The sequence below is a fragment of the Parvibaculum sp. genome (genome assembly GCF_049671045.1).
Lineage (GTDB): Bacteria > Pseudomonadota > Alphaproteobacteria > Parvibaculales > Parvibaculaceae > Parvibaculum.
In genome coordinates this window covers 1-50,510 of the sequence record NZ_JBATUH010000056.1, presented here as the reverse complement: position 1 = coordinate 50,510, position 50,510 = coordinate 1, and the positions used below count along the sequence as shown (strand labels likewise).

The window sequence follows — 50,510 nt, the reverse complement described above, 5'->3', positions numbered from 1 at the left end:
GCGGTGGCGCTGGCGAACAAGGAGTGCCTCGTTTCGGCCGGAGCGATCTTCCTTGCCGAAGTCGCGAAATCGGGCGCGACGCTGCTGCCGGTCGATTCGGAGCACAATGCGATCTTTCAGGTGCTCGAGGCCGACAGGCTCCACGCCGTCGACCGGATCATCCTCACGGCCTCGGGCGGGCCCTTCCGCACCTGGTCACGCGAGGAAATGGCGGGCGCGACGCGGGAACAGGCCGTTGCCCATCCGCGCTGGAGCATGGGCGCCAAGATCTCGATCGATTCCGCCACGCTGATGAACAAGGGCCTCGAACTCATCGAGGCCCATTATCTCTTTCCCGTGGGCGAGGAGCGGCTGGAGATCGTCATCCACCCGGAATCGATCGTCCACAGCATGGTCGCCTATATGGACGGCTCGGTGCTGGCGCAGCTCGGCATGCCCGACATGCGCACGCCCATCTCCTATACGCTGGCCTGGCCCAATCGCATGATGACGCCGGCGCCGAGGCTCGACTTCGCCGAAATTGGTAAATTGAGCTTCGAGGCCCCGGACCCCGAGCGGTTTCCGGCATTGCGGCTTGCCCGCGAGGCGCTGCGGGCAGGGGGCGCCGCCCCGACCATCCTCAACGCCGCCAACGAGATCGCGGTTGCCGCCTTCCTGGCCGGGCATATCGGATTTCTCGACATCGCCGCGACCGTGGAGAAGGTGACCTCCGGGCTTGCGGCGCGGACGGCCGGACCGGCGAGCCTCGACGATATTTACGAAATCGACCGATTGGCCAGGATTCAGGCCGAGGAAGTGGTGCATTTAGTTGCCCGCTGACGTAGTCTTTGGCACATACGCGGGCCGTTTGCAGGTCGCGCAGCGGGGGACGTTTTGCGGAAGCCGGTGATCGTTCGGCAACAGGTCGAACCCGGACCTGCATGGTTTGAGAGCGGATTTTGAGCGTAATGCACCTATTGGCAGGGATCGGCAATTTCGGCGAGTCGCTCGGCGGCTATCTGATTCCGTTCCTGTTCGTCCTCACCATCGTGGTCTTCTTTCATGAGCTGGGCCACTTCCTGGTGGCGCGGCTCTGCGGTGTGAAGGTCGAAACCTTCTCCATCGGATTCGGGCGCGAGATCGTCGGCTGGAACGACCGGCACGGCACGCGCTGGAAAGTGAGCTGGATACCGCTTGGCGGTTACGTGAAATTCGTCGGCGATGAATCGGCCGCCAGCACCCCCGACCGGCGCCGCCTCGCCGAAATCCCGCCGGAGGAGCGCGGCGGCCTGTTCCACTTCAAGCCCCTGCATCAGCGCGCTGCCGTCGTGGCGGCTGGGCCGTTCGCCAATTTCGTTCTGGCTATCCTGCTGTTCGCGGGCCTCTTCACCTTCGCGGGCCAGACGGTCGCGACGCCTGTCGTCGATGGCGTGCAGCCCGACAGCGCCGCCGCCGAGGCGGGCTTCAGGCCGGGCGATCTCGTGCTCTCCATCGACGGGACGACGATCGAGAGTTTCGAGGAGATGCAGCGCATCGTCAGCGCGAGCGCCGGCCAGAGCCTGACTTTCCTCGTCAAGCGCGCCGATGGCGAAACACTCTCCCTCAACGCGACGCCGCGCCTCGAGGAGATGAAGGACCGCTTCGGCAATGCTCACCGCATCGGTCTTCTCGGCATCCAGCGCGATGTCAAGGAAGGCAACTTCCGGGTCGTGAAGTCCGATCCGCTGACCAGTGTCTGGCTCGGCGCCAAGGAGACATGGTTCATCGTCGCCCGCACGATGGACTATATCGGCGGCATTTTTGCCGGCCGCGAGGATGCGGGACAGCTGGGCGGCCCATTGCGGATCGCCCAGGTTTCAGGGCAAGTTGCTGCCATCGGATTTGGTGCGCTCATCAGCCTGACGGCGGTTCTGTCCGTCAGCATCGGCCTTCTGAACCTGTTTCCGGTTCCGATGCTTGATGGCGGGCACCTGCTATATTATGCGGTCGAGGCGGTGCGGGGCCGCCCGATGGGCGATCAGGCGCAGGAATACGGATTCCGCATTGGTCTGGCGCTCGTGATGATGTTGATGGTTTTTGCGACCTGGAACGACTTGGTTCATCTGTTCAGCTGATCCCTTCCGCCGGGGTGCGGACGGGAGAGACGGAAACACAATGCGGGACCCGGTCAGGGCTCGCGCGATCGAGGTAGGTAGGGGATGGGGCGACTGGCCGGCAAGATGACCAGAGGGGCGGGATTGAGTGGCATTGCCGCGCTGTTCCTTGGATTGTGCGTTCTCGCGATGCAGACCCCGGCCGGTAGCGGCACCTGGGGCGTGAGCGGCGCCGCGGCCGCCGAGCAGGCGGCGAAGGGCCCGGTCATTCGCGAAATCGTGGTCGAGGGCAATCAGCGCATCGAGCGCGAGACCGTGCTCTCCTACATGTCCTTCCGCGAGGGGCAGGTCTACGATCCGGCCGTGGTGGACGCCTCGCTGAAGAGCCTCTTCAAGACCGGCCTCTTCGCCGATGTCAGCATGCGCCGCGAAGGCGACAGGCTGGTCGTTTCGGTCGTCGAAAACCCGATCATCAATCGCGTGGCCTATGAAGGCATCCATGCGGTGAAGGAAGAAGACCTCAACAACGAAGTTCAGCTGAAGCCGCGCACTATCTACACGCGCGCCAAGGTGCAGGCGGATGTCAGCCGCATCGTCGAGCTTTACCGCCGCGGCGGCCGCTTCGCGGCAACCGTCGAGCCCAAGGTCATTCGCCTGCCGCAGAACCGCGTCGATCTCGTCTTCGAGATCAATGAGGGGCCGAAGACGAAGATCGCCTCGATCGACTTCCTCGGTAACAAGAATTTCAGCGACGGCGAGCTGCGCGAGGTCATCTCGACGAGTGAATCGGCCTGGTGGAAGTTCCTGTCGTCTTCAGACAGCTACGACCCTGATCGCCTGACCTACGACCGCGAGTTGCTGCGCCGCTTCTATCTCTCCAAGGGATATGCCGACTTCCGCGTCGTGTCCGCGGTCGCCGACCTGACGCGCGATGACGCCGCCTTCCACATCACCTTCACGGTTGAAGAGGGCGAGGTCTATACAATCGGCAAGGTCGACATCAAGACCAACCTGGAAAAGCTCAACAAGGACGAACTGCAGGAACTGGTCCAGACCAAGCCCGGCGACACCTACAACGCGACCCTCATCGACAAGTCCGTCGACGCGCTGACCTTCGCGGCCGGCTCGCGCGGCTACGCCTTCGCCGAAGTGCGCCCGCGCGTTCATCGCGACCGCAAGAAGCGGCTCGTCGACATCACCTATGCGATCACCGAGGGACCGCGCGTCTATGTGGAGCGCATCAATATCAGCGGCAACGTGCGAACCCTCGACCGGGTCATCCGCAGACAGATGAAGCTTGTCGAGGGCGACGCCTTCAACAAGGTGCTGCTGGACAAGTCCGAGAAGAATATTCGCGGGCTGCAATATTTCGCCAAAGTGGACGTGACGCAGGAGCCGGGCAGCGCCCCCGACAAGACGGTGGTCAATGTCGCGGTGCAGGAGCAGTCCACGGGCTCGCTCTCGCTGAGCTTCGGCTTCTCCTCGCTCGACAGCGCGATTGCCGGTGTCGGCCTCAGCGAGCGGAACTTCCTCGGCCGCGGACTGCAGCTCGGCACGAGCGTTTCGGTGTCGAAGCGTCAGCAGCTCATCGAGTTCCACTATACGGACCCCTATTTCCTCGATCGCGATCTGGTGGGCGGCTTCGACCTCTTCGGAAGCGAGACGAACTATCAGGATCAGGCGTCGTTCGATGCTCGCACGCGCGGCTTCGGTCTTCGCTTCGGCTTCCCGCTCACCGACAAGAGCCGGTTGCTGACGCGCTACCAGCTGCGGCGCGAGGAAATCTTCAACGTCAACGTCTCCGATCCCAACGTGTCGGCAGCGATCAAGGCCGCGCTGGGTGAGCAGACGCGCTCCGTCGTGGGCTATGACTACTACATCGACTATCGCGACGATCCCGTGACGCCGAAATCCGGCTGGGACTTCCTGTTCAGCCAGGATTTCGCCGGCCTTGGCGGCACGGTTCACTATCTGTCGAGCCAGATCCTCGCCCACAATTATTACGAACTGGCCGATGGCTACACGCTGACCCTGCGCGCCGATCTCGGCTACATCAAGGGTCTCGGCGAGCGCGTGAAGCTGAACGACCGCTTCTTCAAGGGCGGCGCGGACTTCCGCGGCTTCAAGTCGGGCGGCATCGGTCCGCGCGATACGGGCACCACCAACAATGACGCCGTGGGCGCCGAGGCCTATGCCTTCGGTACGGCGGAGGTGAGCTTCCCGAACGGCCTGCCCGAAGCACTCGGCATCACGACGAGCCTGTTCTCGGACTTTGGCTATATCGGCCTCGCGGACGAGCCTGCCGTTCCGACGATCCAGGACAAGTTCGCGCCGCGCGTATCGGCCGGCCTGAGCATCAACTGGAAATCGCCTTTCGGTCCCGTTCGTCTCGATTTTGCGAAGGTTCTCGTCGACGAACCCTACGACCAGCGCGAGCTCTTCCGCTTCAGCGCCGGTACACAGTTCTGAGCTTGAAAAGGATAGCCCTGTCATGAAGTCCTATCGTTACGTCGCGCGTACCATCGCGGCACTCGCATTCGCCTCGTTCGTTTCTCTGGCTGCGGCTCCCGCCGCCAAGGCGGCAACCCCGGCGGTGATCCTCATCGTTAACACGGAGCAGGTCTTCGCTCAGGCCAAGGTCGGCGTCAGCGTTCGCGATCAGTTGCAGGACCTCGCCAAGAAGCTCCAGGCGGAGGACAAAAAGGGGCAGGACGCCATCGAGGCGGAAGCAAAGAAGCTGACCGAGCAGCGCGCCCTGCTGAAGCCCGAGGATCTGCAGAAGAAGTATGAGGCGCTGCAGAAGAAGGAAGCCGACCATCAGCGCAAGATGCGCCAGAAGGGGCAGGAGCTTCAGCTCGGCGCGAACAAGGCCCGCTCCGAGATCGAGGCGGCGATCCGCCCGATCTTCGCCGACATCATGAAGAAGAATAACGCGACCATTCTTCTCGATCAGTCGGTCGTGCTCGCCGGCGGCGTCGATCTCGATGTGACGGCCGAAGTGCTGAAGCAGCTCGATGCAAAGCTGACCACCATCAGCGTCAAGCCTGTGCCGCTGTCCGAGGTGGCAAAGGGACAAAAGGGCGCTCAGTGACGAAAGGAGAGGCGGGCCGGTCGCGCGTGATGGCCGGCACGCGGCGGCGACAATGGCGGACTCTCGCTTCTTCAATAATCAGGGCCCCTTCACGCTCGGCGAAATAGCCGAGCGGGTGGGGGCCGAGATTGCCGATGGCGCCGACGCGTCGCTTCGCCTCGACGACGTGGCGCCGCTCGACAGCGCCGGCCCCGGCCATCTGAGCTTTCTCGACAATCCCAAATATGCGGAGGCCTTTGCCGCCACGGCGGCCGGGGCCTGCCTCGTCCATCCGCGTTTTGCGGCGCGCGCGCCTGCGGGCGTCGCGCTTCTCCTCGCGAATGAGCCCTATCGCGCCTATGCGCGCGCGAGCCAGCTTTTCTATCCGGATGAAGCGCGCGGCAGCGACACCTTCGGAGAGCCGGGGACCATCCATCCCCGCGCGGTCGTGCATCCGACGGCGAAGCTCGGCGCGGGCGTCACGGTGGAACCCGGCGCGGTGATCGGCGCAGGCGCGGAAGTGGGGGCGGGAAGCGTCATCGGCGCCAATGCCGCCATCGGCAAAGGCTGCACCATCGGCCGCGATTGCTTCATCGGGCCCAATGTCACGATCAGCCATGCCCATGTCGGGGATCGCGTGATCCTGCACCCCGGAGTGGCGATCGGGCAGGACGGTTTCGGTTTCGCGATGGGGCTCCCTCGCCACGAAAAAGTGCCGCAACTCGGCCGTGTGATCGTTCAGGACGATGTCGAGATCGGCGCCAATTCGACGGTCGATCGCGGGGCGGGGCCCGACACGGTGATCGGCGAGGGAACCAAGATTGATAATCTCGTTCAGATCGGCCACAACGTTTCGACGGGGCGGGGGTGCATCGTGGTGGCCCAGACCGGCGTGTCTGGCAGCGCGAAGCTCGGCGATTTCGTCGTGCTTGCGGCGCAGGTCGGCGTGACCGGCCATCTGACAATCAATTCCGGCGCCCAGATCGCAGCGCGGAGCGCCGTCATTCACGATGTGCCGCCGGGCCAGAAATATGGCGGCGTGCCTGCGCGCCCGGTGCGCGAATGGCAGCGTGAGCTCGCCGCGGTGAAGAACCTCGGGAAGCGGCGGAAGACGGGCGAGGGTTCAGCCTCCGACTGAGGCGAGAGGGAGACATGCGGCGGCGGTCGCACGAGAGAGGGCTACAGGATGAATGAGGCTGAAGCGGCGGAAAAGCTTGGCAGCGCGGACATCAAGCGGGTGATGGAGCTTCTCCCGCATCGCTACCCGATGCTGATGATCGATCGCATCGTCGAGATGCGCGGGAGCGAGTCGGCTATCGGCATCAAGAATGTGTCCGTCAACGAACCATTCTTTCAGGGGCACTTTCCGGGACATCCGGTGATGCCCGGCGTGCTCATCGTAGAGGCGATGGCGCAGACGGCGGGCGCGCTGGTGCTGAGCAGTCTTGGCGACAAGGCGGCCGGCAAGATCGTCTATTTCATGACGATCGACCGGGCGCGGTTCCGCAAGCCGGTCCTGCCGGGTGACGTGCTGAAGGTGCATGTCACGCGGATTCACAACCGGGGCCCGGTGTGGAAGTTCAACGGCGAGGCGAAGGTCGACGGCCTGCTCGCGGCCGAAGCCGATTTCAGCGCGATGATCGTCGACCAGGCGGACAAGGCATGACGGATATTCATCCGACAGCCATCGTCGATCCGAAGGCGGAACTCGGCGCAGGCGTGAAGATCGGCCCCTACAGCATTGTTGGGCCGGATGTGAAGCTTGGCGACAACGTCACGCTGCATTCCCATGTCGTGATCGCGGGGCGGACGACGATGGGGCCGCGCAACGAGGTCTATCCCTTCGCGTCGATCGGCCAGCCGCCGCAGGACCTCAAATATCGCGGCGAGCCGAGTACGCTCGAAATCGGCAGCGACAATCTGATCCGCGAATATGTGACCATGAACATGGGCACGGAAGGCGGCGGCATGGTGACGCGCGTCGGCAGCCATTGCACCTTCCTTGCGAGCGCGCATGTGGGGCATGACTGCCAGATCGGCGACCATGTCATCTTCTCCAATGCGACGCTGCTCGCCGGACATTGCCGCGTGGAGGACTTCGTGATCTTCGGCGGCGGCTCCGCCGTTCATCAGTTCGTTCGCATCGGACGCCATGCTTTTGTGGGCGGCGCGAGCGCGGTCGAGAGCGACATCATTCCGTTCGGCCTCGTCGTCGGCAATCGCGCGCATCTCATGGGGCTCAACCTCGTCGGCCTGAAGCGGCGCGGCTTCACGCGCGAGCAGATCAACTCGCTGCGCGATGCCTATGGCCAGATCTTTGCGGCCGAGGGCGCGCTTCGCGATCGTGTCGCGGCCGTCAAGGAGCGCTTCGAGGGCAATGCCGAGGTGATGGAGATCGTGGACTTCATCCAGGCCGGGTCCGACAGGCCGCTTTGCCTGCCGCGCTAGCCACGGGCAAGCCGAGGCACGTCGCATGAGTTCACCCGCCTCCAGACCTCGCAAGCTCGGCATAGCCGCAGGCGGCGGGCCGCTCCCCCTCGCGGTCGCCGATGCGGCGCGCGCGGCGGGCCGCGATGTCTTCATCGTCGGCGTCAGGGGCGCCGCCGGACCGGACATTGCGCGCTATCCGCATGGCTGGGTCCGCGTCGGCGCCATGGGGCGCTTTCTCAAGCTTTTCAAGCAGGCGGGCTGCGAGGACATCGTCATCATCGGCCCGATGAACAGGCCGCGGCTCGGCGACATCGTCCCGGATTTCAGAGGACTGCTTCTCCTTCCGCGTTTCATCCGGCGGCTCAAGACCGGCGACGATGCGCTGCTGCGCGGCGTCGTGGAATTCCTCGAGGAAAACGGCCTCAAGGTCGTCGGCGTGGAGACGTTTCTGCCGCAGCTTCTCGCGCGGGAAGGGCTGCTCACGATCCGCGCTCCCAGCGCCTCGCAGGAGAAGGACATAGATATTGCGATCGCCGCGGCCCGCGATCTCGGCGCGCGCGATGCCGGTCAGGGCGCGGTCGCGCGCAAGGGCGAGATTATCGCACTCGAGGATGTGAGAGGAACCGACGTCATGCTGGCCGAGCTTGCCGCCGCGCGCGCGCCCGGCAATCTGGAGCGCGACGGCGTGCTCGTGAAGCTGCCGAAACCGGAACAGGAGCGCAGGGTGGACAGGCCAACAATTGGTGTGCGGACGGTTGAGAACGCCGCCGCCGCCGGCCTTGCCGGGATCGCCGTCGAGGCCGATGGCGCGATCGTCAACGATGCGGAAGACGTCGTGCGCCGCGCCAACGAGCTTGGACTGTTCGTTCTGGGATTTCCGCATAGCCGCACGATTGGACCTAAACCGTGAGCGGCGAGGCGCGCGTTCCGCATATCATGCTGGTGGCGGGTGAGCCCTCGGGCGATGCGCTTGGCGGAGAGCTGATGGAGGCGCTGAAGGAGCTTACCGGAGGCCGCGTACGCATCACCGGCGCGGGCGGGCCAAACATGATCGCCCAGGGCCTCTCATCCATCTTTCTCATGTCGGATACATCCGTGATGGGGCCGCGCGAGGTCATTCCGCGCCTGCCGCTCATCCTGAGGCGTATGCGCGAGACAGCGGACTTCGCCGTGCGGGAGCGGCCCGACGTTCTCGTCATCATCGACAGCCCGGATTTCACCCATATGGTGGCGAAGCGCGTGGCGAAGCGCGCGCCAGATATTCCGATTGCGAATTATGTGGCACCCAGCGTCTGGGCCTGGCGGCGCGGCCGCGCGCGGGCCATGGCGCGCTATATCAAGCGCGTGCTTGCGCTCCTGCCTTTCGAGCCGGACTTCTTCCGCGCTGAAGCCGATCTCGATTGCGTCTATGTCGGGCATCCTGCGATCGAGCGCCTGCCGGAGCCGGGCTCCGGCCTCGAATTCCGCAAGAAGCATGGCATCGCGCCGGACGCGCCTCTGCTTCTGCTCTTGCCTGGCAGCCGCACCAATGAAGTGAAGCGCCTTGCGAGTGTCTTCGGCGAGACGGCCGCCTTGCTCGCAGCCGAAATTCCGGGCCTCAAACTCGTGCTTCCGACGGTGCCGCATGTACGCCACCTCGTCGAGGAGGCCGTGAAGGGTTGGGGCGTTCCGGTCGAACTCGTCGAGGGGGAGGCGGAGAAGCGTGCGGCCTTCGATGCTGCGACGGCGGCGCTTGCCGCATCGGGCACCGTGTCGCTCGAACTTGGGCTTGCCCGTGTGCCGATGGTCGTTGCCTACAAGATCGATCCGGTCGCGGCCTGGGCCGTTTCGGGGCTGCTTCAGGTGCCCTCGGTCGTCATCGTGAATCTCATTCTCGACCGTCCGGCGGTGCGCGAATTTCTGCAATTCGCCGCAAAGCCCAAGGCGCTTGTCGAAGCCTTGCGCCCGCTGCTGGTGGACACGCCGCAGAGAGAGCGCGCGCTCGCGGACCTCGAGGATCTCCGCCACGTCATGGGCGTGGGCGGCGACCGGCCGAGCCTGCGCGCCGCGCGTGCCGTGCTGGAGATGCTTCCCGCGAGCCTTGCATAGTCCGGTCTCGTCATGGCGTGCGGTAGTGTGGCACGGCTCGCTCAAGCCACAGCAGAGAGAATGCAGGTAGATGATCAGAGCCCTGATGATCGATGTGGACGGGGTCGTCATTCGCGGCAGGCCCAAGGATGGTCGCCCTTGGAGCAGCAGGCTGGCGGATGATCTCGGCCTGGATGCCGAAGAGTTGCAGCGGGAATTCTTCCGCCCGCATTGGGACGCTGTCGTGACTGGCAAAAGCACTTTGCATGATCGTCTCGCTCCCGTGCTTGCGCGAATTGCGTCGGGGCTGAGTTGCGAAGACCTCATAGCCTATTGGTTCGAGAATGATGCCCGGATCGACCGCCGTTTATTGCAGGAGATAGATGCCTTGCGGGCGCAAGGCCTGAGGGCTTGTCTGGCGACCAATCAGGAACACGCCCGCGCGGCCTATCTCATGGACAGGCTCGGCCTCGCGAAACATTTCGATGGCATCTATTATTCTGCCGATCTCGGCCACCAGAAGCCCGACGCCGCATTTTTTCAAAAGGTGGAAAAGGCGGTCGGCATTCCGGGAGAATGCCTGCTTCTGATCGATGACAGTTCTGCAAATATCGATGCGGCAAGGCGCATGGGCTGGAAGGCCTCATGCTGGACGGGCGAGGATCGCTTGGCTGAGCTGGTGGCGATCTGACCGACTACAATAAAAGAGGCGCCCCGCGGGGCGCCTCTTTCACATTGCCGAAATTCAGCTCTCTTACTTGCGCTTGTCGAGCGCAACATAGTCGCGGCGCGGCGCGCCCGTATAGAGCTGGCGCGGACGGCCGATGCGCTGATCCGGATCCTCGATCATCTCGTTCCACTGCGCCACCCAGCCGACCGTGCGGGCGAGCGCGAAGAGAACGGTGAACATCGTCGTCGGGAAGCCCATCGCCTTCAGCGTGATGCCCGAATAGAAGTCGATATTCGGATAGAGCTTCTTCTCGATGAAGTACTCGTCATTGAGCGCGATCCGCTCCAGTTCGATGGCGACATCGAGCAGCGGGTCGTCCTTGATGCCGAGAACCTGCAGCACCTCGTGGCAGGTCTTCTGCATCACACGGGCGCGCGGGTCGTAGTTCTTGTAGACGCGGTGGCCGAAGCCCATCAGACGGAACGGATCGTTCTTGTCCTTGGCGCGCGCGATGAATTCCGGGATGCGGTCAACCGTGCCGATCTCGGAGAGCATGTTGAGCGCGGCTTCGTTGGCGCCGCCATGCGCCGGGCCCCAGAGGCAGGCGATGCCGGCCGCGATGCAGGCGAAGGGATTGGCACCCGAAGAGCCGGCAAGGCGCACGGTCGAGGTCGAGGCGTTCTGCTCGTGATCGGCATGGAGAATGAAGATGCGGTCCATGGCGCGCGCGAGGATCGGATCCACCTTGTATTCCTCGGCCGGAACCGAGAAGCACATGTGGAGGAAGTTTTCCGCATAGCCGAGGCTGTTGCGCGGATAAACGACGGGCTGGCCGAGCGAATATTTGTAGGCCATGGCAGCGAGCGTCGGGATCTTCGCGATCAGGCGGCGGCTCGCGATCATGCGCTGCATCGGATCGTTGATGTCGGTCGAGTCGTGATAGAAGGCCGACAGCGCGCCGACCATGCCGCACATGACCGCCATGGGATGCGCGTCGCGGCGGAAACCGCGCAGGAAGAACTGCATCTGCTCGTGAACCATGGTGTGGTTCGTGATGGCGCGGTCGAACTCCTTGAATTCGTCCGGCTTCGGCAGTTCGCCGTTCAGCAGCAGGTAGCAGGTTTCGAGGAAATTGCCGTGCTCGGCGAGTTGCTCGATCGGGTAGCCGCGATAGAGGAGGACGCCTTCCTCGCCGTCGATATAGGTGATCTTCGACTCGCAGCTCGCGGTCGATGTGAAGCCCGGGTCGTAGGTGAAGTGCCCCGTCTGCCCGTAGAGCTTCGAGATGTCGATCACGCTCGGGCCGATCGAGCCGTCAAAAAGGGGAAGGTCGAAGTTCTTTCCATCGACGGAAAGTGTTGCGGTGGACTTCGCGCCAGCTTGGGTTCCAACTTTTGTCATGCTTCCCTGCCTGTGTCCTTTGCTGGTTTGCCGGATCGCTCTTTGTTTGCGATCCGATCCGGCGATTGTTGAACATTCTATAGGGCGATCTCGCCTCGGGCGAGGGTTACACCGCTTGATCCTTGATACGTCCGAGCGACTCGTCGCGGCCGAGCGTCGTCAGCACGTCGAAGATAGGGGGCGAAACCGAGCTTCCCGTCAATGCGGCGCGTAGGGGCTGCGCCACTTTGCCGAGCTTGAGGTTTTCGGCTTCGGCGAAGGCGCGCACATCGGCCTCGATGCTCTCGGCGCTCCAGTCCTGCCTTGCCTCGAGCAGCGCATGGAGCCGCTTGAGTAGCGCGCGCGCCTCGTCATTGAGGAGCTTGCGCGCATTGTCGTCGAGCGGAATGGGCCTTGCGGCGCGCAGGAACTCGGCTCCCTTGCCGATCTCGATCAGCGTCTTCGCGCGTTCCTTGAGACCCGGCATGGCCGCGATGAACTGCGCGCGGAACGCAGGGCCCGCATTGTCGCCATCGGACGCCCAGCCGCCGACCCGCTGCATCAGCTCGATCGTCAGCTCTGCAAGGCGCGTGTCGTCCGCCTGCCGGATATAGTGGCCATTGAGGTTTTCGAGCTTCGCGAAGTCGAAGCGCGAGGGCGAGCGGCCGATATGTTCGAGGTCGAACCATTCGATGGCCTGCTCGGTCGAGAAGATCTCGTCGTCGCCATGGCTCCAGCCGAGCCGGGCGAGATAGTTGCGCATCGCCTCGGGCAGATAGCCCATGTCGCGATAGGCATCGATACCGAGCGCGCCGTGGCGCTTGGAAAGCTTTGCGCCGTCCGGTCCGTGAATGAGCGGCACATGCGCGAATTCCGGCACGTCCCAGCCCATCGCCTCGTAAATCTGGCTCTGGCGCCCGGCATTGGTCAGGTGGTCGTCGCCGCGGATGATATGGGTCACGCCCATGTCGTGGTCGTCGACGACGACGGAGAGATTGTAGGTCGGCGTGCCGTCGCTGCGGACGATGATGAGGTCGTCGAGCTGCTCATTGGCGAAGCGCACATCGCCCATGACGTGATCGCGCACGATCGTCTCGCCCTCATTGGGCGACTTGAAGCGGATGACGGGTTTGACGCCGGCAGGCGCTTCGGACGGATCGCGGTCGCGCCAGCGGCCGTCATAGCGGATCGGGCGGCCCTCGGCCTTCGCCTTCTCGCGCATTTCCTCGAGTTCCTGCGGGGAGGCGTAACAATAATAGGCCTTGCCGCGCCTCAGCAGTTCCTCCGCGACTTCGCGGTGGCGCGCCTGGCGCGCGAACTGGTGGGTGACGTCGCCATCCCAGTCGAGGCCGAGCCAGCGCAAGCCCTCGAAAATCGCGTCGATGGCGGCATCGGTCGAGCGCTCGCGGTCGGTATCCTCGATCCGGAGCAGAAACGTTCCCCCGTACCGGCGTGCGAAGAGCCAGTTGAACAGCGCGGTGCGCCCGCCGCCAATGTGCAGAAAGCCCGTCGGCGAGGGGGCAAAGCGGGTTACGACTTTCTTCGGTTCCGTCATGATCTTCCGTCGTCCCACCCATGTGCTTTGCCCGGACAGGCAGGCCCAATCAGGTAGGCAAGGCGAATAATTGTTGGCAAGCTCATATCCGGCAGCGCATAGCGACGCGCTCGGATCACAGCAGGGCAGGGGCTTTCTAGCACATCGCGGCAACGCAGGGTAAGCCCTGAAACGCGCGGGATTGTGCTGCCGTTCACGGCCTGTTCGGGGCCTTTTTCGGGGTGGAGGGGCAAGGCTTGGCGATTGCGACGGGTGGGGCTTCGGCGGGCGCCGATGCGGGGCCGGCCGGGGGGCCATGGGCCGCCGCCGCCCGCGCGGCCTGGCATGGCCTCTCCCGCGCCTTCGTGGCCGAAAGCGACCGCTGGTTTCTCTGGACCCCCGTGCTCATGGGGCTCGGCATCGCGCTCTATTTCGCGCTCGCCGCCGAGCCGCCGCTCTGGCTCGCCTTCGCAGCGCTGGCGGTCGCTTCGGCCGTCTTCATTGCCACCTTCCGCCGTGCCGCGCTCGCCATCCCGGCGGTGGTGGTTCTTTGCATCGCGCTCGGCTTCACCTTCGCCTGCCTGCGGAGCTGGAGCGTGGCGGCCCCCGTGCTGGAGCGCTTATGGAGCGGCGCGCTCGAAGGCCGCGTGGTCGAATCGCAGCGAACGGACACCGGCGCGCTCTCGCTTCTCGTCGCGCCGATCTTCATGGAGCGGCTTGCGCCGGCCGCGCTTCCGGCCCGCATCCGCATCCAGCTCCGCATGAAGAGCGAGCCCGTCGAACCCGGCGAAACGATACGCCTCCGCGCCAGGCTGCTGCCGCCGCCCGAACCCGTGGAGCCGGGCGGCTTCGACTACGCGCGGCAGGTGTGGTTCGAGAGAATTGGCGGGGTCGGCTTCGCCTTCACCGCGCCGGAGCGGATCGCGCCCGCGCCGAACGATGCGGCGACGGCGCTCGCCCGCCTGCGGCACCGCATCACCATCCGTGTGCAGACCGCAATCGGCGGTGCTGCGGGCCCGGTTGCCGCGGCCCTCATCACCGGCGAGCAGCGCGCCATTCCGAAATGGGCGGCCGAGGACCTTCGCAATGCCGGCCTTGCCCATGTGCTCTCGATCTCGGGCCTGCATATGGCTCTTTTCGGCGGCTCGCTCTTCTGGCTCGTGCGCGCCTGTTTCGCGGCGGTGCCGCCAATCGCGCTGCGCTTTCCGATCAAGAAATGGGGTGCGGCGGCAGCGCTCATCGGCTCGACCGCCTATCTCATGATTTCGGGCGCAGAAGTCGCGACGCAGCGCTCCTGGATCATGATCTCGCTGATGTTCCTTGCGATCCTCTTCGATCGCCCGGCGCTCAGCATGCGAAATGTCGCGCTCGCGGCGCTGGTGGTGCTCGCCTGGCGGCCGGAAAGCCTGCTTGGCGCGAGTTTCCAGATGTCGTTTTCCGCCGTCGTCGCGCTCATCGCATTCTACGAAACGCCCTTTGCCCAGCGCCTTCTCGCGGCGATGCGCGAGGGGCCGGAGGGCGTCGTCTCCACATTCTTCCGCTTCGCCGCGAACCATGTCGCCGGCATCCTGCTCACGACGACGGTTGCCGGAATTGCGACCGGCGCCTATGCGGCCTTTCATTTCGACCGGATCGCCCTTTACGGCATGGCGGGCAATATGGGCGCCTTGCCCATAGTGAGCGCCATCGTCATGCCCATGGCGCTCGTCGCGCTCATTCTCATGCCGCTGGGGCTAGACGGCCCGGCGCTCTGGCTCATGGGCAAGGGGATCGATGCGATGCTCTGGGTCGCCCATCAGGTTGCCGGCTGGGAAGGGGCGGATCGCTTCGTCGCCGCCGCGCCCATGGCCTCGCTGATACTCATGACCCTTGGCGGATTGTGGCTCGCCCTCTGGCGCGGGCAGTGGCGCTATCTCGGAGCGGCGCCGGTTATTCTGAGCCTCGCCTTGTGGACGGGCGGCGCGCGGCCGGACGTGCTGATCGACCGCGAGGGCGCGCTTGCCGCCATTCGCATGGCGGATGGCCGCCTCGCGCTCACCTCGGCGCGGGCGTCCTATGCCGCCGGGCAGTGGCTGCGCCGCGATGGCGACCCGCGCAAGCCCGCCGAGGCGAAATCGGACTTTCTTCGCTGCGATGCTCTGGGATGCCTGTGGCGGGAAGAGGGAAGGCCGGTCATCGCGCTACCGGCCAGCCATGATGCGCTTACGGAGGATTGCGAGACGGCGCAGATCGTCATCGCCCGTTTCGGAGTTCCCTGGCGACTGCGAAATCAGTGCCGCGCGCCGACGCTCATCGACCGCTTCGATCTCTGGCGGGGCGGCGCCATCGCGCTTTACTACGGGGCGGATGGGGCGGTGCGGATAGAGACAGCGCGCGAGAGCAGGGGCGCGCGCCCATGGGTTCAGCGCCAGCCGAAATCCGCCGGCGAGGCCGGGGATCAGTAGCGGCGCAGCAGGCCGACGAGCTTGCCCTGCACCTTGACCCGGTCTGGACCGAAGATGCGCGTCTCGTAAGCAGGGTTCGCGGCTTCGAGCGCGATCGAGTCGCCCTTGCGGCGCAGCCGCTTCAGCGTCGCCTCGATATTGTCGACGAGCGCCACGACGATCTCGCCGCTATTGGCGGTGTCGCAACGCTGGATGAGCACCGTGTCGCCATCGAGAATGCCGGCGTCGATCATCGAGTCGCCCTTGACCTCGAGCGCATAATGCTCGCCCGTGCCGAGAAGCGATATCGGCACGCTGACCTGATGGCTTTCCTCCTGCAGCGCCTCGATGGGCGTGCCGGCCGCGATGCGGCCCATGACGGAGAGTGTGATCGTGTTTTCGGGCTGATTGGCGGGCTGAAGGTCGCGGCTGAGCGCCTTGCCGCGACTGCCCTCGATGACGCTCGGCGAGAAACCCTTGGCGCGCGAAACCGCGAGGCTCGGGGAGGCCGATTCGGGAAGCTTGAGAATTTCGAGAGCGCGGGCGCGATGGGCGAGGCGGCGGATGAAGCCCCGCTCCTCGAGCGCGGTGATGAGGCGGTGGATGCCCGACTTCGACCGCAGGTCGAGAGCTTCCTTCATCTCGTCGAAGCTCGGAGAAACGCCCCCCTCCTTGATCCGCTCATGGATGAACATCAGGAGTTCGTGCTGTTTCCGCGTGAGCATGCTTTCCGGCCCCAAATATGGAACAAACCATAAACCTCGCCACACGTTCTAGTTTGGTTCACGTCTGACGTCAAGCACTTCTGTGGATAATTTGGAAATTCGAGAGGCGGCGCCGGGCGTTGCAGGTCCGTGGCCGCGATGGCGGAGAAGCTCACGATAGTGTTTATGGCGAGGCGACCGCGCGGCGCTCATACTCCGCTCCCTTAAGCATGGAGGGAGGTTCATCATGGCAGGCCGCATCACGTCGCAATTCGACCGCAGGGCAACGGCGCTCGACGTCATCAAGGGGCACGATCTTTCCGGCCGCGTGGTCCTTGTCACGGGCGCGGCGTCCGGCATCGGCGTGGAGACGGCGCGGGCCTTTGCGTCCGCCGGTGCGGATCTCACGCTTGCCGTGCGCGATACGGCGAAGGGTGAGGCGGTGGCGGCCGATCTCCGCAAGGCAACCGGCAATGACAGGATTGCGGTCGGCGCCCTCGATCTCGGCGATCAGGCCTCCGTCCGCCGCTTCGCCGCCGATTTCGCCGCGAGCCACGCCGCGCTCCATATCCTCGTCAACAATGCGGGCATCATGGCGACGCCGGAGATGCGCACCAAAGAGGGCTACGAGCTTCAATTCGCGACGAACCATCTCGGCCACTTCCTGCTTGCGAACCTGCTGCTTCCCCTGTTGCGAAAGGGTGCGCCCGCGCGCATCGTCTCCCTGTCCTCGATCGGCCATCGCCGTTCGCCGGTCGTCTTCGACGACATTCACTTCAAACAGCGCCCCTACGACAAATGGGCCGCATACGGACAATCGAAAACCGCGAATGCGCTTTTCGCCGTCGGCTGGACGCGGCGCTTCGGCGCGGATGGCATCACCGCGAATGCCGTCATGCCGGGCGGCATCATGACCGGCCTTCAGAAACATATGCCGATGGAGGAACAGAAGGCGCTTGGATGGATCCTGCCGGATGGCTCCATCAATCCCGGCATGAAGACGCCCGCGCAAGGGGCGGCCACCTCCGTCTGGGCGGCGACGGCGAAGGAGCTTCAAGGGATCGGCGGGCTCTATCTGGAAGATTGCGCGGAGGCTGCGCCCTGGAAGGAGGATGCGCCCTGGAGCGGCGTCCTGCCTCATGCGCTCGATGCGGAGGCGGCGGAACGGCTCTGGAGCGTGTCCGAAGAAATGACGGGTCTTGCCTAGCCCCGCAGCGGCATCACCCGCACGATCTCGCCCGCCTCGGCCGCCGGCGCGTGAGGCGGCCGGATGACGAGGCAATCGGCCGCCGAGAGCACCGAAAGCATGGAGCTGTCCTGCGTCTCGAAAGGCGTGGCGAGGGGCAGCTCGTCGGGCTGAGTCTCAAGCCGCGCTCGCAGATAGTCTTCACGCTGATCGTTTTCGGAGAGTCCGGGGCCGAGCCGCGCAAGCGTGGTGCGAGGTGAGGTGTCGCCGCCGCCCCCGAGCTTCGTGATGGCTGGCACGAGAAAGATGAGCGCGCAGACCAGCGCGGAAACCGGGTTGCCCGGCAGGCCGAGCATCGGAAGGTCGCGGTAGCGGCCGAACATCAGCGGCTTGCCGGGGCGCATGGCGATGCGCCAGAAGTCGATGGCGAGCCCGTCCTCCGCGAGCGCCGCCTGCACGAGATCGTGCTCGCCGACGGATGCGCCGCCAAGCGTCACCAGCATGTCAGCCTCGGCGGCGCGATGAGCCGCGATGCGGATGGCGTCGCGCCGGTCGGGCACGATGCCGAGATCGAGAGGGACGCCGCCCGCTTCTGCGATGAGCGCGGCAAGCCCGTCATTATTGGCCGAAACGATCTGACCGGGACCGATGGGATCGCCCGGGCGCACAAGCTCGTCGCCCGTCGAGAAGAAGGCGATGCGGGGCGCGCGGTGGACGCTGACGCCGGGCACGTTCATGGCGGCTGCAAGCGCAATATCGGCGGGCGAGAGCCTGCGGCCGCGGGCGAGGCATGTCGTGCCTTCCGTGAAGTCGAGGCCCGCGCGCCTCACATGGCGACCCGCCGCCGCGCCCTGTCGGATGATGACGAAATCGCCATATCGCTCCGTGTTTTCCTGAATGACGATAGTGTCGGCGCCTTCGGGGAGCGGCGCGCCGGTGAAAATCCGCACGGCCTCGCCGCTGCCCAACGCGCCGCCAAAGGCGCGTCCCGCAGGGGCTTCACCAATGACGCGGAGCCGTGCGGGCACGCTCGCCACGTCCTCGGCGCGAACCGCATAGCCATCCATGGCCGAGAGATCGGCGGGCGGCTGCGTGCGCAGCGCGACGACATCCTCGGCGAGAATGCGGCCATGCGCCTCGGCAAGCGCGACCCGTTCGGATGCGGTCGGCTCAATGGCCGCGAGAATGCGCCCACGCGCCTCCGCGACCGGAATGAGCGGCTCTCGCGTCATCGTCACTTCGCCTCATAGGTGCCGGATTTTCCGCCGGACTTGTGCGTGAGGCGAATGTCGGTGATCCGCATCGAGCGATCGACCGCCTTCGCCATATCGTAGAGCGTGAGGCAGGCGACGCTCACGGCCGTCAGCGCCTCCATCTCGACGCCGGTTTGCCCCGCCACTTTCACCGTCGCCTCGATGTCGATGCAGCCTGCCTTCGTGTCTGGCGTCAGCTCCACCGACACTTTCGAGATCGCGAGCGGATGGCAAAGCGGAATGAGATCGGCGGTCTTCTTCGCGGCCATGATGCCCGCGAGGCGCGCGACCTCAAGCGCGTTTCCCTTGGCAAGGCCGCCGCCGGTGACGAGCTTCAGCGTTTCGGCGTCCATGACAACGCGGCCCTTCGCCGTCGCCTCCCGCGCCGTCACGGGCTTCGCGGATACGTCCACCATGCTGGCGGCGCCGCGCTCGTCGAGATGGGTGAGTGTCTTTTTCGCCAAGGGGCCCTGCCTCAATTCATTCCGCATGACGACCGGCTTGCGGGTATGCCGACCATGGAAGCATGCAGCACATTCATATCCGCCGTCCACCCGGCCGTGTGAGGCGGCGAAGCTGCATTGCATCGTTGGGGGCAGGGCAGAGCGCGCCCCGCAAGGATCAGGAAAGAAGCGCGCGTGTCGCCGCTTCGACGTCCTGCTGCCGCATCAGGCTTTCGCCGACGAGGAAGGCAAGCACGCCGGACTTCGCCAGGCGCGCGAGATCGGCAGGCGTGAAGATGCCGCTCTCGCCGATGACGAGCCGTTCCTTCGGCACGAGGGGCGCGAGCCGTTCGGTCGTTGCCAGCGTCGTCTCGAAGGTCTTGAGATTGCGGTTGTTGATGCCGATGAGCGGGCTCTTCAGCGTCAGCGCGCGCTCAAGCTCGCTTTCGTCATGCACTTCGATGACCGCATCCATTCCCCAGTCGAAAGCGGCGGCTTCAAGCTCGCGCGCCTGCGCGTCCGAAACCGAGGCCATGATGATGAGGATGCAATCGGCGCCCATCGCGCGGGCTTCGGCGACCTGATAGGGGTCGTACATGAAATCCTTGCGGATGACGGGAAGCGAAACCGCCGCGCGCGCCTGCCGCAAATAGTCGGCGCTGCCCTGAAAGGAAGGCGTGTCGGTGAGAACGGAGAGGCAGGCGGCGCCGCCGCGCTCATAGGCGCGCGCGAGAGCCGCCGGATCGAAATCGGCGCGGATGAGGCCCTTGGAGGGGCTCGCCTTCTTGATCTCGGCGATCAGCGCATATTGCTTCGCCTCGACCCTGCGCGAGAGCGCGGCCGCAAATCCGCGCACGGCGGGCGCCGCGCGCGCTTCGCGCTCCACATCGCTGAAGGCGACGGCCTGCTTCGCCGCCGCGATCTCCTCGAGCTTGTAGCTCCGGATTCTGTCGAGAATGTCAGTCATGCGCCGCCTCTACGCCCGAAAGCTGGCCATTGGAAACGGCGACGAGCCGCCGAAGAACCTTCTTCGCAGCGCCGCTATCAATGGCCCCGGCCGCGAGGCCCACGCCTTCTTTCAGTGTTTCCGCTTTTCCCGCCACGACGAGCCCCGCAGCGGCATTCAGAAGAACGATGTCCCGATAGGGGCCCTTCGTTCCGTCGAGCAGTTGCCTGATCGCCTCCGCATTCTCCGCCGGCTCTCCGCCGCGCAGTTCGGCGAGCGTCGCCTGCGCGAGGCCCACTTCCTCCGGCGTCGTCTCGAATGTGCGGATCCTGCCGCCCTTGAGTTCCGCGACATAGGACGTGCCCGCCGTCGTGAACTCGTCGAGCCCGTCTCCGTGAACGACCAGCGCGCGCTCCGAACCGAGGTTTCGCAGCGTCTCCGCGAAGGGCTCGACCCAGCGCGCCGCATAAACGCCGATCACATGCCGCTTGACGCCCGCAGGATTTGAAAGCGGCCCGAGCAGGTTGAAGATCGTCCGTGTGCCGAGTTCCGTGCGAACCGGCGCCACATGCTTCATCGCCGAGTGGTGCGCGGGCGCGAACATGAAGCCGATCCCGGCTTCAGCGATGCAGCGGCTGATTTCTTCGGGCGAAATGTCGAGCTTGACGCCGAGCGCTGTGAGCGCGTCTGCCGTGCCCGACCTCGATGATGCCGCGCGGTTGCCGTGCTTTGCCACGGGTACGCCCAACGCGGCGACGACGAGCGAAGTCGCGGTCGAAATATTGTAGGTCTGCGCGCCGTCGCCGCCCGTGCCGACAATGTCGATGGCGTTGGCGGGGGCGGTCACCCGCAGCGCCTTCGCCCGCATGATCTGGGCGCCCGCCGTCAATTCGTCGACGCTCTCGCCGCGAACGCGCAGCGCCATCAGAAACGCGCCCATCTGCGCGGGCGTCGCCGCGCCCGACATGATGGCCTCGAAAGCGCTTTCAGCATCGGCAGCGGAGAGCGGGAGGCCGTCCGCGACCTTGGCGATCAGTGTCTTGAAGTCCGGCATGGGTCCTCGATCACCTCACACAACCGCATGCGTTTTCACGCCCGCGATTTCGAGGAAGTTTCGCAGCAGGTCGTGGCCATGCTCGGTGGCGATGCTCTCCGGATGGAACTGAACGCCGTGAATGGGCAGTTCCCGGTGCTGCAGCCCCATGATCGTGCCGTCCGGCGAATGCGCCGTGATCTCGAGCACGGAGGGGAAGGTTTCGGGGTCGATGGTCAGCGAGTGATAGCGCGTCGCCTGCAGCGGGCTCGGCAGATGCCTGAAGACGCCCTTGCCCGTGTGCAGCACCGCGTCGACCTTGCCATGCATCAGCTCCGGCGCGCGGATGATGCGCCCGCCAAAGGCCTGGCCGATAGCCTGATGGCCGAGACAGACGCCGAGAAGGGGCACGCGCGCATCCGCCGCCGCCTTGATGAGATCGAGGCAGATGCCCGCCTTGTCCGGGTCGCAGGGGCCGGGCGAAATGACGATGGCCTCCGGGCGCTTGGACATGGCCTGTCCGACCGACAGCTTGTCGTTGCGATGCACCTCGGCATCCGCCCCAAGCTCGCCCAAAAAATGAACGAGGTTGTAGGTGAAGCTGTCATAATTATCGATCAGAAGCAGCATGGTTCGGCCTTTGGTCGGCGGGTCCGGGCCCGCCTTCATGAGCACCTTATAGGCTTGGGAACGGGGCCGGGGCAAGAATTGGAAGCCCTTGCGCGGCTTTGCCTTTCGGGTTCCGGCATGCTCGTATCGCGCCGCGTCGGCAATCCGTGTTCAGTGAGTCGTGGAATTTCATGCGGCAGTTCGATTTTGTCAGCTACTTCAAGGCCCTGGCGGCGAAACCGCAATTTCGCCGCGACCTCCTGCTGGGCGCGGTGTCGCTCGCCCTCGGTCTGGCACTTGCGAGCTACTGGATTGGCGAGAGAAAGCCCGAGGCGCCGGCGGGGCCGCTGGTGCCCAGCGCCAGCGAACAGGCATCTGCGCCGCTGACACCGGAGCCGGCAGAGCCGCCCCATGTCACTGAACCCGCGGAGACGAAGGCGCCCGAACTGGCGGCCGCGCCCGAGGCGCCGAAAGCCGAAAAGCCGGCGCTCAGGGAAGGCGGCCTTCCGGCCTGGAGACGCTTCGCCGCGATCCCCGAAACGGCGCCGCGCGAGCCCATGGTCGCCATCGTGCTCGACGATATGGGGCCGAACCGCAAGGGCACCGAGCGGGCGATGAAGCTCCCGGCGACCGTCACCTTCGCTTTCCTGCCTTATGCGCCGAATGTCGCGGAGCTTGTCAGGGCGGCGCGCGACAAGGGCCATGAAATTCTCGTCCATGTTCCGATGGAGCCCGTAGGCTCCGCCGATCCCGGCCCCCACGCGCTGCGGCGCGCCCAGTCGCCAGACGAGATCCGCGCCAATCTCGAATGGAACCTTGCGCAGTTCGAGGGCTATGTTGGCATCAACAACCACATGGGAAGCCGGTTCACGGCCAATGCCGAGGGGATGCGCATCGTCATGGAGGAGTTGAAGCCGCGCGGCCTCATGTTTCTCGATTCACGCACCATCGGCAGTTCGGAGGCTGGTAACGCTGCCCGCGCGGCGGGCGTCCCCGCATTGACGCGCAATATCTTTCTCGATCACGACGAGGAAGGGGCGGAGGTCACCGCCGAACTCGGCAAGCTCGAAAAGATGGCGCGCGAGCGCGGCTTCGCCATCGCGATCGGCCATCCTCATCCCGAGACGCTGCAAATTCTCGAAAAATGGATTCCGGAAGCGGAGGCGAGAGGCATAAGCATCGTGCCGCTGACGGCGATCCTGCGCCGCCACGAAGCAAGCTGAGGACGCGCGGGGCTTATTGCCGCCGCCCGCTCCGGGAGGCGTAGCGAACGGCCTCCTCGGCCGCGCGGAAGAGCGCCTTCGCCTTGTTGATGCTTTCCTGATTTTCGCCCTCGGGCGTCGAGTCGGCGACGACACCGCCTCCCGCCTGCACATACATCCTGCCGTCCTTCACCAAGGCGGTGCGAAGCACGATGCAGGTGTCCATGTCGCCTGCGGCGGAGAAATAGCCGACGCATCCGGCATAGGTGCCGCGCTTTTCGAGTTCCAGCTCGTCGATGATCTCCATGGCGCGCACCTTGGGCGCGCCGGAAACGGTGCCCGCCGGGAAGCCGGCGATGAGCGCCGCTATGGCGTCGTAATGGGGATCGAGATCGCCTTCCACATTCGAGACGATGTGGATGAGATGCGAGGTGAGCTGCAGCGCGAACTTCTCCGTCACCTCGACGCTGCCGATCCTGGAGACGCGGCCAACATCGTTGCGGCCGAGATCGAGCAGCATCAGATGCTCGGCGCGCTCCTTCGGATCGGAAAGAAGCTCCTCGCCGATGGCGACATCCTCCGCCGTGCTCTTGCCGCGGTGGCGCGTGCCCGCGATGGGGCGGATCGTCACCCTTCCGTTCCGTACGCGGACGAGGATTTCCGGGCTCGAGCCGACGATGGAGAATTTCTCGAAATTGAGGAAATAGAGATAGGGCGACGGGTTGATCCGCCTCAGCGCGCGATAGAGCGCGAAGGGGGGCAGGGTGAAGGGCGCCTCGAAGCGCTGGGAAAGGACGACCTGGAATATGTCTCCCGCCGCGATGTAGTCCTTCGCCTTGCGCACCATGTCGAAATAGACGTCGCGCGGCGTGTTCGATACGGGCTCCGGCATGTCGGGCACGTTCTCGATCTGATCGGCATGGGGCAGGGAGCGGCCGAAATCGTTGACGACGTCGGTGAGCCTTTCGCCCGCGCGCGCATAGGCGGCGCGCGCGCTGATGCCGGGCTCGGGCCGCACGGGCGTCACGATGGTGACTTCGTCCTTCACCGAGTCGAAGACGGCGATGATGGTCGGACGCACGAAGAGCCCGTCGGGCAGGCCGAGCACATCCTTGGGCTGGTTGGGCAAATGCTCCATCAGCCGCACCATGTCATAGCCCATATAGCCGAAGACGCCGGCCGCCATCGGCGGCAGCTCCTCGGGAAGCGCGATCCGAGACGCCTCGATGAGCGCGCGGAGCGAGGCGAGCGCGCCGCCCGCGCAGGGCTCGAAGGCTTCCATGTCGAAGCGCGCCTGCCGGTTGATCTCGGCCTTGTCGCCATTGGTGCGCCAGATGACGTCCGGCTTCAGGCCGATGATCGAATAGCGCCCGCGCGTGTCTCCGCCCTCGACGGATTCGAGAAGGAAGCTGTTGGGCTTCCCGTCGGCGATCTTGAGCATCGCCGAAACCGGCGTTTCGAGGTCGGCCACGAGCCGCGTCCACACGACCTGCGCCGTGCCGGAATTGTAGACGCGCTCGAAATCCGAAAAGCCGGGTTGAATCATCGTGAACTCGTGCCGAGGGTTACTGATTGTAGTCCGTGCTCGTCACGCGCTGGAGAAGAGCGAGATTGAGCTTCACGCCGAGCTGCTGTTCCAGATCGCCGACCGTCGTGGTGATCATGTCGGTCTGGAGCGAATCCAGCATGTCGTCGTGGAGCTTCTTGTATTCGGCCGATTTGGAATCGGGCTTCGGATCGTTGATCGCCTTCACCTGCATGATGATGAGGCTTTCGCCGAAGCCGACCGGCCCATAGGCAAAGCCGCCCTTTGGCGCCGCGAAGAGGCGCGTCACGGCCAGCCGCGAGAAAGTGTCGCTCTGCGAATAGCGCTTGATCTCGGGCGAGATGAGGACGGTGCGGCCGAGTTCGTCGGCGATCTTGTCGAAGCTCTCGCCCTTGTCGCCGCGCTCGACGAGCTTCTGCGCCAGCACCTCGAGATCGGCCTTGCGCTTCTCGCTCTTCCAGAGCTTCACCACCTTGTCGCGCACCTTGTCGAGGGGCTCGAGCTGCTGCGGCTTCACATCGTCCACGCGCAGCCAGTAATAGCCGCCTTCGCCCGTGTCGCCCGGAGGGATCTGGTCGCCGGCCTCGCTCTTGAAGACGGTCTCGATGAGGTTCTTGTACTCCGGCAGGCCGTCGGGCTTCTTGCCGTCGAGCGTCAGTCCTTTGATGGAGACGCCCGAGAACCGCACCACCTTGAGATGGTTCTTCTCGGCGATTTCCTCCAGCGAGGCGCCGCCCGCGCGGGCGTCCTCAATGCCGTTCTGGACATCGTAGATGGCCGAGCGCGCCTGCTCGTCTGCGAGCATCTGGCGAAGCTTGTCCTTCGCCTCGTCATATGTGCTGACCTTGCCGGGCTGGATTTCCGTGACATGCAGGATGACGGGGCCGAGCGGTCCCTTCACGGGCTCGCTGTATTCGTTGAGCTTGAGCGCGAAGGCAGCGTCGGCCACGGCCGGCGAGATCATCTGCGCGCGGGTGACGAGGCCCAGCGAAACATCGCTCTGGTCGAGGCCCAGCCCCTGCAGGATCTCGTCGAGGGGGCGTCCCTTGCGCAGCAGCTCGAGCGCGGCCTTCGCCGCATCGTCCGTGGCAAACGGGATCTGCTCGACCATGCGCTTTTCGGGCACGTCGAATTCCGCCCGGCGCTGCTCATAGGTCTTCTGGAGATCGGCGTCGGAAATGGCGATCGTGGACATGAGGTCCTTCGGCTCCAGCACCATGAGGCTGAAGTCGCGCGTCTCCGGCACGGTGAAGTGGATGGCCGCCTTCTGATGGTAGGCGGCGAGGGTCTTCTCGTCGGGTTCGGGGATGGTGCCCACGGCCTCCGGCGGCAGGATCATGTAGGAGGCGACGCGCGTTTCCTGCTGATAGGTCGAAAACGCATCGAGCAGCGCGGTGGGCACGCCGACGCCGAGGCCCATCACGTCGTTGATCTGCTGGCGCACCATGAAATTCCGCCGGTCGGCGATGAAGGCGCTTTCGCTGACGCCCGCCTGGGCGAGCGCCTGCCGGAATTCCTGCGGATCGAATTTCCCGAACGGCCCCTTGAGGGAGGGATCGGAGGCGATGTTCTGAGCGACGGCCTCGTCGCCCACGGCGAGTCCCATGCGGTGCGCGCCGCTATCGAGAGCGGAAAGCGCGATGAGGCGGGTGAGTGCGGCGCTGACAAGGCCGTACTGCTTGGCCTGCTCGCGCGTGATCGGCTGCCCGAGCCGCTGCGAGAACTGCTTCATCTGGCTGTCGAGCTCGCGCTCGAACTGGGGAAGCGTGATCGACTCCTTGCCGACCTTCGCCACCTCGTCTGTCGAGTAGCCGCTGAAGACGTCGGCGATTCCCCAGACGGCGAAGCTCACGACCAGAAGGCCCATCATGATCTTGGCAAGCCAGCCGCTGGCGCCTCTCCTGAGACTATCGAGCATTCGTCGTCTTTCCGCTGAGTTGGGCCGTTGCTGCGGGACAGGCCGTTTGGTTGAAGCCGCCGGGCAATCCGCCGCAGCCTTTCAGAAAGGCCGCATGATAGGTGCGGCCAACTGAGGCCGCAAGCGGGTTGGATCGGCTTCGCGATTGATTTTCCACGCGAAAACGGTTTGGCGAGTCGTCGGCACTCTGATAGATCGACACGGCTATCACGGAAGCCCGACCGGGCTTCGCAAGGCAGGGACTTAAGTTCATGGCGGCTACGGCAAAGGCTCCGCGCATCAAGGCGCTTGTCGCGGGCAACTGGAAGATGAATGGCCTCAAGGCCTCGAAGAAGGAGCTGGCCGGCCTTGCCCGGCGGCTGGCGAAGGGCGGCCGCCCTGCCTGCGATGTGCTCGTCTGCCCGCCAGCGACGCTCGTTTCGCTGCTGAAGGATGAAGCCAGGGGAACCCGTGTCGCCATCGGCGCGCAGGACTGCCACGCCGCAGCCTCCGGCGCCCATACGGGCGATATCAGCGCGGAAATGCTGAAGGATGCCGGGGCGGGCTTCGTCATCGTCGGCCACTCCGAACGCCGCGCCGACCATGGCGAAACGGACGCGCAGGTGCGGGCTAAGGCCGAGGCGGCCTGGCGCGCGGGCCTCGTCGCCATCGTCTGCATTGGCGAAACGGAAGCGCAGCGCGATGCGGGCGAGACGCTCAAGGTCATCCGCTCCCAGCTTTCCGGCTCGCTGCCCAAGGCGGCCACGGCAAAGACGACCGTCATCGCCTATGAGCCGGTCTGGGCGATCGGAACCGGCCGGACGCCGACCGCGGCCGACGTGGCCAAGGTCCATGCCGCCATCCGGGCCGCGCTCGTGAAGCGCTTTGGCGGGGAAGGGGCCGCGATGCGTATTCTTTATGGCGGGTCCGTGAAACCCTCCAACGCAGCCGAACTCATGGCCGTTCCGAACGTGAATGGCGCGCTTGTCGGCGGGGCGAGCCTCAAGGCCGAGGACTTCTACGGCATCATCTCGGCCTATATTAAAGGTTAAAGGATGAGGCCCGAAGGGGTGGGGCTGGAAACGTGGGGCCGCATGCGCTAAAACCCCGGCGCATCGCCGTCCATACGGGCGGCCCCGTTGCATGAACAGACCGGATTCCGAGGCGACATGGCCACCATCCTGCTCATAATCCACCTGATGGTCGCGGTTGCGCTCGTCGTACTCGTGCTCCTGCAGCGTTCCGAGGGCGGGGCTCTCGGTATTGGCGGGGGCGGCGGCATGATGACAGGGCGGAGCGCCGGCAACGCGCTCACCCGCGGAACGGCCATTGCGGCGACGATTTTCTTCGCGACGAGCCTCGGCCTCGTCATTCTGGCTGCCCGTGGCGGCTCGAGCGGATCGCTGCTCGACAGGGTGGCCCCGGCTCCCGCGGGCACGCAGGCCCCGGCGCCGGTCATTCCGGCACCGCTGGGCTCCGGCCTCGACGACAAGGCCGCAAGCCCCGCCGCCGCGCCGCAGACGGCTCCGGCCCCCGAGGCGCCCCAGGCGCCAAAGACGGCCCCGGCGGAACCCAGCGTGCCGCGCGCGCAATAAAAGAACCCGGCCCGATCGGCACGAACGGGCGTAATTCACAGCTATTTGCGTCAGACCCGCCCGGTGGGCCAAGGTTTGACGATCCGAATCATTTTGTTGGTGTACGTTAAGGGCCCATGACGCGGTACATATTCATCACCGGCGGCGTGGTCTCCTCTCTTGGCAAGGGTCTCGCTTCCGCAGCGCTCGGCGCGCTTCTCCAGGCGCGCGGGTTTTCCGTCAGGCTTCGCAAGCTCGACCCCTACCTGAACGTCGATCCCGGCACCATGTCGCCTTACCAGCACGGTGAGGTCTATGTGACGGATGACGGAGCGGAGACCGATCTCGATCTGGGGCATTACGAGCGTTTCACGGGCGTGCCCGCGACGCGCGGCGACAACATCACCACCGGCCGCATCTATCAGGACATCATCGCGCGCGAGCGGCGCGGCGATTATCTGGGCGGCACGGTGCAGGTGATTCCCCATGTCACCGACGCCATCAAGGAATTCGTTCTGGCGGCCAATGACGGCGTGGACTTCGTGCTCTGCGAGATCGGCGGCACGGTGGGCGACATCGAGGGGCTTCCCTTCTTCGAGGCGATCCGCCAGCTCGGCAATGAGCTTGAGCGCGGGCAGACCTGCTTCATCCACCTGACGCTGCTGCCGTTCATTCCGAGCGCGGGCGAGATGAAGACGAAGCCGACGCAGCATTCCGTGAAGGAGCTGCGCTCGATCGGCATCCAGCCCGACATTCTCATGTGCCGTTGCGACCGGCCGATCCCGGCCGACGAGCGGCGCAAGATCGCGCTCTTCTGCAATGTGCGCGAAAGCGCGGTCATTCAGGCGATGGACGTGGACACGATCTACAACGTGCCGCACGCCTATCACATGGAAGGTCTGGACAGCGAAGTGCTGGCCGTCTTCGGCATCGAGGGATCGCCCGCGCCCGATCTCTCCAAGTGGAACGTCATCACGCGCAATGTCCGCGAGCCGGAAGGCGATGTGACCATCGCCATCGTCGGCAAGTACACGGGCCTCAAGGACGCCTACAAGTCGCTGAACGAGTCGCTCGTTCACGGCGGCATCGCCAACAAGGTCCGCGTGAACATCAAATGGCTCGAATCCGAAATCTTCGAGACGGAAGACACCGCCTATCACCTTGAAGACGTGAACGGCATCCTCGTCCCCGGCGGCTTCGGCGAGCGCGGCAGCGAGGGCAAGATCGCGGCGGCGCATTTCGCGCGTACGCGCGCCGTTCCCTATTTCGGCATCTGCTTCGGCATGCAGATGGCGGTGATCGAGGCGCTGCGCAATCTCGCCGGTCTCAGCGGCGCCAGCTCGACGGAGTTCGGCCCGACGAACGAGCCCGTGGTCGGCCTCATGACCGAGTGGATGCGCGAGAACGAGCTTGTCCGCCGGGCAGCCGACGGCAATCTCGGCGGCACCATGCGGCTCGGCGCCTATGAGGCCGCCCTTCTGGAAGGCAGCCGCGTGGCGCAGATCTACGGCACGACGCGCATCAGCGAGCGGCATCGCCACCGCTACGAGGTCAACATGACCTATCGCGAGAAGCTCGAAGGCGCGGGCGTCATCATCTCCGGAACGTCGCCCGACGGGCTCCTGCCCGAGATCATCGAGATCCCGACGCACCCGTGGTACATTGGCGTCCAGTTCCACCCGGAATTGAAGTCGAAACCTTTCGACCCGCATCCCTTGTTCCGGTCCTTCATCGAGGCCGCGGTCGCGCAAAGCCGTCTGGTATAGGTTGTCCCATGCAAGCGAATGCCATCGTCAAGGTCGGCAATCTCGAAATCGGCAATGACAGGCCGTTCACGCTGATCGCGGGCCCCTGTCAGCTCGAAACGCGCCAGCACGCCTTCGACATGGCAGGCGCGATCAAGGAGATCACGACGAAGCTCGGCATCGGCTTCATCTACAAGACCTCGTTCGACAAGGCGAACCGGACGAGCCGCAATGCCAAGCGCGGGCTCGGCCTCGAACTCGCATTGCCGATCTTCGAGGATCTGCGCAGTGATCTCGGCGTGCCCGTGCTGACCGACGTGCATGAGCGCGAGCAATGCAAGGAAGTGGCGCATGTCGTCGATGTGCTGCAGATCCCGGCCTTTCTCTGTCGGCAGACCGACCTTCTCGACGCGGCGGCGCGCACCGGCCGGGTCGTCAATGTGAAGAAGGGCCAGTTCCTCGCCCCGTGGGACATGAAGAACGTGGTGGCGAAGGTCGTCGATTCCGGCAATCCGAACGTGCTGGCAACCGAGCGGGGCGTTTCCTTCGGCTACAACACGCTCGTCAACGACATGCGCGCGATTCCGATCATGAAGGAGCAGTGCGGCTGTCCGATCGTGATCGACGCCACGCATTCGGTCCAGCAGCCGGGCGGGCAGGGCACGGCCTCGGGCGGTGATCGCCGCATGGTGCCCTATATCGCGCGCGCGGCCGTCTCGCTCGGCGTCGGCGCCGTTTTCCTCGAGACGCATCAGGACCCGGATAGCGCGCCCTCCGACGGCCCGAACATGGTCAAGCTTTCCGAGCTTGAAGGGCTGCTCGCCAACCTCAAGAAATTCGACGAGCTGGCGAAATCCGCCTGAGCGGGGCGCCTGGGCGCGCCTCCATGCCCCGACCGTCTTATTGCGCGGGTTCCCTGGCGCTCACCGATTCCGACAGCGACTGCAGCAGATCCTCCGAACCGAATGCCGAGCCGGAGGCATTGCCATTGAGCGCGAAGTCCGGCGGCACGAGTTCCGGCCCCTTGCCCGCCGGAAGCGGCGGCGTGTAGTAGCCGAGCGCATAGCTTCCCAGCGCATAGCCGATCAGCGCCTGAAGTTCCGGCGAGAGCGTTCGCGCGATCTCGGGCGGGCAGGAGAGATACTGGTTCTCCTCCTGCCGGAGCCAGCCGAGCGTATAGGTGATGTTGATGCCGATCCGGTCGCCGCTCGATACGTTCTCGCCGCCGCCATGAAAGACCGAGCCTGTATAGACCAGCACAGAGCCGGGCAACATTTCGGCATAGCCGATTTCATCCGTGGTCGGACGGCGATCATCCGGCCAGCCGGTGCTGCCCGGCACGACCTGGGTTGCGCCATTTTCCTGCGTGAATTCGGTAATGGCCCAGATCGTGTTGAATTGCGGCTCGATGTCCTTGAGGAACGTGCCCCAAGCCCAGCGGTCGCGATGGATCGGCTGCTTCGGCTGTCCCGGCCTGATGCGGATGACCTGGGTGAGATGAAGCTGGATGCGCTCGCAATAGGGCTTGAGGAAGCTCGCCGCGGCCTCCACGAGCTTGGGATGCGCGATCATCTCGCGCGCCGTCGGCGAGCGGGAGACGAGCGCGCCCGTCCGCGTGGTGAGCCTGCCCGTGAAATCGTCGCGCCCCGGTTCCGTCGCCTCGACATAGGGCATGATCTCGTCATGCACGGCGCGCACCTGCGCGGCGCTCAGAACATCCTTCAGGATGAGCGCCCCGTCGCGATTGAGGATCGACAGAATTTCGTCCGTTGTCGCGGTGGCAGGCAGGGTTTCAAGTTTCGGCATGTCGTCGCTCCCCGGTCCGCCGTTTTGATCGGCGTCTGATTTTCGGAGAGTTTGACAGGATCGGCGGTGAAAGGGCCAGCCCTTTCGCCACATGAGGTTTCAGCCGCGCCCGCGATAGGGGGCGACGCCCTGATCGGGCACCCAGACGCCTGCCGGGAGCTTGCCCGTCTGCCAGAAGACGTCGATGGGAATGCCGCCGCGCGGATACCAGTAGCCGCCGATGCGGAGCCATTTCGGCGCGAGCGTCTTCGCAAGCCGCTTGCCGATGGCCACCGTGCAATCTTCGTGGAATGCGCCGTGATTGCGGAAGGATTGCAGATAGAGCTTCAGCGACTTCGATTCGACGAGCCATTTTCCCGGCACATAGTCGATGACGAGATGCGCGAAATCGGGCTGTCCCGTCACCGGGCAGATCGACGTGAATTCAGGCACTGTGAAGCGCGCGACGTAATTTGCATCGGCATGCGGGTTCGGCACGCGCTCGAGTTCCGCCTTTTCGGGGGAGACGGGGATCTCCACCCTCGCGCCAAGCTGCGTCAGCTTCGACTTGCTCATGCGGGCCTTCTTTCGTTCTTTTCCGCCTGCGGACCATCGTAGACGCATCCTTCATTGCAGGAAGCGCGATGAATTTCGATCCGTGCGATTTCGGGTAGCGGCGTCTTCAGTTCGTCCCAGATCCACATGGCGATGCGTTCGAGCGTCGGGAATTCGAGCCCCTCGATCTCGTTCAGCAGGCGATGATCGAGCTTTTCGCGCACGCGCATGAGTTCGCGTTCGACATCCTCGAAATGGCGCACGAGGCCGGTTTCCGCCGCGGGCTTTCCCTCCAGCCAGACGACGGCGCGGAAGGAATGGCCATGCATCCGGCGGTTGGGATGGCCGTCGGCCGCATAGGGCAGAAAATGCGCCGCGTCGAAGAGGAATTCCTTGTAAATGCGCATCACGGAATACCGATCATCTTGTGTGTCTGCAGCGAAAGCCGCCACTTCGGATGAGCGAGACAATAGTCGGTCGCTGCCTTCGTGTTCTCTGCGACATGGGGTCCATCCATGGGCTGCAGCAGAAAATGGCTGAAATCCAGACTTTCGAAGCGCTCGGGGCGAGCCTTGTCCTGGGGATAGACGAGCTTGAGTTCGCTGCCCGAGAGCTGTTTCAGTTCCGCATCGGCCTTGGGGCTCACGCAGATCCAGTCGATGCCTTCGGGCGCGGCGATCGTGCCGTTCGTCTCCACCGCGATTTCGAAACCGCGCTCATGAAGCGCGGCGATGAGGGGCGCGTCGAGTTGCAGCAGCGGCTCGCCGCCGGTGCAGACGACGAAGCGATGAGCGTGCGTACCTGCCGCCCAGGCGCGCTCGACGGCATCGGCAAGCGCGGCCGCATCGGCGAATTTGCCGCCGCCCGGGCCATCCGTGCCGACGAAATCCGTGTCGCAGAAGGTGCAGACGGCACGCGCGCGGTCCTCCTCGCGGCCGGTCCACAGATTGCAGCCCGCGAACCGGCAGAAAACGGCCGGGCGCCCCGCATTCGCGCCTTCGCCTTGCAGCGTGTAGAAGATTTCCTTCACCGAATACATGAATTCAAGCCTTCGCGGCCATATAGGCCGCATAACCCCTGGCCCGCAATTCGCAGGCCGGGCATGTGCCGCATCCATAACCCCAGTCATGGCGATGAGTGCGGTCGCCGCGATAGCAGCTATGCGAATGCTCGACGATGATGCGCACCAGCGCCGGTCCGCCGAGTTCTTCCGCCAGCGCCCATGTGGCAGCTTTGTCGATCCACATCAAGGGTGTTTCGATGGTGAAATGGCGCCCCATGCCGAGCGAGAGCGCCTTGGCAAGCGTCTGGATCGTATCGTTGCGGCAGTCGGGATAGCCGGAATAGTCGGTTTCGCACATGCCGCCGACAAGCGTGCCGGCGCCGCGCCGATAGCCAAGCGCCGCCGCATAGGTGAAGAAGAGGAGATTGCGGCCGGGCACGAAGGTGTTGGGAACGCCGTTCTCGTCCATTTCGATGGCGACATCGCGGGTCAGTGCCGTTTCGCTGATGGCCGCGAGTTCCGTGAGATGCAGCAGGTGGTCGGGACCGAGCCGCGGCGCCCAGGTCGGGAAGGCGCTGGCGACTTCCTCGCGCAGCTGCGCACGGCAGGCAAGCTCGACCGCATGGCTCTGGCCATAGTCGAAGCCGACCGTTTCGACGGCCTCATAACGCTCAAGCGCCCAGGCGAGGCAGACGGTCGAATCCTGTCCGCCCGAGAAGAGCACGAGAGCCTTGGAATTGCTGCGATCTGGCATCGGTTTTCTCCGGTTCGAGGCTTTTGAACAGGAGGCGGCCGCCGCCGTCAAGCGGCCCAAAAAATGCCGCCCCGGGGAGGACTGGCCTTCCCGGGGCGGTGTTTGCCGGCATCTCTGGGGGGCAGGGATGCCGCCAGTAAGCGTCAGAACGCGTAGGAAATGCTGGCCATCGCGAAGTCGCGATCGGAGACAGCGTTGTACCAGCCGGCGCCGAAGCTCGAGGTCCAGCTCAGGCTGGCCTTGATCGCCTGATACTTCGCATCCGCGCCGAGCGAGACCGTCTTGAGGCCCTTCAGATAGCCGGCCGTGTTCGGTCCCGGCGCGTAGCCGAGCACGTCATGACGCCAGACGATCTTCGGCGAGATGGTGACCGCCGTGCCGAAGGCGTTCGGATAGTCGACCACCACGAGCGCGCGATAGCCCGACGAGAAGCTCGTCGCGTATTGCGGGTCGCCGGCGCCGCTCGTCAGCAGAGCTGCCGCGAACGGGTTGCGGATACCACCCTCGGGGCCGGCGCGGTTGAGCGGGTAGGCGCCCGCATCCGGCACATAGACGAAACCGGCGTTGACGATGAAGGCACCGCTATCCGCGCCGAGATTGCGCGGCAGGAAGTCCGTCGTCGAGAAAGCCGAGATCGTGCCGATCTGCCCCTGCCAGGCATCGAGGTCGATATGTGCGAGCGTCGACTGCCCGGCGCCAGGCGCGAAGGGCAGCGTGCTGAAGCGGCAGGTGGGAGGCACGCAACCGCCACCGGAGAGGAAGGGCGATGCACCGAGCCCGTCCATCTGCGAGGCGTTGAGTTCGGCGTCGGAGATGCCGAATGCCATCTTGGGCGAGAAGGTGACTTCGCCCGAAAGCGCCGTGCCTTGGACCGTCGTGCTGAAGCTCGCGCCGATCGTGTTGATGGTCGGGAAGTCGTAGAAATAGGAGGCGTTGTTCGAGCCGATGACGAAGGCCGCGTTAACACCGGCTGCTGTGGAACAGTCGAGGCCATAGAGCGGATTGGCGCAGGTCTCGGCGAAGGTCTCACCGCCATTGGTGAAGCCCAGATACGGCAGGCGGCTCGAATACCGCGTGAAGTAGAGGCCGAAATCCGTGCCCGTTCCGACATTGTCCGCGTAGTAGTGCGCGGCGACGCCGAACTGGTTGCGGTCGCTCGCGCCGCGGTCGCCCTCGCGGGGAAGCGAGATGGCGGCCAGACCGATCCTGTCGTTGATTCCGACAGAGAAGGCGGGCAGCGAACCGCGGCCCACGATGTCGTCCGTCGAGAAGAACGAGCCGGCCGGATCGAGCTCCGTGCGCTTGTAGGAGAACTGCCAGAAGGCTTCGATCGTCAGCGCATCGGTCGCCGCGAAGGAGCCGTAGATCATCGGCATGGGCGTCATGCCGTCCTTCAGTTCCGCACCCGGCGTGCGAAGCGCGGTGACGTCGAAGGCCTGGAAGTTGTTCACGCCACCGGAGATGAAGATGCTCTCGCCCCAGTTGAGAGCCTGCTTGCCGACGCGAAGCGTCGTGGCATGGCCGTCAACGTCCCAATTGCCGTAAACGAAGGCGTCGAGCACATTGACGTTGTATTCGAGCTGCTCCTTGCCGTCGCGCTGCAGGTCGCGGAAGCGCAGGTCGTTCCGGGCATAGACCGCGTTGTAGAAGGCGGTCGGACGCGCGAAGGCGCCGTAATTGCCCCACTTGGCGTGCACGTCTGCGGTGACGCGGCCGATCGCGTCGGTGATGTCGCCCCGATCGAAGTTCAGATTGCCGTTGTCGGAGTTGATACCCGTCCAGCGACCGCTCGACGAGGCGCAGCCGCCATTGGCCTGGGACACGTGCTCGCAGCTGCGCGCGCTGGTCCGCATGGTCATGCCGAGGGAGACCGTCGTGTCGATCGAGACGTCGATGTCGCCGAATTTGAACTGTTCGGCCTGTGCCGTTCCGCCCGCCATCAAGGCGAACGCTGCGGCAGCGCCGAAAAACGCAGATTTCATGGTGCCCCGGCCCATCTGATGGGTCGTGACAGTGGGCGTTCCCGCCGATACTCTCATTTTGATTGTTTCTCCCGCTTGCTTCGAGTTCGGCGCCGACATCAGCCGACAGCGCCGAAGTAGGAGCGGCCGGGTCCGAGGGGGGAGCCGGCCGCAAGGTGGTGAGGGATGCTGACCTTTGACTGAGGAGGAGGGTTTGGTCAGTCGATTATAGTTATGTGTAATAGGTAGAAAAAACCTACTAGCAAAAACCTTATATATAAAACACACTATCTCTAGCAAGAGGGATAGTCGGTCTGCTGACGGGGAGGGAAGCGGATTGAATACGAAGGAACTGTTGCTCAGCGTTCTGATGGCAGGGCCCGCGACGGGTTACGACATCAAGAAGGTGCTGGAGCAGGAAGTCTCGAAGATCGTCGATGTGACGATCAGCAACATCTACCCCGCGCTCAACGAGCTCGCGGCGGAGGGTCTTGTGACCTACGAGCGGGTGGAGCAGGAAAACCGCCCGGCCAAGAAGGTCTATGCGATCACGGATGCGGGACGCTCCGTCTGCCTGAACACGCTCATGACGGTGAATGCCCGCCACAGGCTCCGCTCGGAGTTCATGTTTCTGCTGAGCTTTGCGCCCTATCTGCCAAGGCGAAGGATCAAAACGCTTCTCGACGAGCGTCTCGCCGATCTCGACGAGGTCTACGCCTCGCTCGACGATATCGAGGCTGCGGGCCCCGCCGGCCAGGGACCGGCGACGCCGGGGCAGGCGTTCTGTGTCGGCATGGGGCGGGCGATGATCGAGGCCGAGCGGAATTACATCCTCAACAATCGTGACTGGTTGCTGAGGCAGGCCCCGGAGGAACTGCCCTTCGCCGAACTGGTGCCGGGCTGAGCCGCGAAGCGACAAGGCCCCTTTCGCGGGGCGCGTCTGTCCGATAGAAACGCGCAAACCCTTCGCGGCGCCCGGCGCGCCGGGAGGGGCATTGGCGATTTCCAATCATCGGAGTCTGTAAGACATGGCTGCAATCATCGACATCATTGGCCGCGAAATTCTGGACAGCCGCGGTAATCCGACGGTCGAGGTCGATGTTCTGCTCGAAGATGGCGCTCTCGGCCGTGCGGCCGTGCCCTCCGGCGCGTCGACCGGCGCGCATGAGGCGGTGGAACTGCGCGATGGCGGCAGCCGCTACAAGGGCAAGGGCGTCAGAACGGCGGTCGCCGCCATCAATGGCGAGATTTTCGACGCTATCGGCGGCATGGACGCGGCCGAGCAGATCGCCATCGACCGAGCCATGTGCGAACTGGACGGCACGCCCAACAAATCGCGAATCGGCGCCAACGCGATTCTCGGCGTTTCGCTGGCCGTCGCGAAAGCGCAGGCCCTTTCGCAGGATCAGGCGCTCTTCCGCTATGTCGGCGGGCCGGCCGCCCGCATCCTGCCGGTGCCGATGATGAACATCGTCAATGGCGGTCAGCACGCCGACAATCCGATCGACATTCAGGAATTCATGATCATGCCGGTCGCCGCCGAAACCTTCGGCGACGCGCTGCGCATGGGTGCCGAGGTCTTCCACACGCTGAAGGCGGAGCTGAAGGCGGCCGGCCACAACACCAATGTGGGCGACGAGGGCGGCTTCGCGCCGAACCTCGCCTCGACCGAAGACGCCATCGGCTTCGTCATGAAGGCGATCGAGAAGGCGGGCTACAGGCCAGGCGAGGACATCTACCTCGCGCTCGATGCCGCCTCGACCGAGTTCTACAAGGGCGGCGTCTACAATCTCGAAGGCGAGGGCAAGAAGCTCGATGCCGGCGGCATGGTCGAATATTGGCGCCACCTCGTCAGCCGCTATCCGATCATCTCGATCGAGGACGGCATGGCGGAGGACGACTGGCAGGGCTGGAAGGCGCTCACCGAAGCGATCGGCGACAAGGTGCAGCTAGTGGGCGACGATCTCTTCGTAACCAACAGGCGCCGCCTGGCCGAAGGCATCGCCAAGGGCGTGGCCAACTCGATTCTCGTGAAGGTGAACCAGATCGGCACCCTCACCGAGACGCTTGAGGCTGTCGAACTGGCGCACAAGGCGAGCTACACGGCCGTCATGTCCCATCGTTCGGGCGAAACGGAGGATGCGACCATCGCCGACCTCGCGGTGGCGACGAATTGCGGCCAGATCAAGACCGGGTCGCTCGCGCGTTCCGACCGGCTGGCGAAGTACAACCAGCTGCTCCGCATCGAGGAACTGCTCGGGCCGTCCGCCGAATATGCCGGCAAGAGCGTCCTGAAGCGCTGAAAGCGCGGATGAAAGCCCCCGCGGCTGGCGGGGGCTTTTCATAAAATAAAACAATTGTGGAAGGTGAATCGAGGGCAGCATCGCGACCCTCGATTCGTAGCCATATTCAGCAACTTCATGATGCTATCTGAGGTGCGACCTTAAGCGCTCCGTCACGCTATTCCTCAAAAATTGGCACATGCGTCATGTTGGAGATTGACACCGGCACGCTATTGCTGGTCATCTTATGTCTAAGACAACTATGTCTGAAAAACCCAAACAGGCATGCAATTAGGGAGAAGGGGATGAGGATCTCATTTCTGGCGATCGGTACGCTCGCCATGCTGCTACCCGTTGGAGCCGGCGCGTCCGTGCCGGACGCCCAGGCCAATCGCCTTGGCAACGATCTGACGCCGATCGGCGCCGAAAAGGCGGGTGAGGGGGATATCCCCGCCTGGACCGGCGGCCTGACGACGGTTCCGAGCAATGTGACCTACAAGGTCGGCGACCACCTGCCGGACCCGTTCGCCAGCGACCCGATCAAGTACACGGTGACCTCGGCGAACGCCGCGCAGTATGACGCCATTCTGACCGAGGGTCAGAAGGCGCTCATGAAGACCTACCCGGACTACAAGCTCAACGTCTATGAGACGCGCCGTAGCTGCGCCTATCCGGACAACGTCTATGCGGCGACGAAGAACAACGCGAAGGTCGGCGAGCTCGTCGGCGGCGGTTCGGGCGTCGAAGGCGCGATCATGGGCTTCCCCTTCCCGATCGCGAACAACGCCTTCGAGATGATGTGGAACCACACGCTGCGCTACCGCTCCTACAAGGTGACGCGCCAGTTCGCGGCCGCCCCTGTCACGCGCAGCGGCGACTACACGCTGACCATCGTTCAGGACGAAGCGCTCTTCCCCTGGTCCGACCCGGCAAAGAAGCGCGCCGAAGAGCTGAACAACATTTCGCTCTACTACCTCGCGAATACGATCGCGCCGGCCCGCGAAGCAGGCAACGTCGTCCTCGTTTATGACGCCCTCAACGCGACGCTCAATGGCGGCCGTCAGGCGTGGCAGTACAGCCCCGGCACCCGCCGCGTGCGCCGTGCGCCGAACATCTCCTACGACAACCCGGGCACGAACTCGGACGGTCTTTCGACCTCTGACGCGTTCGACGGCTACAATGGCGCGCTCGACCGCTACGACTGGGCGGTCATCGACAAGACGCCGAAGCTCATCGCGGCCAACGCCTACAAGGCGGAAGCTGCGAAGTACAAGGACTTCCTGAAGCCCGGTCACCTCAACCAGGATCTGATCCGCTACGAGCTGCATCGTACCTGGAACTTCGAGGCGAAGCTCCGTCCGAGCACGCGCCACGTCTATGCCCGCCGCGTCTATCACAATGACGAAGACGCCTGGCAGGTTTCGGCGGCCGAACTCTATGACGGCCGTGGCCAGCTCTGGCGCGTCCAGGAAATGCAGCAGATCCAGCGCTACAACGTGCCGCTCTGCAACGCCGGTGCGGAAGTCGTCTACGACCTCCAGGCTGGCCGTTACCTCGCTCTCGCCATGCAGAACGAGGAGCCGGCGGTCAACTACTTCGCCGACGAGCTCGACCCGAGCCGCTACACGCCGAACTCGATCCGGCAATTGGGCGTGCGATAAGTTCCCTCCACGATCTTATCGCTAAACTGGGCTGCGTGGCCGAGGCCGCGCAGCCCCTTTTTGTTTGAGGGCGAGCCTGCGCCCCGCGCAAAGCCGCGCGTCTCGCGCGAGGATGGTTGACGAAGGGAATCCCTCTGTGATTCCTTGTTGTTCATGAAGGACATGGGCTTGATTCGTACCAGGGAACCGCTGCGCTTGCGCCATGCGCTCGTGCCGCTCGTTGGTCTCATCGTCATCAGCTATTTCGCCTATCACGCCGTTTACGGCCAGCATGGCTTCATCGCCTGGCTGAGCCTCCAGAACCGCGTCGACACGCTCGACCAGCAGCTCGCGGAGGTGCGGGCGGCGCGCGAGCAGCTTGACCGGCAGGTCGCCCTGCTGCGCCCCGAAAGCCTCGATCCCGACCTTCTCGACGAGCGGGCGCGCGCGACCCTCGGCTTCGCCAATCCTAATGACATCGTCATCTTCCGCGAGCGCCCGGCCGCGACCTCGCCGAGAAACGCCGCGCCGCAACTCGGCCGCTGAGAGGCTGACGGAGGCGTTCCTGACGGCTCCTTTCACCTGACTGTGATTTGGATGGCTCGCGCTCCCCGCTGAGTGCGACCGGGCCGCTATTTGTCATGCTGGGCTCTTCCCGGCATCCAGTGGCCACGATCGCCGACCGTTGTCGCTCTGGACCCCGGATCCCGGCCTGCGCCGGGACAGGCGAGTCCGGGATGTCAACGAGAGAGTGGGGCGAGCGCCTGTTCCTTCTGATCATCATGCCGGGCTCGACCCGGCATCCATCTTCCGCCGCCTCTTCGTCGCCGCCGATTTTCAACAAGCCTCTAAGCCATTGTCATCACGAGGTAATTAACCGATTATCGGTTAAGTTATATTTTTTGTTTTGAAATCAAACATTTACGCCAAGTGTCTAGAGTGCATGATAGTCATGCACAGCGCGTCTGCGGCCCCGCGCCGGATAGCGATGCGGGCGGTTCTGCCCTTTCAACCTGAAGCGGAAGATCAATGGCACCCAAATCCTCCAAATCGGCAAAGCAGGTCAAACAGGCGAGCGGCGCGGCGGCGACGCCCGCGCGCAAGGCGGCCAGAAAGCCATTGGCGAAAAAGCCCGCACGGCCGGATGGTCCGCCGCCGCTGACGCTCGAGGAGGATCTGAAGGCCTATCGGGAAATGCTGCTCATCCGCCGTTTCGAGGAGAAGGCGGGGCAGATGTATGGCATGGGTCTCATTGGGGGGTTCTGCCACCTCTATATCGGCCAGGAGGCCGTGGTGATCGGCGTGCTCGGCGCGATGAAGCCGGGCGATCAGGTCGTCACCGGCTATCGCGATCACGGACACATGCTCGCCTGCGGAATGGACGCGAAGGGTGTCATGGCCGAACTCACCGGCCGCGCGGGCGGCTATTCCAAGGGCAAGGGCGGCTCGATGCATATGTTCAGCATCGAGAAGGATTTCTATGGCGGCCACGGCATTGTCGGCGCGCCCGTGCCCATAGGAACGGGCCTTGCCTTCGCCAACAAATATCGCGGCAATGACAATGTATCGCTGACCTTCTTCGGCGATGGCGCGGCAAATCAGGGCCAGGTCTATGAGAGCTTCAACATGGCCGAGCTCTGGCGGCTTCCGGTCGTCTATGTGATCGAGAACAATCAATATGCGATGGGAACAAGCCTCGCGCGCGGCTCGGCGCAGACCAATCTCTCCAAGCGCGGCGTGAGCTTCAACATACCGGGCGAGCAGGTCGACGGAATGGATGTGCGCGCCGTGCGCGCCGCCGCCGTCAAGGCGATCGAATGGTGCCGCGCGGGCAAGGGGCCCTATATTCTCGAAATGCTGACCTATCGCTATCGCGGGCACTCCATGTCGGACCCGGCGAAATATCGCGCCAAGGAAGAAGTGAACAAGATGCGTCAGGAGCATGACGCGATCGAGCAGGTGCGTCACAGGCTCCTTGAAAGCGGCAAGAGCGAGGACGAGCTGAAGGAGATCGACCGCGAGATCAGGGCGATCGTCAACGACGCGGCACAATTCGCGCAGGACAGCCCCGAGCCCGATCCTTCGGAACTCTGGACCGATGTGCTGGCGGACGCGAATGTGGGGGTCTGAGCCATGACGACGAATATTCTCATGCCCGCGCTTTCCCCGACGATGGAGGAGGGCACGCTCAGCAAGTGGTTCGTGAAGGAAGGCGACGAGGTCCGTTCGGGCGATGTGATCGCGGAAATCGAGACCGACAAGGCGACGATGGAGGTCGAGGCGGTGGATGAAGGCAGGATCGAAAAGATCCTCGTTCCGGCCGGAACCGAGAACGTGAAGGTCAATGCCGTCATCGCAACGCTCTCGGGCGAGGAAGGAACGAGCGTATCCGCGCAGCCGCCGCTGGCGGAGGCCCGGGCGCCCGCGCCTGAAGCCCGCCCCGCGAGCCCTGAGACGAAGGCGGCAGCTGTCGCGCCGCATGTCGAAACCGCGCGCGAGCCGGAACTTCCGGCAGGCACGGAATTCGTCACCCAGACCGTGCGCGAGGCGCTGCGCGACGCGATGGCCGAGGAAATGCGCCGTGACGACAGCATCTTCGTCATGGGCGAGGAGGTTGCCGAATATCAGGGCGCCTACAAGGTCACGCAGGGCCTGCTCGAGGAATTCGGCGTACGGCGCGTCGTCGATACGCCGATCACGGAGCATGGGTTTGCCGGGCTCGGTGTCGGCGCAGCCTTTGCCGGACTGCGCCCCATCGTCGAGTTCATGACTTTCAACTTCGCCATGCAGGCGATCGACCATCTTATCAACTCGGCGGCGAAGACGCGCTACATGTCGGGCGGCCAGATGGCGACGCCCATCGTCTTTCGTGGACCGAACGGGCCCGCGGCGCGCGTCGCGGCGCAGCACAGTCAGGACTATTCGTCCTGGTACGCGCATATTCCCGGCCTCATCGTCATCGCGCCCTATTCGGCGGCGGATGCGAAAGGGCTCCTCAAGGCGGCGATCCGCGATCCCAATCCCGTCATCTTTCTCGAAAACGAAATTCTCTACGGCAAGAGCTTCGAGGTGCCGAAGCTCGACGATTTCGTGCTTCCCATCGGCAAGGCGCGCGTGCTGAAGGAGGGGGACGACGTCACCATCGTTTCGCACAGCCATGGCCTCACCTATTGCATCGAGGCGGCCGAGAAACTGGCAGCGCTCGGCATCGACGCCGAAATCATCGACCTGCGAACCTTGCGTCCGCTCGACGTCGAAACGATCGTGCAGTCGGTGAAAAAGACGAACCGTCTGGTGACGGTCGAGGAAACCTGGCCCGTCTGCGGTATCGGCGCGGAAATCGCCGCGCGCGTGCAGGCGGAAGCCTTCGACTGGCTCGATGCGCCCATCCTGCGCGTGACGCAGAAGGACGTGCCCATGCCCTATGCGGCCAATCTCGAAAAGCTGGCGCTGCCCAGCGCGGACGAGGTGGTGGAGACGGTGAAAGCCGTCTGCTACCGCTAGAGGAGGGGAGGATGCCGACACCCATTCTGATGCCCGCGCTTTCCCCCACCATGGAGGAGGGCACGCTCGCGAAATGGCATGTGAAGGAGGGCGACGAGGTCCATTCCGGCGACGTCATCGCCGAGATCGAAACCGACAAGGCGACGATGGAGGTCGAGGCGGTCGATGAAGGCCGCATCGGCAAGCTCCTTGTGGCGGAAGGGACGGAGAACGTGCCCGTCAACCAGCCCATCGCCCTGCTGCTCGGCGAGGGCGAGACGGCGGAGGCCCTGAAGGAAGCGGCGGCGCCGGTGGCGCCTCCTCCTTCGCCTCCCCCTTCAGCTCCGAAGGAGGCTGCGGCGGTGGAAAGCAAGATCCGGACAGCCAGCCCGGCGCCCAGGCCCGCAGAGCCGGCGGCGCAAGCGGCCAGACCTGCCGAGGCAGGCCGCATCTTTGCCTCGCCGCTCGCGCGCCGCATCGCGAAGGAAAAAGGCGTCGACCTCGCAGCCATCGAGGGCTCGGGCCCGCGCGGGCGCATCGTCAAGGCAGATGTCGAAGCGGCGAAGCCCGGAATGGTGACCCGGCGTCCCGCGCCGCTTGCCGCAGCGCCCGGAGCCCCTGCGCCCGCCATCGACCCCCGGGCCTTCTATGAGAAGGGCAGCTATGACGAAATTGCGCTCGACAGCATGCGGCGAACGATCGCCAGGCGGCTCACTCAGGCGATGCAGGAAATTCCGCATTTCTATCTCACCGTCGATTGCCAGCTCGACGAGCTGCTCCGTATCCGGAAGGATTTGAACGCGAAGTCGGAAGGCGACGTCAAACTCTCCGTGAATGATTTCGTGATCCGCGCCGCAGCGCTCGCACTCATGAAAGTGCCGGACGTCAATGTGAGCTTCGCGGGCAACGCGCTGCTGCGGCACCATCACGCCGATATCGGAATTGCCGTGGCGCTCGAACACGGGCTCATCACGCCCATCATCCGGGCGGCGGAAACGAAGGGCCTCGCCGAGATTTCCGCGGAGGCAAGGGAGCTTGCCGAGCGCGCGCGCGAAAAGAAGCTGAAGCCCGATGAATTCGAGGGCGGCAGCTTCTCGATTTCCAATCTCGGCATGTTCGGCATCAAGCATTTCACGGCGGTCATCAACCCGCCGCAGGCGGCGATCATCGCCGTGGGCAGGGGCGAGGAACGGCCGGTGGTGCGAAACGGCAAAGTCGAGGTCGCCACGATGATGACCGTGACCATGTCCTGCGATCATCGCGCCATAGACGGCGCGCTCGGCGCCAGGTTCCTCGAGGCTTTCAAGGCGTTCGTGGAATATCCGCCCTCGATGCTGCTCTGAGGAGGCGAAGGATGGCCGAAACCGCTTACGACGTCGTCATCATCGGCTCCGGCCCCGGCGGCTATGTCGCCGCGGTGCGCGCGGGGCAATTGGGCCTGAAGACCGCCATTGTCGAGCGCGAGGCGCTGGGTGGCATCTGCCTCAACTGGGGCTGCATACCAACCAAGGCGCTGCTGCGCTCGGCCGAAATCTATCAGACGCTGCATCGCCTCGATGAATTCGGTCTGAAGGCGGAGAATATCGGCTTTGACGCGCAGGCGATCGTGAAGCGAAGCCGCAAGGTTGCGACCCAGCTTTCAAACGGCGTCCGCTTTCTCATGAAGAAGAACAAGGTGGATGTCATCGAGGGAACGGGGAAGCTCGCCGACGTGGGCCGCGTCTCCGTCGACGGCAAGGATGGCCGCCGCGAGCTTCAGGCAAGGAACATCATCCTTGCCACAGGCGCGAGGGCGCGCACTCTGCCCGGCATCGAACCTGATGGAAAGCTCGTCTGGACCTATCGCGAAGCCATGGTGCCGCCCGCCATGCCGAAATCGCTTCTCGTCATCGGGTCGGGTGCAATCGGGATCGAATTCGCGAGCTTCTACCGCGCCTTCGGCGTGGAGGTGACGGTGGTCGAGGTTATGGACCGCATCCTGCCGGTGGAGGATGCGGAAATCTCGGACTTCGCCGCCAAGGCTTTCCGCAAGCAGGGCATGAAGATCCTAACCTCCGCAAAGGTCGAGAAACTGGAGAAGGCCGCCGACAGCGTGACCGCGACCATCGCGCTCAAGGACGGGAAAACGGAGACGCTGACCGTCGAGCGCGTCATCTCGGCCGTCGGCATCACGGGGAATGTCGAGGATCTCGGCCTCGCGGAAGCGGGGGTGAAGGTCGAGAAGGGGCACGTCGTCGCCAATGAGTGGCTCGAAACCGGCGTGAAGGGCATCTATGCCATTGGCGATCTCGTCGGCGCGCCGTGGCTTGCGCACAAGGCGATGCATGAAGGCGTGCTGGCGGTCGAGCGCATCGTGGGCCAGAAGGGACTGCATCCGCTCGACAGGTCAAAAATTCCGGGCTGCACCTACTCCACGCCCCAGATCGCAAGCGTGGGCCTCACCGAAGCGCAGGCGAAGGAAGGCGGCCGCGAGATCAAGGTCGGCCGCTTTCCCTTCCGTGGCAATGGCAAGGCGATCGCGCTCGGGGAGCCGGAAGGCTTCGTCAAGACCGTCTTCGATGCGCATACAGGCGAATTGCTGGGCGCCCACATGGTCGGTGCCGAGGTGACGGAACTCATCCAGGGCTACACGGTCGCCCGGACGCTCGAGTCGACCGAAGCCGACCTTATGCAGAGCATCTTCCCTCATCCCACCTTAAGTGAAATGATGCACGAGTCCGTGCTTGACGCCTTCGGTCGCGCGCTCCACATCTAAAGCGCATCATGTTTGAAATATTTTCCAATCCGGAAAATTGGGCGAGCCTTCTTACGCTCACGGTCCTCGAGATCGTTCTCGGCGTAGATAACCTGATATTCCTCTCCATCCTCGCTTCGCGCCTGCCAAGGGAAAAGCAGAGGCTTGGACGGCGGCTGGGCCTCGGCGCCGCGCTGATGACGAGGCTTGCGCTTCTGGCCTCCATTGCGTGGATCGTCACGCTAAGGGAGCCCATCGTCACCTATGACGGCTTCGGCGTTTCCTGGCGCGACATCATTCTCTTCGTCGGCGGACTTTTCCTGATCGCAAAATCGACGCTCGAAATCCACCATGCGGTCGAGGGGGGTGACGAGCGCGCGCACGAAATCGACACCAAGGTTCCGGGCCTCTGGTCGGTCGTCACCCAGATCGGGCTCATCGATATCATCTTCTCGCTCGACACGGTGATGACAGCCGTCGGCATGTCCGATCATTTCGAGATCATGGCCTTTGCCGTTCTCGCCGCCGTCGGCGTCATGGTCTTCGCCGCCGAGCCTCTCGCGCACTTCATCGAGGAACACCCGACCGTGAAGATGCTGGCGCTGAGCTTCCTCATGCTCATCGGCGTATCGCTCATCGCCGACGCGTTGCACTTCCACATTCCGAAGGCTTATCTCTACTTCGCGGTGGCTTTCTCCATCGGCGTCGAGTCGCTCAATCTCTGGGCGACGAAGCGGCGCAATGACCGCGACGAGGTATCTCATTGATGGATGACCAGTCCGCTGGCCGCAGCCTCCCGAAGAACGCCGTCGTCATTCTTCTCGACAGCCTGAACCGCCATATGGTCGGCGCCTATGGCGGCGACGAATTCCAGACCCCCAATCTCGACCGCTTCGCCGCGCGCGCGACGCGCTTCACGCGCCATTATACGGGCTCGCTTCCCTGCATGCCCGCGCGGCACGACATTCTTTGCGGCGCTCTCGACTTTCTGTGGAAGCCGTGGGGCTCGATCGAAATCTGGGAAGATGCCATCACCTATGAGCTGCGCAAGGCGGGCGTCGTCACGCAGCTCATCTCCGATCATCCGCATCTCTTCGAGACGGGCGGCGAGAACTATCACGTCGATTTCACGGCCTGGGACTATCAGCGCGGCCATGAGGGCGACCCATGGAAGACGCGGCCCGATCCGAGCTGGGTCGGCACGCCGGACGGTTTCCGCCCGCATATGCCTTATGACGATTCACGTGGCTATTTTCGCGGCGAAGCCGATTTTCCCGGCCCGCGCACCATGGCGGCGGCAGCCCGCTGGCTCGACGAAAATGCCGGTCACCATGACCGCTTCCTTCTCTTCGTCGACGAGTTCGATCCCCATGAGCCCTTCGACACGCCCGAGCCCTATGCCTCGATGTACGATCCAGGCTGGGAGGGGCCGCATCTCATCTGGCCGCCCTATATGCAGGGCGCACTGGCCAAGGGCGTTCTGACCGGGCAGCAGGCGCGCCAGATACGGGCGAGCTATGGCGGCAAGCTCACCATGATCGACCGCTGGTTCGGCCGCATCCTCGATGCGATCGATCGCAAGGGCCTCGCGGAAGATACGGTCATCATTCTCTGTACGGATCATGGGCATTATCTTGGCGAAAAGGATATCTGGGGAAAGCCCGGCGTGCCGGTCTATCAACCGCTCGGACATATTCCGCTGCTGATCGCATGCCCGGGTGTCACTCCCGGCACATGCGATACGCTGACGACGAGCGTTGACCTCTTTGCGACGCTGGCGGAGCTTTTCGGCGTCGAGGTTCGCCAGCGCACGCATGGGCGCTCGCTGTTGCCGCTCCTTCGCGGCGAGAAGAGCGAAACCCGCGACTGGCTGCTGACAGGCGTCTGGGGGCGCGAAGTGCACCTGATCGACCGGCGCTTCAAATATGCGCGCGCGCCGATGGCCGCCAATGCGCCTCTCACCATGCTTTCCAATCGCTGGTCGACGATGCCCACGCATGTCCTGACGCGCGAGCAGGAATTGCCGCTGCCGGACGAGCGCGCCTTTCTCGATCGCATGCCGGGAAGCAGGGTGCCCGTCATCCGCCAGGATTGGCAGGCAGGCGACAAGCTTCCGTTCTGGGCAGCGTCCCGCTTCCGGGGCAATCATCTCTACGATCTCGAGGACGATCCCGCCGAGGAGCGCAACCTCGCCGGTACGGAGCTGGAGAGGGAATACGCCGAAAAACTCCGCCATGCCTTGCAGGAGATCGAGGCTCCCGACAGCCAGTTCGTCCGCCTCGGTCTGACTTTTACCTGAGCGCTAGCGATTGATTAACGAGCTTGTCCCAATAATGATGCACGGAGGGACGACATGCTCAAAAGGCTGGACCTGAAGCTGACGCCTGAAGAGGTCGATTACGAAGTAATCGAGGCGGGAAGCCCTATTCATCCCAAGAACAGAATCTTGCTCGACTACTGGCTGGGCAAGATGGGTCCCGACGGCGTCGTCCAGCGCAGCGCGATAAATCCTCTCGATTTCCGCAAGATTCTGGGCGGCGTTTTCCTCGTGGAGCCGGTCGATGACGGCCAGGACCTCGTCTATCGCCTTGTCGGCAGCGAAAACGAGCACCGCTTCAGCAAGACCTATACCGGCCGCCGCTTTACGGAGTGTTACGGAAAGGCGATGGCCGACGACCAGATCGCCTTTCACCACCGCGTCTTCGCGGCGGGCAAGCCCGCCTTTCTGCGCGGCCGGATGAAGGGAACCGACGTCGATCACGCCCAGTTCGAGGCCAGCTATCTGCCGCTGCGGACCGATAGCGGCGGCTACCAGATGCTGGGCGGCATGTTCGACATGGCCGAGCCGGAATAGGCGCGCCGCCGAACCTTCCATGAATTGAATCCAGATTCACCGGCGATTTGCTTGAATCGCCGATACCCTCTATCCATGTTGAGCACTAGGGCAGGGGATGGCCCGAGCATGCGAACCCCGACACCCCTGAACATGGCGGCGAACCCATGGCCACGATCATCGACAATCTGAACGGAGGCGGCGCAGCCTCAGGCAATCCGCGTCCGAGACACCCTGAAAAGGCGCACCGCCCCGACACGGCCGTACTGCGCAAGCCGGAGTGGATCCGCGTCAAGGCGCCGACCTCGCCCGTCTATACGGAAACGAAGCGCATCGTCCGCGAAAACCATCTGGTCACCGTCTGCGAAGAGGCGGGCTGCCCCAATATCGGCGAGTGCTGGTCGAAGAAGCACGCCACCATGATGATCATGGGCGACACATGCACGCGCGCCTGCGCCTTCTGCAATGTGAAGACGGGACTTCCCGGCGCGCTCGATCCGCACGAGCCCGAAAATGTCGCCAACGCCGTGGAGAAGCTCGGCCTTCAGCATGTCGTCATCACATCGGTCGATCGCGATGATCTCGATGATGGCGGCGCCCAGCATTTCGTCGATGTGATTGGCGCGATCCGGCGCCGCTCGCCCGCAACGACGATTGAAATCCTGACGCCGGATTTCCTGCGCAAGGAAGGCGCTCTTGAAGTCGTGGTCAAAGCCCGTCCCGACGTGTTCAACCACAATCTGGAAACTGTGCCGTCGCGTTATCTGAAGGTTCGTCCTGGCGCTCGTTATTTCCATTCGATCCGCCTGCTACAGCGCGTCAAAGAACTGGACCCAACCATTTTCACGAAGTCTGGTATCATGGTCGGTCTTGGCGAAGAGCGGAATGAGATCCTTCAACTGATGGACGATCTGCGTTCGGCGGATGTGGATTTCATGACCATCGGTCAATATCTCCAGCCGACCCGCAAGCATCATCCCGTCATTCGCTTTGTGACCCCTGACGAATTCAAGTCATTCGAGACGATTGGCAGGACGAAGGGCTTCCTTCTGGTCGCATCCAGTCCCCTGACGCGTTCATCGCATCACGCTGGCGATGATTTCGCCAAGCTGAGGGCCGCGCGCGAGACGCAGATTGCTGCGCGGGCCTGAGATAGGAAATGCCGCAGTTTACGACCGTCAGGCGGGTGCATCACCGGGCAGATCAAATGTTCGGCCTTGTTGCTGATGTTGAGAAATATCCGCAGTTTCTGCCGATGTGCGAGGCTTTGTCTGTTCGCTCCCGCAAGGAGCGTGACGGCAAGGCTCTTCTCATTGCCGACATGACGGTTGGTTACAAACTTATACGCGAGACATTCACCAGTCAGGTGCTGCTGAAGCCCGAGGAAAATGTCATCGATGTGAAATATCTCGACGGGCCGTTTCGCTACCTCGATAATCGCTGGACCTTCAAACCGGTAGGCGAGGGAAGCGAATGCGATGTCGAGTTTTTCATCGATTATGAGTTCAAGAGTCGTACCCTTGGCCTTCTTATGGGTACGATGTTCGACCTCGCTTTCAAGAAGTTTTCTGAAGCCTTCGAAAAGCGGGCCGACCAGATCTACGGTCTGGCCTGAGAAAAGCCCCGGTTTCCCCGGCGCTTTTTTCTTCTCACTCACATCCCGAAACCGTTTCACACTTTTCAGGATGTACTTTTA

General features: G+C 64.1%; 46 protein-coding genes. 30 read left to right on the top strand and 16 right to left on the bottom strand.

What is annotated here, in order from left to right; translation table 11 throughout:
* The 10 genes from dxr to WBG82_RS07175 form a co-directional block, all read left to right on the top strand.
* Positions 1 to 819, top strand: an 819-nt coding sequence (dxr, locus tag WBG82_RS07220) for a 1-deoxy-D-xylulose-5-phosphate reductoisomerase (RefSeq protein WP_424423158.1), incomplete at its 5' end; no start/stop codon positions are given.
* Positions 820 to 947: 128 nt separating this feature from the next.
* A complete protein-coding gene (rseP, locus tag WBG82_RS07215; RefSeq protein WP_424423156.1) occupies positions 948 to 2,093 on the top strand; it encodes an RIP metalloprotease RseP in 1,146 nt (381 codons plus the stop codon).
* 123 nt (positions 2,094 to 2,216) lie between these two features.
* Entirely contained in the window at positions 2,217 to 4,541 is a 2,325-nt protein-coding gene (gene bamA / locus WBG82_RS07210; RefSeq protein ID WP_424423155.1) for an outer membrane protein assembly factor BamA, read from the top strand.
* Positions 4,542 to 4,563: 22 nt separating this feature from the next.
* Positions 4,564 to 5,163, top strand: a complete 600-nt coding sequence (locus WBG82_RS07205; RefSeq protein ID WP_424423153.1) for an OmpH family outer membrane protein — start codon at positions 4,564 to 4,566, stop codon at positions 5,161 to 5,163.
* A gap of 52 nt (positions 5,164 to 5,215) precedes the next feature.
* On the top strand, positions 5,216 to 6,280 hold the full coding sequence (gene lpxD / locus WBG82_RS07200) for a UDP-3-O-(3-hydroxymyristoyl)glucosamine N-acyltransferase (protein WP_424423152.1): 1,065 nt from the start codon (positions 5,216 to 5,218) through the stop codon (positions 6,278 to 6,280).
* 48 nt (positions 6,281 to 6,328) lie between these two features.
* A complete protein-coding gene (gene fabZ / locus WBG82_RS07195; protein ID WP_324298495.1) occupies positions 6,329 to 6,808 on the top strand; it encodes a 3-hydroxyacyl-ACP dehydratase FabZ in 480 nt (159 codons plus the stop codon).
* Positions 6,805 to 7,590 (top strand): acyl-ACP--UDP-N-acetylglucosamine O-acyltransferase, encoded by a 786-nt coding sequence (lpxA, locus tag WBG82_RS07190; protein WP_424423150.1) that lies wholly within the window; start codon positions 6,805 to 6,807, stop codon positions 7,588 to 7,590. The genes fabZ and lpxA overlap by 4 nt, the downstream gene beginning before the upstream one ends.
* A gap of 25 nt (positions 7,591 to 7,615) precedes the next feature.
* Entirely contained in the window at positions 7,616 to 8,482 is an 867-nt protein-coding gene (locus WBG82_RS07185; RefSeq protein ID WP_424423148.1) for an LpxI family protein, read from the top strand.
* Positions 8,479 to 9,660: a lipid-A-disaccharide synthase gene (gene lpxB / locus WBG82_RS07180; protein ID WP_424423147.1), complete on the top strand. Its 1,182-nt coding sequence runs from the start codon at positions 8,479 to 8,481 to the stop codon at positions 9,658 to 9,660. The genes WBG82_RS07185 and lpxB overlap by 4 nt, the downstream gene beginning before the upstream one ends.
* A gap of 70 nt (positions 9,661 to 9,730) precedes the next feature.
* On the top strand, positions 9,731 to 10,330 hold the full coding sequence (locus WBG82_RS07175) for an HAD-IA family hydrolase (RefSeq protein WP_424423146.1): 600 nt from the start codon (positions 9,731 to 9,733) through the stop codon (positions 10,328 to 10,330).
* 63 nt (positions 10,331 to 10,393) lie between these two features.
* On the opposite strand, the gene gltA is transcribed toward WBG82_RS07175, so the two are convergent.
* Together gltA and gltX are read right to left on the bottom strand one after the other, a co-directional pair.
* Positions 10,394 to 11,710 carry a citrate synthase gene (gene gltA, locus WBG82_RS07170; RefSeq protein ID WP_424423145.1) on the bottom strand — a complete coding sequence of 439 codons (1,317 nt, stop codon included), beginning with the start codon at positions 11,708 to 11,710 and terminating at the stop codon, positions 10,394 to 10,396.
* Positions 11,711 to 11,816: 106 nt separating this feature from the next.
* Entirely contained in the window at positions 11,817 to 13,244 is a 1,428-nt protein-coding gene (gene gltX / locus WBG82_RS07165) for a glutamate--tRNA ligase (RefSeq protein ID WP_424423143.1), read from the bottom strand.
* Positions 13,245 to 13,480: 236 nt separating this feature from the next.
* Between gltX and WBG82_RS07160 the strand changes: the two genes are divergently transcribed.
* Entirely contained in the window at positions 13,481 to 15,667 is a 2,187-nt protein-coding gene (locus WBG82_RS07160) for a ComEC/Rec2 family competence protein (RefSeq protein WP_424423142.1), read from the top strand.
* Here the strand turns inward: WBG82_RS07160 and lexA are convergent.
* Positions 15,661 to 16,371: a transcriptional repressor LexA gene (gene lexA, locus WBG82_RS07155; protein ID WP_424423141.1), complete on the bottom strand. Its 711-nt coding sequence runs from the start codon at positions 16,369 to 16,371 to the stop codon at positions 15,661 to 15,663. The two genes, WBG82_RS07160 and lexA, sit on opposite strands and share 7 nt — an antisense overlap.
* Before the next feature lie 226 nt (positions 16,372 to 16,597).
* Between lexA and WBG82_RS07150 the strand changes: the two genes are divergently transcribed.
* On the top strand, positions 16,598 to 17,557 hold the full coding sequence (locus WBG82_RS07150) for an oxidoreductase (protein WP_424423139.1): 960 nt from the start codon (positions 16,598 to 16,600) through the stop codon (positions 17,555 to 17,557).
* Here WBG82_RS07150 and glp read toward each other — a convergent pair.
* The 5 genes from glp to WBG82_RS07125 form a co-directional block, all read right to left on the bottom strand.
* Positions 17,554 to 18,768, bottom strand: coding sequence for a gephyrin-like molybdotransferase Glp (gene glp, locus WBG82_RS07145; protein ID WP_424423136.1), 1,215 nt, complete (start codon positions 18,766 to 18,768; stop codon positions 17,554 to 17,556). The two genes, WBG82_RS07150 and glp, sit on opposite strands and share 4 nt — an antisense overlap.
* 2 nt (positions 18,769 to 18,770) lie before the next feature.
* Positions 18,771 to 19,253 (bottom strand): cyclic pyranopterin monophosphate synthase MoaC, encoded by a 483-nt coding sequence (gene moaC, locus WBG82_RS07140; protein WP_424423133.1) that lies wholly within the window; start codon positions 19,251 to 19,253, stop codon positions 18,771 to 18,773.
* A 157-nt stretch (positions 19,254 to 19,410) separates the two neighbouring features.
* Entirely contained in the window at positions 19,411 to 20,199 is a 789-nt protein-coding gene (gene trpC / locus WBG82_RS07135) for an indole-3-glycerol phosphate synthase TrpC (RefSeq protein ID WP_424423130.1), read from the bottom strand.
* Positions 20,192 to 21,232: an anthranilate phosphoribosyltransferase gene (gene trpD, locus WBG82_RS07130; protein WP_424423128.1), complete on the bottom strand. Its 1,041-nt coding sequence runs from the start codon at positions 21,230 to 21,232 to the stop codon at positions 20,192 to 20,194. Before trpD ends, trpC begins: the two co-directional genes overlap by 8 nt.
* A 15-nt stretch (positions 21,233 to 21,247) precedes the next feature.
* Positions 21,248 to 21,841 carry an aminodeoxychorismate/anthranilate synthase component II gene (locus tag WBG82_RS07125; RefSeq protein WP_324298470.1) on the bottom strand — a complete coding sequence of 198 codons (594 nt, stop codon included), beginning with the start codon at positions 21,839 to 21,841 and terminating at the stop codon, positions 21,248 to 21,250.
* Positions 21,842 to 22,011: 170 nt separating this feature from the next.
* Here WBG82_RS07125 and WBG82_RS07120 point away from each other — a divergent pair, with 170 nt between their 5' ends.
* On the top strand, positions 22,012 to 23,043 hold the full coding sequence (locus WBG82_RS07120; protein ID WP_424423125.1) for a divergent polysaccharide deacetylase family protein: 1,032 nt from the start codon (positions 22,012 to 22,014) through the stop codon (positions 23,041 to 23,043).
* 13 nt (positions 23,044 to 23,056) lie between these two features.
* On the opposite strand, the gene trpE is transcribed toward WBG82_RS07120, so the two are convergent.
* Entirely contained in the window at positions 23,057 to 24,568 is a 1,512-nt protein-coding gene (gene trpE / locus WBG82_RS07115; RefSeq protein WP_424423123.1) for an anthranilate synthase component I, read from the bottom strand.
* 19 nt (positions 24,569 to 24,587) lie between these two features.
* Positions 24,588 to 26,486 carry a SurA N-terminal domain-containing protein gene (locus tag WBG82_RS07110; RefSeq protein ID WP_424423120.1) on the bottom strand — a complete coding sequence of 633 codons (1,899 nt, stop codon included), beginning with the start codon at positions 26,484 to 26,486 and terminating at the stop codon, positions 24,588 to 24,590.
* A 251-nt stretch (positions 26,487 to 26,737) separates the two neighbouring features.
* On the opposite strand from WBG82_RS07110, the gene tpiA reads away from it, so the two are divergent.
* From tpiA to kdsA, 4 genes are all read left to right on the top strand, one after another.
* Positions 26,738 to 27,517, top strand: coding sequence for a triose-phosphate isomerase (tpiA, locus tag WBG82_RS07105; protein ID WP_424423117.1), 780 nt, complete (start codon positions 26,738 to 26,740; stop codon positions 27,515 to 27,517).
* A gap of 117 nt (positions 27,518 to 27,634) precedes the next feature.
* Positions 27,635 to 28,060 (top strand): preprotein translocase subunit SecG, encoded by a 426-nt coding sequence (gene secG, locus WBG82_RS07100; protein ID WP_424423115.1) that lies wholly within the window; start codon positions 27,635 to 27,637, stop codon positions 28,058 to 28,060.
* A gap of 116 nt (positions 28,061 to 28,176) precedes the next feature.
* Positions 28,177 to 29,805 carry a CTP synthase gene (locus tag WBG82_RS07095; protein WP_424423112.1) on the top strand — a complete coding sequence of 543 codons (1,629 nt, stop codon included), beginning with the start codon at positions 28,177 to 28,179 and terminating at the stop codon, positions 29,803 to 29,805.
* Between the two features lie 8 nt (positions 29,806 to 29,813).
* A complete protein-coding gene (gene kdsA, locus WBG82_RS07090; protein WP_424423109.1) occupies positions 29,814 to 30,647 on the top strand; it encodes a 3-deoxy-8-phosphooctulonate synthase in 834 nt (277 codons plus the stop codon).
* Between the two features lie 37 nt (positions 30,648 to 30,684).
* Here the strand turns inward: kdsA and WBG82_RS07085 are convergent, their stop codons facing one another.
* The 6 genes from WBG82_RS07085 to WBG82_RS07060 form a co-directional block, all read right to left on the bottom strand.
* The gene (locus WBG82_RS07085; protein ID WP_424423106.1) at positions 30,685 to 31,590 is read right to left on the bottom strand and encodes a phytanoyl-CoA dioxygenase family protein; all 906 of its coding nucleotides are present in this window, start codon (positions 31,588 to 31,590) and stop codon (positions 30,685 to 30,687) included.
* 99 nt (positions 31,591 to 31,689) lie between these two features.
* A complete protein-coding gene (queF, locus tag WBG82_RS07080; protein ID WP_424423103.1) occupies positions 31,690 to 32,145 on the bottom strand; it encodes a preQ(1) synthase in 456 nt (151 codons plus the stop codon).
* Positions 32,142 to 32,531 carry a 6-pyruvoyl trahydropterin synthase family protein gene (locus WBG82_RS07075; RefSeq protein ID WP_424423100.1) on the bottom strand — a complete coding sequence of 130 codons (390 nt, stop codon included), beginning with the start codon at positions 32,529 to 32,531 and terminating at the stop codon, positions 32,142 to 32,144. The genes queF and WBG82_RS07075 overlap by 4 nt, the downstream gene beginning before the upstream one ends.
* Positions 32,531 to 33,163, bottom strand: coding sequence for a 7-carboxy-7-deazaguanine synthase (queE, locus tag WBG82_RS07070; protein WP_424423097.1), 633 nt, complete (start codon positions 33,161 to 33,163; stop codon positions 32,531 to 32,533). The genes WBG82_RS07075 and queE overlap by 1 nt, the downstream gene beginning before the upstream one ends.
* A 4-nt stretch (positions 33,164 to 33,167) precedes the next feature.
* Positions 33,168 to 33,881 carry a 7-cyano-7-deazaguanine synthase QueC gene (queC, locus tag WBG82_RS07065; RefSeq protein ID WP_424423095.1) on the bottom strand — a complete coding sequence of 238 codons (714 nt, stop codon included), beginning with the start codon at positions 33,879 to 33,881 and terminating at the stop codon, positions 33,168 to 33,170.
* A 143-nt stretch (positions 33,882 to 34,024) separates the two neighbouring features.
* Positions 34,025 to 35,863, bottom strand: a complete 1,839-nt coding sequence (locus tag WBG82_RS07060; protein ID WP_424423093.1) for a DUF1302 domain-containing protein — start codon at positions 35,861 to 35,863, stop codon at positions 34,025 to 34,027.
* A gap of 316 nt (positions 35,864 to 36,179) precedes the next feature.
* Between WBG82_RS07060 and WBG82_RS07055 the strand changes: the two genes are divergently transcribed.
* The 13 genes from WBG82_RS07055 (at position 36,180) to WBG82_RS06995 (ending at position 50,429) form a co-directional block, all read left to right on the top strand.
* A complete protein-coding gene (locus tag WBG82_RS07055) occupies positions 36,180 to 36,746 on the top strand; it encodes a PadR family transcriptional regulator (RefSeq protein ID WP_424423091.1) in 567 nt (188 codons plus the stop codon).
* Positions 36,747 to 36,870: 124 nt separating this feature from the next.
* A complete protein-coding gene (gene eno, locus WBG82_RS07050; protein ID WP_424423089.1) occupies positions 36,871 to 38,145 on the top strand; it encodes a phosphopyruvate hydratase in 1,275 nt (424 codons plus the stop codon).
* A 284-nt stretch (positions 38,146 to 38,429) separates the two neighbouring features.
* Positions 38,430 to 39,785, top strand: coding sequence for a DUF1329 domain-containing protein (locus WBG82_RS07045; protein ID WP_424423087.1), 1,356 nt, complete (start codon positions 38,430 to 38,432; stop codon positions 39,783 to 39,785).
* A 168-nt stretch (positions 39,786 to 39,953) separates the two neighbouring features.
* A complete protein-coding gene (locus tag WBG82_RS07040; protein ID WP_424423084.1) occupies positions 39,954 to 40,310 on the top strand; it encodes an FtsB family cell division protein in 357 nt (118 codons plus the stop codon).
* 483 nt (positions 40,311 to 40,793) lie between these two features.
* Complete coding sequence (pdhA, locus tag WBG82_RS07035; protein ID WP_424423082.1) at positions 40,794 to 41,894, top strand: pyruvate dehydrogenase (acetyl-transferring) E1 component subunit alpha; 1,101 nt, start codon at positions 40,794 to 40,796, stop codon at positions 41,892 to 41,894.
* Between the two features lie 3 nt (positions 41,895 to 41,897).
* The gene (locus WBG82_RS07030) at positions 41,898 to 43,268 is read left to right on the top strand and encodes a pyruvate dehydrogenase complex E1 component subunit beta (protein ID WP_424423080.1); all 1,371 of its coding nucleotides are present in this window, start codon (positions 41,898 to 41,900) and stop codon (positions 43,266 to 43,268) included.
* An 11-nt stretch (positions 43,269 to 43,279) separates the two neighbouring features.
* Positions 43,280 to 44,590, top strand: coding sequence for a pyruvate dehydrogenase complex dihydrolipoamide acetyltransferase (locus WBG82_RS07025; RefSeq protein WP_424423078.1), 1,311 nt, complete (start codon positions 43,280 to 43,282; stop codon positions 44,588 to 44,590).
* A gap of 11 nt (positions 44,591 to 44,601) precedes the next feature.
* Positions 44,602 to 46,002, top strand: coding sequence for a dihydrolipoyl dehydrogenase (gene lpdA, locus WBG82_RS07020; RefSeq protein ID WP_424423076.1), 1,401 nt, complete (start codon positions 44,602 to 44,604; stop codon positions 46,000 to 46,002).
* Positions 46,003 to 46,010: 8 nt separating this feature from the next.
* Positions 46,011 to 46,748 (top strand): TerC family protein, encoded by a 738-nt coding sequence (locus tag WBG82_RS07015; RefSeq protein ID WP_424423074.1) that lies wholly within the window; start codon positions 46,011 to 46,013, stop codon positions 46,746 to 46,748.
* The gene (locus tag WBG82_RS07010) at positions 46,748 to 48,280 is read left to right on the top strand and encodes a sulfatase (protein ID WP_424423072.1); all 1,533 of its coding nucleotides are present in this window, start codon (positions 46,748 to 46,750) and stop codon (positions 48,278 to 48,280) included. The genes WBG82_RS07015 and WBG82_RS07010 overlap by 1 nt, the downstream gene beginning before the upstream one ends.
* Positions 48,281 to 48,334: 54 nt before the next feature.
* On the top strand, positions 48,335 to 48,835 hold the full coding sequence (locus WBG82_RS07005) for a PAS domain-containing protein (RefSeq protein WP_424423070.1): 501 nt from the start codon (positions 48,335 to 48,337) through the stop codon (positions 48,833 to 48,835).
* Between the two features lie 146 nt (positions 48,836 to 48,981).
* Positions 48,982 to 49,965, top strand: coding sequence for a lipoyl synthase (gene lipA, locus WBG82_RS07000; RefSeq protein ID WP_424423068.1), 984 nt, complete (start codon positions 48,982 to 48,984; stop codon positions 49,963 to 49,965).
* A gap of 8 nt (positions 49,966 to 49,973) precedes the next feature.
* Positions 49,974 to 50,429: a type II toxin-antitoxin system RatA family toxin gene (locus WBG82_RS06995; protein WP_061346229.1), complete on the top strand. Its 456-nt coding sequence runs from the start codon at positions 49,974 to 49,976 to the stop codon at positions 50,427 to 50,429.
* Positions 50,430 to 50,510 lie beyond the last annotated feature (81 nt).

Bases quoted from the DNA above. Each gene is read 5' to 3' on its own strand.
- queF (WP_424423103.1), bottom strand. From the start codon at position 32,145: ATGAGCAAGTCGAAGCTGACGCAGCTTGGCGCGAGGGTGGAGATCCCC.
- trpC (WP_424423130.1), bottom strand. From the start codon at position 20,199: ATGACTGACATTCTCGACAGAATCCGGAGCTACAAGCTCGAGGAGATC.
- WBG82_RS07185 (WP_424423148.1), top strand. From the start codon at position 7,616: ATGAGTTCACCCGCCTCCAGACCTCGCAAGCTCGGCATAGCCGCAGGC.
- gltA (WP_424423145.1), bottom strand. From the start codon at position 11,710: ATGACAAAAGTTGGAACCCAAGCTGGCGCGAAGTCCACCGCAACACTT.
- lexA (WP_424423141.1), bottom strand. From the start codon at position 16,371: ATGCTCACGCGGAAACAGCACGAACTCCTGATGTTCATCCATGAGCGG.
- lpxA (WP_424423150.1), top strand. From the start codon at position 6,805: ATGACGGATATTCATCCGACAGCCATCGTCGATCCGAAGGCGGAACTC.
- queE (WP_424423097.1), bottom strand. From the start codon at position 33,163: ATGTATTCGGTGAAGGAAATCTTCTACACGCTGCAAGGCGAAGGCGCG.
- WBG82_RS07095 (WP_424423112.1), top strand. From the start codon at position 28,177: ATGACGCGGTACATATTCATCACCGGCGGCGTGGTCTCCTCTCTTGGC.
- kdsA (WP_424423109.1), top strand. From the start codon at position 29,814: ATGCAAGCGAATGCCATCGTCAAGGTCGGCAATCTCGAAATCGGCAAT.
- WBG82_RS06995 (WP_061346229.1), top strand. From the start codon at position 49,974: ATGCCGCAGTTTACGACCGTCAGGCGGGTGCATCACCGGGCAGATCAA.
- tpiA (WP_424423117.1), top strand. From the start codon at position 26,738: ATGGCGGCTACGGCAAAGGCTCCGCGCATCAAGGCGCTTGTCGCGGGC.
- WBG82_RS07125 (WP_324298470.1), bottom strand. From the start codon at position 21,841: ATGCTGCTTCTGATCGATAATTATGACAGCTTCACCTACAACCTCGTT.
- trpE (WP_424423123.1), bottom strand. From the start codon at position 24,568: ATGATTCAACCCGGCTTTTCGGATTTCGAGCGCGTCTACAATTCCGGC.
- WBG82_RS07075 (WP_424423100.1), bottom strand. From the start codon at position 32,531: ATGCGCATTTACAAGGAATTCCTCTTCGACGCGGCGCATTTTCTGCCC.
- queC (WP_424423095.1), bottom strand. From the start codon at position 33,881: ATGCCAGATCGCAGCAATTCCAAGGCTCTCGTGCTCTTCTCGGGCGGA.
- secG (WP_424423115.1), top strand. From the start codon at position 27,635: ATGGCCACCATCCTGCTCATAATCCACCTGATGGTCGCGGTTGCGCTC.
- WBG82_RS07085 (WP_424423106.1), bottom strand. From the start codon at position 31,590: ATGCCGAAACTTGAAACCCTGCCTGCCACCGCGACAACGGACGAAATT.
- fabZ (WP_324298495.1), top strand. From the start codon at position 6,329: ATGAATGAGGCTGAAGCGGCGGAAAAGCTTGGCAGCGCGGACATCAAG.
- WBG82_RS07150 (WP_424423139.1), top strand. From the start codon at position 16,598: ATGGCAGGCCGCATCACGTCGCAATTCGACCGCAGGGCAACGGCGCTC.
- WBG82_RS07045 (WP_424423087.1), top strand. From the start codon at position 38,430: ATGAGGATCTCATTTCTGGCGATCGGTACGCTCGCCATGCTGCTACCC.
- WBG82_RS07015 (WP_424423074.1), top strand. From the start codon at position 46,011: ATGTTTGAAATATTTTCCAATCCGGAAAATTGGGCGAGCCTTCTTACG.
- pdhA (WP_424423082.1), top strand. From the start codon at position 40,794: ATGGCACCCAAATCCTCCAAATCGGCAAAGCAGGTCAAACAGGCGAGC.
- glp (WP_424423136.1), bottom strand. From the start codon at position 18,768: ATGACGCGAGAGCCGCTCATTCCGGTCGCGGAGGCGCGTGGGCGCATT.
- WBG82_RS07110 (WP_424423120.1), bottom strand. From the start codon at position 26,486: ATGCTCGATAGTCTCAGGAGAGGCGCCAGCGGCTGGCTTGCCAAGATC.
- WBG82_RS07010 (WP_424423072.1), top strand. From the start codon at position 46,748: ATGGATGACCAGTCCGCTGGCCGCAGCCTCCCGAAGAACGCCGTCGTC.
- WBG82_RS07120 (WP_424423125.1), top strand. From the start codon at position 22,012: ATGCGGCAGTTCGATTTTGTCAGCTACTTCAAGGCCCTGGCGGCGAAA.
- WBG82_RS07030 (WP_424423080.1), top strand. From the start codon at position 41,898: ATGACGACGAATATTCTCATGCCCGCGCTTTCCCCGACGATGGAGGAG.
- lipA (WP_424423068.1), top strand. From the start codon at position 48,982: ATGGCCACGATCATCGACAATCTGAACGGAGGCGGCGCAGCCTCAGGC.
- lpdA (WP_424423076.1), top strand. From the start codon at position 44,602: ATGGCCGAAACCGCTTACGACGTCGTCATCATCGGCTCCGGCCCCGGC.
- lpxD (WP_424423152.1), top strand. From the start codon at position 5,216: ATGGCGGACTCTCGCTTCTTCAATAATCAGGGCCCCTTCACGCTCGGC.
- WBG82_RS07205 (WP_424423153.1), top strand. From the start codon at position 4,564: ATGAAGTCCTATCGTTACGTCGCGCGTACCATCGCGGCACTCGCATTC.
- rseP (WP_424423156.1), top strand. From the start codon at position 948: ATGCACCTATTGGCAGGGATCGGCAATTTCGGCGAGTCGCTCGGCGGC.
- WBG82_RS07060 (WP_424423093.1), bottom strand. From the start codon at position 35,863: ATGAAATCTGCGTTTTTCGGCGCTGCCGCAGCGTTCGCCTTGATGGCG.
- eno (WP_424423089.1), top strand. From the start codon at position 36,871: ATGGCTGCAATCATCGACATCATTGGCCGCGAAATTCTGGACAGCCGC.
- WBG82_RS07005 (WP_424423070.1), top strand. From the start codon at position 48,335: ATGCTCAAAAGGCTGGACCTGAAGCTGACGCCTGAAGAGGTCGATTAC.
- WBG82_RS07175 (WP_424423146.1), top strand. From the start codon at position 9,731: ATGATCAGAGCCCTGATGATCGATGTGGACGGGGTCGTCATTCGCGGC.
- trpD (WP_424423128.1), bottom strand. From the start codon at position 21,232: ATGCCGGACTTCAAGACACTGATCGCCAAGGTCGCGGACGGCCTCCCG.
- WBG82_RS07025 (WP_424423078.1), top strand. From the start codon at position 43,280: ATGCCGACACCCATTCTGATGCCCGCGCTTTCCCCCACCATGGAGGAG.
- gltX (WP_424423143.1), bottom strand. From the start codon at position 13,244: ATGACGGAACCGAAGAAAGTCGTAACCCGCTTTGCCCCCTCGCCGACG.